Source organism: Cedecea sp. (assembly GCF_036500665.1).
In the GTDB taxonomy this organism is placed as follows: Bacteria; Pseudomonadota; Gammaproteobacteria; order Enterobacterales; family Enterobacteriaceae; genus Cedecea.
In genome coordinates, this window is record NZ_DASYBS010000141.1 from 56,089 (window position 1) to 112,462 (window position 56,374).

Genomic DNA, 56,374 nt, shown 5'->3' on the forward strand with positions numbered 1-56,374 from the left:
CCTGCTACTTCTGCTGAGCGCCGTACTCGCTGCCGTTGATCCAGGCGTGATCTTTCTCCCAGGTAAACATCCACTTACGCACCGGCCCCGCCATCACGTTCAGGTAGTAACTGTCGTACCCGGCCATCGTCGCGACCGGGTGGTAGCCTTTCGGCACTTTCACCACGTCTTTGTCGTACACCGCCATGCACTCATCCAGAGCGCGATCGTCGGTATAAACGCGCTGCATGCAGAAGCCCTGCGGCGGGTTGAGCCGGTGATAATAGGTCTCTTCGAGATAGGTCTCGTGAGGCGGGTTATCGACGTCATGCTTGTGGCTTGGCCAGGAGCTGGTGCAGCCCTCATTGGTATACACCTCCACCACCAGCAGGCTGTCGGCGGGCTTATCCTCCGGGAGGATGTTATGCACGTAGCGCCGGTTGTGGCCTTTGCCCCGCGCTTCGGCATCAATATCCTGCGGGGCGATAAGGCGGGTGGCATAAGTCCCTTTACCCGGCGCGGAGCAGACTGCCAGCTCAAGCGCGGTAAGCGCCTGAACCTTAACCGACTCACCGGAAGTGACGTACACGGCCCAGGGTTTACGGCGTTCAAACGGACTCATGCGGTCGCCTATTTCAGGAAAGCGAGCAAGCGGCGTGTCCACCGTAGCACGCCCGGCCACCAGCACCAGGCAGCGCTCTTCCTCCACGGCGGGCAGTTCCAGAACCTGCCCCTCCTCAAGCTGGTAAGCAGAAAATCCCACATATCTCCAGCCCGCGTTTTCCGGCGTAACTTGCTGCGTTTGCCCCTGCGAGTCCGGCTGCTGCCAGCGGGAAAGTAATTCGGCCATGCTCCCTCCTTAAATTAGCCCGGCTTCACGAGCAAAGCGGCTCAGGTTAGCGTAGCCCAGCCGCGCGTAGGTCATCGGGTGCGCCACAGCAGGATCCTGCTCAGCTTCAACAACCAGCCAGCCCTGATAGCCCTGCTTTTTCAGCAGCGCCATGATCGGCGGATAGTTCACGCAGCCGTCGCCCGGCACGGTAAACACGCCGCTCAGCACCGCATCCAGGAAGCTGGTTTTACGGTTTTTCACGTCAGCCAGCACCCCAGCGCGCACGTCTTTGCAATGCACATGATTAATGCGTGAAATCCAGCGCTCGGCCACGGCCAGAGGATCGGCTCCCGCAAAGGTCAGGTGCCCGGTGTCCAACAGCAGTCCGACTTCCGGCCCGGTATGAAGCATCAAATTATTAACGTCGTCCGCGCTCTCAATCACCGTCCCCATATGGTGATGATAGGCAATTTGCACGCCCTGCTGCTGGGTATAACGGGCGAAGGCGGTAAGTTTTTCGCCGTATTCTTGCCAGCGCTCTGCCGGGAAACGAGGCCGTAAATGCACCGGGGTTTGTTGCTGCCCGTGAATACAGTGAGTTACCTCGGCAAAGACCAGCACCTTCGCACCCAGCTCGCGGAGCAGCGTCAGGTGCGGCTGCACGGCTTCAATTTCCTGCTCCACGGAGCGCTCAAGCAAGCGGCCGGAATACCAGCCGGAAACCAGCTTCAAATCATGCTTATCGAGAATCGGCCCCAGCACGCCGGCCTCTCGTGGGAATTTGTTCCCCAGCTCAAAACCTTCAAACCCGGCCTCTTTGCCCTCGCTCAGGCAGGTATCCAGCGGCGTGTCGGCGCCCAGAGAAGGCAGATCGTCATTGGTCCAGGTCAGCGGGTTAATGCCTAAATGCACGGTCATAATGCTCTCCTTATTGTTTATGCTGGCCGCGCTCGCGCCACAGGGCGATCAGCCGCAGGTAATTGTCACGGATGCGTGCCACCAGCTGCGCATCGTCGATATCGCGTTTTAGCCAGGCCTGCGAGGCTTCGCCAAACAGCGTGCGCCCTACCGCAAAACCTTTCACAATCGGGTAATTGGCTGCCGCGTTGAAACCGTCGCGCAGCACCTCGACCGGCGCATCCAGGCCGAGGATCACCACGCCGCGGCAGTGGGGATCGCGCTTCTCAACCAGCTCGCTCAGTGCGGCCCAGCCAGCGCTGCTCAGCGGCGGAAGCTTCCACCAGTCCGGGTAGATGCCAAGGTTGTAGAAGCGGGATACGGCTCGCAGATAAAGCTCGTCGCTGCGCGGCATATTCGCCGGCAAGATAACCTCCAGCAGCAGCTCGTGCCCCGACTGGCAGCAGGCGCGGTACACTTCCGCAATCTTCTGCTCCTGCTCGAGACGCAAAGCATGGGCGTCTTCCGGGTGGAAAAAGACCAGGCACTTAACGATGTGTTCCTGCGGCCAGCTAATCAGCTGCGAGCCGATATTGCCGTGCTCCATTTCCAGCGGGCGTGAACCTGGGAGTTCAATCGGACGGCCAATCCACCAGCCTTCACCGGTGATCGAGTTCAGCGCATCCTGGCCAAAGGTGCCGTCGCACAGCAGCCCGGCCTTGCCCTCCAGTTCGGCACGCTGAGCGGCATCACGGCTGGCCTGCAAAATCAGCTGTTTCAAAACTGGAATACGACGTAAATCCGCCCCGCTTTTGAGCGCCATCTCTTCCAGTTGACTGCGGTGGTCGAACGCCATCACGCAGAGTTCCGGCCACTGGCGACGGCGAGTGGTGACGCGGTGCAGGTGGTTCAGACGCGCGTCGAGGTCCGGGCGAGGCACCAGGTGCTCGCGTGAAAGATAGTCATCAAGCTCGATTTTACTCGGCATCGCCGGGGCGCAGCCGTGGCGTGAAACCACCAGCGCCCCGCAGGCATTGGCGTAGCGGCAGGCCTGCTCCCAGCCTTCGTCATTAAGGTAGCCGCGCAGCAGCCCGGACATAAATGCGTCCCCCGCCCCCAGCACGTTGAGCACTTCCACACGCACGCCGCTGACGTTGATCCCGCCGTCCAGCGAATCAGGAATCAGCCCGAGGAATACGGAACAACCTTGCGCCCCACGCTTGCAGACCAGCGTTGCATCCGTCGTCTGGCGCACTTTTTTCAACGCCGACAGCGTATCGGTTGAGCCTCCGGCAATATGAAACTCCTCTTCGGTGCCGACGATGACGTCAAAAAGATGCAGAACGGATTGCAGCTGTTTTGTCACCTGCTCAGCTTCAACAAAGCGCGTCTCGCCGTCGCCAAGAGAGGTCAGCCCCCACAACACCGGGCGGTAATCGATATCCAGCACGGTGCGCACATCGTTACGGCGGGCATAGTTCAGCGCTGTCAGCACCGCCTCGCGGGTACGCGGATTAGAAAGATGTGTGCCGGTGATCGCCAGGCAGCGGGCGGAGGCAATGTACTCTTCGCTGAAATCATCCGCCTTAATTGCCATATCGGCACAGTTGTCGCGGTAAAAAATCAGCGGAAAAGTGTCGCGATCTTTGATGCCCAGCAGCACCAGCGCCGTCAGCCGATCTTTATCGGTGATTAAATGGCTGGTATCACAGCCGACCTGGCTAAGCTCTTCACGCAAAAAGCGCCCCATGTGCTCGTCGCCAACGCGCGCCAGCATGGAAGATTTCAGCCCCTGGCGTGCGGTGCCGTAGGCCACATTGCCGGACGAACCGCCAAGATAGCGGGCGAAGCTGCTGGCATCTTCCAGCCGCGCGCCAATCTGTTGGCTGTAGAGATCTACCGCGACCCGCCCCATGCAAATCAGATCCAACTGCTTTTCTTTCATGCTTCGTCCTCAGACAATGTCAGATACGTTGACCCAGCGCCCCTGCTGGTGAGACAGGGCGATAGCATCGAGAATGCGCGACACCTTCCAGCCCTCTTCACAGTCCGGCCACATCGGCTTATCAGCGGCAATGCCGTCGATCAGATCGCGCACCTCCACCGTTTTTTGATCGTTAAAGCCGATGCCGTGCCCCGCGCCCATACAGAACGAGCCGTAATCCGGGTGGGCCGGGCCAACCAGCAGCGTGCGGAACCCCTGGCGGCCTTCGGGGTCGCTTTGCAGATAAAGCTTCAACTCCGCCATTCGCTCCTGGGTAAAGCTCAGCGCCCCTTTCGTGCCGGTGATCGTCCAGGTCAGCCCCATTTTTCTGCCGCTAGCGACGCGTGACGTTTCGAGCACGCCCTGAGCGCCACCTTCAAAACGCACCATCGCGTGGGCCTGATCCTCGTTTTCCACGGCGATCATTTCGCTGCTGCCTGCCGAAGCCGGGCGCTGCGGCACCACAATTTTCAGGTCACCGCAGACTTCGCGAATATCGCCCACCAGGTACTGCGCCATGTTGACGATGTGCGCCGCCAGATCCCCCAGCGCGCCAAGCCCCGCGGTTTCTTTGAAGCAGTGCCAGTGGATCGGCGAAAGCGGATCGGCCATGTAGTCTTCGTTATGGGTGCCGTAGAAGTGGATCACTTCGCCGATCTCGCCGCGTTCGATGATCTGCTTTGCCAGCTGCGCGGTCGGGTTCTTCATGTAGTTGAAGCCGACCAATGTCTTCACGCCAGCCAGATCGGCGGCATCTACCATCAGCCGGGCATCCCGGGCGTTGAGCGCCAGCGGCTTCTCCGAATAGACGTGCTTGCCGTGGCGAATAGCCTCCAGCGCCATCTCTTTATGCAGGTGGTTTGGGGAGCAGATGTCCACCACATCGATATTTGGGTCAGCCACCAGCTCGCGCCAGTCGCCGGTGGAGCGATTAAAGCCAAACGCCGCGGCGCGCTTCGCCGCCAGCTCGGGCGTGACTTCCGCCACCATTTCACGGACCAGTTCGCCCTGCAGATCAAAGACCGTCGGCGCCTGCGCGTACGCTATTGCATGGGCTTTGCCGATGTAGCCGGTGCCGATTAAACCAATTCTGACCTTTTTCATGTGTTGTTCCTGAAGTCGTAACCTGCCCTTTACCCTCTCCCTGAAAGGGTGGGGGGCAACCCTTACAGCGCGCCGCGGCGGTTCTTGGCGTAGGTATCAAACGCCACCGCCAGCACGATAATCAGCCCGGTAATGATCTGCTGGTAGTAGGCCGAGACGTTCATTAGCACCAGGCCGTTAATCAGGATCCCCATGATGATGGCGCCGATAATCGTGCCGCTGATCCGCCCGTAGCCGCCCATCAGCGATGTACCGCCGATCACCACCGAGGCGATCACCCGCAGCTCAAAGGAGATCCCCGCCACCGCTTCAGCGCTGCCCAACCGGGCGCTGAGCACAAAGCCCGCCAGCCCTGCGAGACAGCCGATAACGACATACACGCTGACCAGCACGCGCTTAACGTTGACCCCAGCGAGGCGAGCCGCTTCCGGGTTGCCGCCGATGGCATAGACGAAGCGTCCCCAGCGGGTTTTATGCAGCGCCAGATAGCCCAGAATCGAGACGATGGCGAAGATCCAGATAGGAATGGAGATGCCGAGCATCTCTCCGCGTCCCCACCAGCGGTAGCCCGCATCAAACCCGGCGATGGGCGCGCCGTCGTTGATCACCAGCGTCAGGCCGCGCCAGATGGTCATCCCGCCCAGCGTGACGATGAACGGCGGCAGGCGCAGGCGGGTGACGCCCAGGCCGTGCAGGAAGCCTATCAGCGTGCCGATAGCCAGGCAGATCCCCAGCCCCAACAGCCAGCTAAAACCGCCCCAGGCGTTGGGATCGACGGTGGTAAAGTTGTCGCCCTTGATCACATAAGCCGCGGTCATTGCGCAGACCGCAAGGATCGAGCCAACGGAAAGATCGATACCCGCCGTGAGAATGACAAAGGTCATACCTACCGCGATGATCCCGTAAATGGAAACCTCGGTCAGGATGTTGAAAATATTACGTTCGGACAGGAAGTTGCTGTTCTGCGACTGAAAGAAGATAAGCAGCAGGAACATGAAGATCAGCACCCCGAAGCGCTCGAAGAAAGCGATCGGATCGAAGCGCGAAGCGCTTTTTGCCGGAGTCTGGCTTTTGGTAATCATCTGCGTCATGGGCTCCCCCGTTATGCGGCGCTTAAGGCGCTATGGTTGATGGCCATCAGGGTCATCAGCCGTTCTTCGTTGGCTTCATCGCCGTGCAGTTCGCCGGTCACCCGCCCTTCGCTGAGGGTGATTATCCGATCCGACACCGCGAGAATCTCAGGCAGGTCGGAAGAGATAACGATCACCGCCACGCCTCGCTTAGCCATATCAAACAGCACCTGATGCACTTCCGATTTAGTTCCTACGTCAATGCCGCGGGTCGGTTCATCGACGATCAGCACCCGTGGATTCAACGCCATACAGCGCGCCAGGATCACTTTTTGCTGATTCCCACCGGAGAGCTTGCGCACCTCCTGCTCGGCGTTAACCATTTTGATTTGCAGCGCCTGCCGATAGGACTCGATCAGCGCGTCCTCTTTACGTGGGCTAACGAAATAGCGCCAGGTCAGCAGCGACGAGAGGCTGGACAAAGACAGATTGTCGCGGATCGACAGGCCCAGCACCGCGCCCTCTTTTTTACGATCCTCCGGCACCAGCGCGATCCCCTGGTCCAGCGCGTGCATAGGGTTTTGCGGCTGATAGGGTTTACCGTCCAGCTCAAAGCTGCCGGTGGTGAATTTGTCTGCGCCAAACAAGCAGCGTGCGACTTCGGTGCGCCCCGCGCCCACCAGCCCGGCGATGCCCAACACTTCTCCGGCGTGCACGTGGAAACTGATGTCTTTCAACGCGATACCGTGAGGATCGAGCGGCGGTTTTTCGCGGCTGAGCCCCTTCACCGCCAGGCGAATGGGCTTGTCAGCATGGTGCGTGAGGCTGGCATCGCGGCGGTTAAACACCACGTCGCGGCCGACCATCAGGCGAATAATTTGCTCCACGTTGGTGCCCGCCACGTCGCCGGAACCGGTATAGCGGCCATCCTGGAACACGGTGAAACGGTCACAAAGCTGGAAGACTTCATGCAGGCGATGAGTGACATAAATAATGCTGACGCCACGGCCTTTAAGCTCGCGCACCACGCGGTGCAGGCTTTCGACTTCGCTGTCGCTCAACGCGGCAGAAGGCTCATCCATAATGATTAATCGGGCATTCAGCGTCAGCGCTCTGGCAATCTCCACCATTTGCTGCTGGGCCACGCTCAGGCGGGCCACGGCGGTCGTCGGTGCTACGTTGAGCTGTAAATAGTCCAGAATGACCTGCGCCTCCTGGTTCACCGCTTTGCTGTCGACGATCAGGTTGCGGCGGCGCGGCTCGCGGCCAAGAAACATGTTTTCCGCCACCGTCATATTGGGCAGCAGGTTAAATTCTTGATAAATAGTAATAATGCCTTTGTTCTGGCGCTCCACCGGCGAGTCATCTACGGGCAGCGTTTCGCCGTTAAACCAGATCTCGCCGCGCGTTTGCGGCTGTGCCCCGGCCAGCGCCTTCAGCAGCGTGGATTTTCCCGCGCCGTTCTCCCCCAGCAGGGCATGAATTTCGCCCTGCCCGACGCTGAGCTGCGCGCTGCTTAACGCCCAAACGCCGGAAAAACTCTTCGCCAGGTCGGTCACTTTCAGTAAAGGTTGCGACATCAGACTGCTCCTCATTTCAGCGAATATCCTATAGATTTCAAGCTGCAGCACGGCGGCAACTGAGGGCATCCCCGGGAGCATAGCTAACTATGTGACCGGGGTGCGGGAAGGCAGCCAACACCGCTGCAGCTTGAAAGATGACGGATATTATTTGCCTGCTTCGCCGATACGTTCTGCTTGATCCAGGTTATCTTTGGTGATCATCGTTGGCGCGTAATCAGCCCCGGTGATCGCCTTCTTCTCGCGAATGTTGGCCACCAGCTGGCTCATCGCCGTTTTCACCGCAAAGCCTGGGCGCTGATCCGCCGTTGCCGCCAGCCAACCATCGCGCACACGGGCCAGCGCTTCCGGCACCGCGTCAAAACCTGTGACCAGCACTTCACCCGGCTTCATGCCCTGCCCCTGCAGCGCTTCAATCGCGCCGAGCGCCATATCGTCGTTGGCGGAAAGAATGACCTGAGGTTTTTTCGGTAGCGACGGCAGCACGCTTTCGACGATGCGCATACCTTCAGAACGCATCCAGTTCCCGGTCTGATCGGCGACGATCTTGTATTTAGCGCCCCCGGCTTTCAGGCCATCGCGGATCCCTTTGGTGCGTTCGATATTGGAGGAGGAACCCGGCTGGCCGGTCAGCAGCACGATGTCCGCGCCGTCAGGGAATTTGGCCTTCACAAAGTCCGCCACCGCCTGGCCGCCTTTGTAGTTGTTGGCGCCGAAATGCGGCACCGGCTTGTCGCTGGCGACCGAGCGGTCGAGCGTCACCACCGGCAGCCTGGCATCCTGAATTTCCCCTACCGCGCTCGACACGGCGTTAACGTCATTAGGAGAGACGATAAATCCCTGAGCGCCACGGGTAATGGCGTTTTCCAGGTCGGCAACCTGCTTAGGAGAGCTACCCTGGCTGTCGAGCACCTGCAGCTTAACGCCCATCTCTTTAGCGGCCTGCACGGCGGTACGCTGCATATGCACTTCAAACGGCATCGCGAGGTTTGGGGTGCTAAAAACAATCTGTTCGTTTTCGGCCAGCGCCGGAGCCGTGGTCAGGGCGATGAGGGCGGCGAGGATCAGCTTTTTCATTGTTATCTCTCTTCTATGTGTAGGGTCTTCGGAGGTTACAAAGCAACTTCGCGCTGGCTACGCAGTGACTCCAGCGCCTTGTCGGCCAGGTACAGGGCGCGTTCACCGTCGTCGCCGCTGCACTCGGGTTTGGCCTCACCGCGCAGGACGGCAACAAAGTGCTGCCATTCGGCGGCGTAGGCATCTTTGTAGCGCTGGAGGAAGAAGTGTTCTGGCAACGCGCTGGTGTTCCCGCCGTCGCCGAAGAATTGAACCTGGTTTTCCAGGATATTGCCGGCGGTCAGCAGGCCCTTAGCGCCGTGTAGCTCCAGGCGCTGATCGTAGCCGTAGGCCGAGCGGCGGCTGTTAACGATGGTGGCCAGTGCGCCAGAGGCATATTTCAGGACGATAAAAGCGGTGTCGATGTCGCCCGCCTCGCCAATCGCCGGGTCCACCAGATTGCTGCCCTGGGCATACACGGCAACAGGCTCTTCGCCCATGATGAAGCGGGCCATATCAAAGTCATGAATGGTCATGTCGCGGAACATGCCGCCGGAGACACGCACATATTCAGCCGGCGGCGGCGATGGATCTCGGGAGATAATCACCAGCGATTCCGGCGTGCCGATGCGCCCCTGCAGCGCTTCGTTTTTCAGCTTGCGGAACTGCGGATCGAAGCGACGGTTAAAGCCGATAAACAGCGGCACGTTATGTTCTTTCACCACCTTCAGGCAGTCGCGCACGCGGGCCAGATCCAGATGTACTGGTTTTTCGCAGAAAATCGCTTTGCCGTGTTTGGCGGCCAGTTCAATCAGGTCGGCGTGGGTATCGGTCGCCGAGGCGATCAGCACCGCATGCACCTCCGGGTCGCTCATCGCCTGGGCAACGCTCTGCTGGCGCGCCTGGTATTTTTCGGCAATGCGCGCGGCGTTTTCTGCATTAGGGTCGACAACGGACCAGAGGGTGGAATGGGGATGGGCGGCAATATTGGCGGCGTGGATTTGGCCGATACGGCCCGCGCCCAGTAAAGCAATGTTAAACATGGCGGCTCCCGAAAGTGGTGTTGCAGTAGGGTCATGAGCCGGGTCTTCCGGCTTTCACATGCAGCTGAATAACGACGCCTTAAATAAAACATTTATTTCATTTTAATGCAGAGTGAAAGTTTCATTTTTGCGCAGAGGTTAACATTTTGATAATTTATCGGCTGTATTTTGTTAGCAAAATCACATCACCGAGTGAATTAAAGCCTGCACAGAGAAGGGATTTGAGAGGGAGAGCGCACCCATGCTGAAGGACGAGAAGAAAAGAAGACGAAAATGAAATAAACATTCCGTCAGATGACCTGACGGAATGCTAAAGGGTTAGTACTGGCGAGCGTTTTTAAGCTTAGCGGCGGTTTGTTCCGCGGCATCGGCCACGGCACTCGAGCGCGAAACCTGAGCATCTCCGGTGCGCCACCAGGCTTCGTAGTCGTGGGTCATGGTTTTAGGCAGCACTTTGATATCCAGCAGCGTTGGCCCCGGCTCCTGACGAGATGCCTCCAGCGCGGCAAGCAGTTCCGCCTCGCTATTGACCCGCCAGGCTTTGCAGCCGTAGCTTTCGGCATTTTGGGCAAAATCAACCTTCACCAGCGGGCCATCCAGCCTGCCGCTTTGCGGGTTACGGTGACGGTTTTCGGTGCCAAAGCTGCCCATTCCGTGGCCCATTTGCAGGTTATTGATGCAGCCGAAACCGGCGTTATCAAACAGCAAAATGGTGATTTTTATCCCTTCCTGAACGGCGGTTTGCAGCTCGGAATGCAGCATCAGGTAAGACCCGTCCCCCACCATCGCATACACCGGCTGCCCTGGCTTCGCGAGCTTTGCCCCTACCGCCGCGGCTATCTCGTAGCCCATGCACGAATAGCCGTATTCGAGGTGATAGCTGTCCGGCGTTTTTACCTGCCACAGGCGCTGTAAATCCCCTGGCAGCGATCCCGCCGCGCCCACCACAATGGCGTCTTCTTCTATATGCTGATTCACCAGGCCCAGCACGCGGGTTTGGGTTAATGAGGTACCTAGCTCGCGGCTGTATTCCCGCAACGTTTCATCCAGATGCCCCGCCACTTCCGGGGCTTCACCCGGCTGCCATTGCCGCGTCGTCAGCCGCTGGCACTCGTCGCGCCAGGCCGCTTTAGCGTGAGCGGCTTCGTCCTGCCAGGCAGCGTGGTAGTCAGCCTGATGCAGGCCGGCAGTCAGTTGCTCAAGCCCAATCCGGGCATCGGCTACCAGCGGCGTAGCGTCCAGCTTCAGGGCGTCGAATTCGGCCACGTTCAGCAGCAGGAAGTCGGCCTCAGGTGAAAACAGCGATTTGGAACCGGTGGTAAAGTCGGTCAGCCGGGTGCCCACGCCAATAATCAGATCGGCCTGCGGCGCAAGCCGGTTAGCCGCCAGGCCGCCGGTGACGCCGAGGCCGCCGAGATTAAGTGAGTGCTCGCTTACAATTGCGCCTTTCCCGGCCTGCGTTTCGGCAAACGGCAGCCCGAAACGCTCAACAAAATCCTGAAATGCCTGATGTGCGCCTGAATAACGAACCCCGCCGCCGCAGATAACCAGCGGGCGACGCTTACCGGCAATCAACTTTAGCGCAGCCTGCAGCCGGTTTTCATCCGGCGGGCGCCTTTCAATATGATGTACTCGCTTCTCGAAGAAGCTTTGCGGGTAATCCCAGGCTTCCCCCTGCACGTCCTGCGGCAGGCAAATCGTTACCGCACCGGTATCCACGGGGTTAGTAAGTACTCGCATGGCACTAATCATGGCGCTCATCAGCTGCTCCGGGCGGTTAATTCTGTCCCAGTAGCGGGACACCGGCCGGAAGCAGTCGTTGGTGCTGATGCTGAGGTCATGAAACTGCTCGATTTGCTGGAGCACCGGGTCCGGCTGGCGGCTGGCGTAGATGTCGCCGGGCAAGAGCAGCAGCGGAATGCGGTTGGCGGTGGCCGTTGCGGCGGCGGTCACCATATTGGCCGCCCCAGGCCCCACGGATCATAAATCCGCTGCCGACGGTGCTGTTTGGCAAAGCCAGTGGCGATATGCGCCATACCCTGCTCGTTACAGCCCTGATGCACTTTCAGGTGGCCGGGATCTTGCTCCAGCGCCTGCCCAAGACCGAGCACGTTGCCGTGCCCGAAAATGGTCATTACGCCTTCTATAAACGGCTGCTCATGCCCGTCGATTTCAACGTACTGCTGGTTTAAAAACCTGACCAGCGCCTGCGCCATGGTCATGCGTTGTGTGGTCATCTTTCCTCCCCTTAGCCCAGCGTCGGCATCGAGAACGCAGAGCCTTGCTGATGGCTGGTGTCCGGCCAGCGGGCGGTGACGGTTTTCATGCGCGTATAGAAACGCACGCCGTCGCTGCCGTGGACGTTAAGCGGCCCAAAGATGGAACGCTTCCAGCCGCCGAAGCTGTGGAACGCCATCGGCACCGGGATCGGGACGTTTACGCCGACCATGCCCGCCTGCACTTCCTCGGTAAAACGCCTTGCGGTACCACCATCACGGGTAAAAATCGCCGTGCCGTTGCCGTATTCATGTTTGTTAATCAGCGCCAGCGCGCTGGCGTAATCCGGCACGCGCACCACGCACAGCACCGGGCCGAAGATTTCTTCTTTATAAATAGTCATCTCCGGGGTGACATGGTCGAACAGCGTTGGGCCAACAAAATAACCGCCTTCGTTGCCCGCCAGCTTAAGGCCACGGCCATCCACGCGCAGCGTCGCGCCCTGCTGCTCTCCGCTATCAATATAGCCCAGCACTTTGGCCCGGTGCGGGGCGGAAATCAGCGGCCCCATATCATTTTCTGGTTCATGCCCAAGGCCTGGCCCAACGCGCAGCGTAGCGAGCTGTTTTTCCAGCCCGGCACACAGCGCGTCGGCGGTTTCATCGCCCACGGCAACCACAACCGACAGCGCCATGCAGCGTTCCCCGGCGGCACCAAAGGCCGCCCCCATAATGGCGTTGGTCGCCATGTCCAGGTCAGCATCCGGCATCAAAATACAGTGGTTTTTCGCCCCGCCCAGCGCCTGGCAGCGCTTACCGTGGGCAGAGGCGGTCTGGTAGATATACTCGGCAATCGGCGTCGAGCCCACAAAGCTGACGGCCTGAACTCTTGAGTCGGTCAGCAGAACGTCCACGGCTTCTTTATCGCCCTGTACCACGTTAAATACGCCGTCAGGCAGCCCGGCCTCTTTCAGCAACTGAGCAAGCCGCAGCGACAGCGACGGATCTTTTTCCGACGGTTTGAGAACAAAGGTATTGCCGGTCGCCAGCGCGATAGGGAACATCCACATCGGCACCATGGCCGGGAAGTTAAACGGCGTGATGCCCGCGCAGACGCCAAGCGGCTGCATCAGCGAGTGGCTATCCACGCCCGTCCCCACGTTAGCGGAATGTTCGCCCTTTTGCAGATGCGGTATCCCGCAGGCGAACTCCACCACTTCGAGGCCGCGAGTCAACTCGCCCACCGCGTCAGAATAGACTTTGCCGTGCTCTTCGCTGATAAGCTTCGCCAGGCCATCCATGTGTTCCTCAAGCAGGCTTTTAAAGCGGAACATCACGCGGGCGCGCTTGAGCGGAGACTGGCGGGCCCAGCCCGGAAACGCCTGCTGCGCGGCAGCAATGGCCTGCTCCGTCTGCCTGGCCGTGCTCATCGCGACCTGACGGATCTGCGCGCCGGTCGCCGGGTTGAAGATCGCCTGTACCCGCTGGCCTTCGCCCGCGACGCATTCACCGTGGATAAAATTCGCTACCGTCTCCATCTCTGGCCTCTTGCTGTTAGGGTTGTCTCCCGAACACTGTATATGAAATAAACATTCCATTTTAAGTCGAAATAAAATAAATGTTGATTATTGTGATCAACACTTCGTTTTTATGTTAACCCGCAGAATGAGGTGCAAAGACTGAGACGTCAGTGACGTTTCAGCCCCTGCCAGTTTTGGTGCATCTGTTTCATTTTTGCCGGTACTACGCTTAAATACGTTTCAGCGAATACTTTTGAGGATGGCAAATTGACCACGGCGACAACCCTGAGCGAACTCCAGCAGCAGATCCGCGACCGCTACGACAGCCTGAGCAAAAGGCTGCAGCAGGTTTCCCGCTACGTGCTGGATAACACCAACAGCGTGGCATTTGATACCGTGGCCGCCATTGCCGAGCGGGCAGAAGTGCCGCCCTCGACGCTGATCCGCTTTGCCAATGCCTTTGATTTCAGCGGCTTCAACGAAATGAAACAGCTGTTCCGCATGAATCTGGTGGAAGAGACGGCCAGCTACACTGACCGGGCGAGGCTGTTCCGCGAGCTGGGCAGCGAAGCCGTGCCGGAAACGCCGCTGGATATTTTGCAGGAATTTGCCCGCTCAAATGCTCAGGCGCTGCAGCAGCTGGCCGCCCGTACCGAACCAGAGCAGCTGCAGCGTGCGGTTGAACTGCTGGCCGAAGCAGACACGATCTACGTTGTCGGCCTGCGCCGCTCCTTTAGCGTGGCGGCCTATCTGACCTATGCCCTGAGTCACCTTGATTGCCGCGCCGTGCTGCTGGACGGGCTTGGCGGCATGCTGCGTGAGCAGGTCAACCGCGTAAAAGCCAAAGATATCGTGGTGTCGATAAGCTTCTCCCCTTATGCCGAAGAGACGTTGATGGTAAGTGAAGTAGCGGCCAAAGCGGGTGCCCGCCAGATAGTGATAACCGACAGCCAGATAAGTCCGTTTGCCACTTTTAGCGATCTCTGCTTTGTCGTCAAAGAGGCGCAGGTTGATGCATTCCGCTCTCAGTCAGCAACCCTTTGCCTGGTGCAGTCGCTGATGGTGGCGCTTGCCTATTATCAGGGAACGCCGCACAGCTCTCTTTCTCCGGAGGCCTGATTTTCGGATTGCTGAATACCTCCGTAGGGTTAAGATGGAAACAGCGTTTCAAAAAATAACTCTTACCCTAAGGAGACACTATGCCGTACGAGGCCAGCCCGTCACGTTATCAATCCATGCAGTATCGCTACTGCGGCCAGAGCGGCCTGCAGCTGCCCGCCCTTTCTCTTGGCCTGTGGCACAGTTTTGGCGGCGTAAGCCCGCTGGAGTCACAGCGCGATCTGCTGCGCACCGCGTTCGATCTTGGCATTACGCATTTTGATCTCGCCAACAACTACGGGCCGCCTCCCGGCTCGGCGGAAGAAAACTTTGGCCGCCTGCTGAAGCAGGATTTTAGCGGCTATCGCGACGAGCTGATTATTGCCACCAAAGCGGGCTACGACATGTGGCCAGGGCCTTACGGCTCCGGCGGCTCGCGCAAATATTTGCTGGCGAGTCTGGATCAGAGCCTGAAGCGCATGGGGCTGGAGTACGTCGACATCTTCTATTCCCATCGCGTGGATGAGAGAACGCCGATGGAAGAAACGGCCGGCGCGCTGGCTCACGCGGTGCAAAGTGGTAAAGCACTCTATGTCGGAATTTCCTCCTACTCCTCCGAACGTACGCAAAAAATGGCCGACCTGCTGCGAGAATGGAAAATTCCGCTGCTTATCCACCAACTCTCTTATAACCTGTTAAATCGCTGGGTCGATAAAAGCGGTCTGCTGGACACGCTGGCGCAAAACGGCAGCGGTTGTATCGCCTTTACCCCGCTGGCGCAGGGCCTATTAACCGGCAAATACCTGAACGGCATCCCGGAGGGCTCGAGGATGCAGGTGGAAGGCAACAAAGTTCGCGGACTGAATGAAAAAATGCTGACCGAAGCAAACCTGACCAGCCTGCACCTGCTTAACGAGATGGCACAGCAGCGAGGCCAGACGATGGCGCAAATGGCGCTAAGCTGGCTGCTGAAAGACCCGCGAGTCACCTCAGTGCTTATCGGCGCAAGCCGCGCAGAGCAGCTCAAAGAGAACGTTAAGGCGCTCGATAACCTGAGCTTTACGGCGGATGAGCTTGAGAAAATTGACCGCCACGTTGCGGATGGTGAGCTTAATTTGTGGCAGGCGTCGTCGGATAAATAAAAACAAAAGCCCCTGTTTAACAGGGGCTTAGTATTTAGTACTTTGCGCTACGAGAGAGCTTGTCGAGATAGCCCATCACGAACGCCGACAGCACAAACGTCAGGTGGATAATCACGTACCACATCAGCTTGTTGTCCGGCACGTTTTTGGCGTCCATAAAAATACGCAGCAGATGGATGGAAGAGATAGCCACGATCGACGCCGCCACCTTATTCTTCAGCGAGCCGGAGTCCATTTTCCCCAACCAGTTAAGCTTCTCTTTGCCTTCGTAAATATCCAGCGTCGAGACAAAGTTCTCGTAGCCTGAGAACATCACCATCACCAGCAGGCCACCGACCAGCGCCATATCCACCAGCGAGAGCAGGGTCAGAATTAAGTCCGCTTCCGCAATTGAGAAGATATTCGGGAGAACATGAATGATCTCCTGGAAAAACTTCACCGTGAGCGCAAGCAAAGCAAGTGATAACCCGAAGTAAACCGGGGCCAGAAGCCAGCGCGAGGCGTACATCATATTCTCAATAAAACGTTCCATAATGTCCTGTCTGGAAATCCCAAAAAGAGCGTCAGTATAGCGAATTCAGGCGTTTTATGGAGGGGGAATCAACCCGCCAGCGTTAAGCGCCTGGCCGTTTCGTAACGGCTGGCCCAGTAGCGGTTATCCAGCGATGTGATAGTCACACCAATGCTTGTTGAGGCATGAAGAAACTGATTATTACCGACATAAACGCCAACGTGACGCAGTCCCGGAGAAGTTTTAAAAAACACCAGATCTCCGGCCTTCAGCTGCTGTCGGCTGATAGACTTACCGTGTCGGATCTGTTCGCCGGTGGTTCGGGGAAGGTGCGTATTGAACGAGTGACTAAACAGGTGCTGCACCAATGCAGAACAATCAATTCCGCGGCGCGAGCTGCCCCCCAGTCGATAACGTGTTCCTTTCCACCGCTGGTATTCAACCGCTAACGCAGACTTCACCGCATGAGGATTATTTTCCCCATTCAGGGACTTAGCGAGGGATTGGGTGCCCATAGACGCAAATTCCTTTGGCAAATTAAGGGCAAAGGAATTTGTGCTAGCAATTGATAATAAAAAACAAAATACAACTAAAGATAAAAACTGAACGAATTTCATAACCACATCTTTTAACGGTACGAGAAGTATTCCTTAACAGCTAAGGGAAGCATCAGAGCGGAGAGAATAATACCATGTGGTGTTTTTTTACTCAGCGCGAAAAGCCGCCATCACTGGCGGCATAAAGCAGGATTACCATCGTTGCGCTTCAAAAAATAAAGTAATCTATTGAATAATAATGATTATATGGATTCAAGGTTGATTTCCGGACGCTGATACTGCGGCCACACCAGCGCCACAAGCTCCGGATACGCTTCGCGGCTAAACTCATTAAAGCACTGGCGCAGGTTAAGGACTTCAATATCCGATAGTGGAACCTGTTCACCTTCGGCGCAGCGTTTTTTAATATTATCGTAATATTTATACACTGCAGAATTTAAATCGCTACAGCGGCGCTGAGCACTGAATAAAACGGGCTGTGAGGTCAGTTCATCAATACGCATTTTCTTAATCGTGGCATGCGTAAAGTCAATATACTCACTATTAATACGCCAGTAATAGCCTGGGGTAATTTTCGACATTAGCATACCGAAATAATCCTCCCGCTCTTCACTGGTGGTGGTTGGTTCTATTTCCCCTGATGTATGATTCTTTTTATTATTCGATAAGCTAAATTCTTTGCGCATAACTAACACGGCGCATAACAAAATCAAAATTGTGACAATAGAATAAAATATGCTGTGCATAAAAAACTCCTGTTTTTTTTATTTTAGAATTGAGGCATCATATCGCGAATCTCTGAACCTGAATATTGCACAGATATCAAAGGATCGCATTCGATGCTGCCTGAACACTTCTTACCACGGCGCTATCCTGTTGCCGCACCATCAACGCTCCCTACAGAGGCGGAAAATAGTAACACGCCCGAAGTCGTTCAGGATAAGATTTTAACGCTCGAAAAAAGCATCCTTAGCGGCAGCCATTACGCCGGGCAGGCCAAAAACCGGCTGCTTGAAGAAACCGATCGCCATATTAAAGAACGCCTGCTGTGTGCGGTAAGGATAGAGGCGCTGCACGCCCTGATTGGCGAACTGGTTGAAAAAGAACTTATTAATGCAGCCGATTTACAGATGCTTATCGAAGATAAAACCGCATGGGTGAGTAGCCAGCAAGAAGAAATTTGGGTTAATCAAATGACCCAGGAAAAACCCTGGCCATTATGCTATTCGATTGAGGATTAATGCCATGGCAGAACCTATAAAGAAACAGCCAGAATTAATCAGCACTGACGAGAATAAAGACCACGAATTTACGTTAAGTAAAAATATGGCCATTCTGGTTCGACTTAAAAATGAGAATATTACCCGTAATACGCAAAAAGTAACGGATATTACGTCGGCGCTGATCGACCTGAAATGGATGCACCGCCATGAGATTTACCCCTGGCGAGCCAAGGAAGAGGTGTACGGCGCGGTACTGGAAGAGATCCTGAACAGCCATCCAAAGCTTAAGGAGCAAATCCTCAGGCGGCTGGAGAGCCACTATCAGCGCCTGAAAGAGCATGAAGCCGAGACGCTGTCGATAACCCGTGGCCTGGCTGAGAAGACGTGGAAGAGTTCCACTCTATGAGTGGGGTTTGCCTCTTTCCCTGGCCATCTCCCCAGTGGGGTGAGGGAATTTAAAGAGTAATAAAATTTAACGGTTGCTCTCTTTGGCTGTCTGTTAGTCACAAATACGCTCTATGAAGGATCAACTAAGGTTCCGTTCACTTCCAGAGCTGCTTCATATGCAGTCACCGCAACGGTGAACGACTCGGGGAAGTCACCGTCACTTCCCCGAGACCCCGGACTCCCGGCCAAATAAATCGACCGCTAAAGCGGCAAACCTCCGTTTTATCTCCCAGTCCTGGGTCGGCTGAGATGCGTTCCCGACGCTCTCAGCCTCCGGGCGTTCCCGACGCCCGGACCCTGGCCAGTCGGAGAGAAAACGGAGGCGATTTAAGCCGGAACCGTGCCTCGCTTTTAGCCCACAGCCACGCTGAAAATCATTGTTGCTGCAAGACCCGCAGCCACGCCCTTGTTCCCGGCTCTCATCGCCCCAGGTTATGACCCAACTCAGGCGGGGTTGAGCTGCCGGGAGCAGCGAAAGAGAGCGATCGTCGGGAACGAATCGCGAACGACCCCGAATGTTTGGGTGATGGCCGGTGGGTTTACCGCTTCAGCGGCGATGAGCTTGCCGGACACGTTCACCGTGCTCTGAACGTACAGGGAAAACCGATCTACGGGTGAACGGAATAACTACGGAGAGAATAAAGTTGAGTCGTTTTAACCCTCTCCCAAGAGGAAGAGGGCCGGAATGAGAGTCAGCCCCTCTTACTTCGCTTTAGTGACTTCCTGGCCGACCAGGCCAATCTTCAGATACCCTGCCTGGTGCAGCGTATCCATCACGTCCATCAGCGTTTCATAGTCCACCGTTTTGTCCGCGCGGAAGAAGATGGTGGTGTCCTTTTTCCCTTCGGTCGCAGCAATCAGCGCGTTGACCATCGACTCTTTGGTTACCGGATCGTTGCCGATAAACATCGAATGGTCCGCTTTCACCGACAGGTAAACCGGTTTCTCCGGGCGTGGCTGCGGTTCACTGCTGGAGGCCGGAAGGTTAACCTTCACGTCCACCGTTGCCAGTGGTGCTGCCACCATGAAGATGATCAGCAGAACCAACATTACGTCGATAAACGGCGTAACGTTAATTTCGTGCATTTCACCTGTGTCATCGAGGTTGTCGTTTAAACGCATTGCCATGGGGCATTAACCTACACGCAGTTGCTGAGTATTACGCACCGGACGCGGCTGGGATGTGCCATCCAGGTCAAGGTCACGGCTTTGCAGCAGCAGCACCTGAGCCGCAACGTCGCTAAGGCTTGCTTTGTAGCTGCCAATCATACGCGCGAAGATGTTATAGATAACAACCGCAGGGATCGCCGCCACCAGGCCAATGGCCGTCGCCAGCAGTGCTTCTGCGATGCCGGGAGCTACGACCGCCAGGTTGGTAGTCTGAGACTGGGCAATGCCGATAAAGCTGTTCATGATGCCCCAAACGGTACCGAACAGACCGACAAACGGCGAGATAGCACCGATGGTTGCAAGGAAGCCATTCCCACGGCCCATATGCCGCCCAACGGCAGCCACGCGGCGCTCAAGGCGGAAGCCGGTACGATCTTTAATACCTTCTTTATCTTCGACGCCAGCGGAGAGCTCCAGTTCATTCTGGGCTTCATTAATCAGCAGCGTGCTAAGGCTTTTGCTGTCGAATGCTTCAGCCACGCTACTCGCTTCATTAAGAGAGCGGACGTTCGCCAGCTGCTGCTGTTCGCGCTTGAGGCGACGTTTTTGGGTAATCAGCTCCACGCTCTTACTGAAAAAGATTGCCCAGGTGACGACAGAAGCCAGAATCAGGCCAATCATCACTATCTTAACTACGATGTCAGCATGTTGATACATGCCCCAAACGGACAGATCCGTCTGCATCAAATTACTCGTCACGTCTTACGCTCCAGCGAGAAATAAATGTCAAAACTGAGACTAATATATCAAAAAACTATCGAATTGATAGTCGTTCTCATTAGTATTTGCAGAGTGCCTGAAATTGTTGAAGCATTCCTTGCGCTTACGCAGGAAAAGCATCGCACTGGCGAAATGATGGCTTTTTTAGCCAACCTGAAAAAACGCCATGATGCCCTTTGCACATTTTGTGTTAATTTACGTCCAGACATCCAGATGGTTAGACGGGGAAGCGATAATGGCGGAAAAGCACATCGAAACGGCGCTGGTGAACGCCGGACGCAGCAAGAAGTTTACTCAGGGTTCGGTTAACAGCGTCATTCAGCGCGCCTCATCCCTGGTGTTTGAAAGCGTCGAGGTCAAAAAACAGGCCACCGCCCATCGCACCAAAGGCGAACTGTTCTACGGCCGCCGCGGCACGCTGACCCATTTCTCGTTACAGGAAGCGATGTGCGAACTTGAAGGCGGCGCCGGCTGCGCCCTCTTCCCGTGCGGTGCCGCCGCGGTTGCCAATACTATTCTGGCCTTTGTTGAGCAGGGCGATCACATTCTGGTCACCGAAACCGCCTACGAACCCACCCAGGACTTCTGCACTAAAATTCTCTCAAAGTTCGGCGTCAGCACCGGCTGGTTCGCGCCGGATATCGGCGCCGCGATAGTCGATCTGATTCAGCCGAATACTAAAGTCGTTTTCCTGGAGTCCCCCGGCTCCATTACCATGGAAGTCCACGACATTCCGGCAATCGTCGCGGCGGTCAGGCGCGTTGCCCCTGACGCTATCATCATGATCGACAATACCTGGGCGGCTGGCGTGCTGTTTAAGGCGCTGGAGTTTGGCATCGATATCTCTATTCAGGCGGGTACCAAATACCTGATTGGCCATTCGGACGCTATGGTCGGTACCGCCGTTTCCAATGCCCGATGTTGGGATCGGCTGCGCGAGAATGCCTATCTGATGGGGCAAATGGTGGATGCAGACACCGCCTATATGACCAGTCGCGGTATCCGCACCTTGGGCGTTCGCCTGCGCCAACACCATGAAAGCAGTCTAAAAGTTGCCGAATGGCTGGCGCAGCATCCTCAGGTAGAAAGAGTGAATCACCCGGCGCTTCCCGGCAGTAAAGGGTATGAATACTGGAAACGTGACTTTACGGGCAGTAGTGGGTTGTTCTCGTTTGTGCTGAAAAAACGGCTCAACGATGAGGAGTATGAACAGTACCTCAATCATTTTGAGTATTTCAGCATGGCCTATTCCTGGGGCGGCTATGAATCGCTTATTCTCGCTAATCAGCCTGATGAGCTGGCAGAGATCCGCCCCGCAGGCGGGATAGACTTCAGCGGAACCCTGGTTCGCCTGCATATCGGCCTGGAAAACGTGGACGATCTGATTGCTGATTTGGAAGCAGGTTTCCAGCGCATTCTCTAAATTTTCCGTTTAACGGTATGGGTGGAGCGTTTTTTTGCCATCATCGGCATTTTGTTGAGCCAGGGATCAAGGTGTCGCGGGCATTTTAGCGGTACAATGTGTAGAAATTAAGGTGAGCCTAAGTTGCGGGTGCAATACTCAGGGCGAACTCAATAAGCGGTTCCACAGGAATACCTATGGCTGTTATACAAAATATTGTCGAGGCGCTCTGGCATCACGATTTTGCCGCGCTTGCCGATCCCCATGTTATTGGCGTTGTCTATTGCGTCATGTTCGCGACGCTGTTTCTGGAAAATGGACTGCTTCCCGCGTCGTTTTTACCGGGTGACAGCCTGTTGCTGCTCGCGGGCGCGCTTATTGCTAAAGGCGTGATGGGATTTGTGCCAACGCTTGTGATTTTAACCATCGCGGCAAGCCTTGGCTGCTGGCTAAGTTATTTACAAGGGCGCTGGCTCGGCAACACCCGCACCGTGAAAGGGTGGCTCGAGCAGCTGCCAACACAATATCACGACCGCGCTACGCAGATGTTTGACCGACATGGCCTGCTGGCACTTCTTGCCGGCCGCTTCCTGGCTTTTGTTCGTACGCTTTTGCCAACCATGGCGGGAATTTCCGGCCTCAGCAACCGCCGCTTTCAGTTCTTTAACTGGCTTAGCGGGCTGCTGTGGGTGGGCGTTGTTATCAGCCTCGGTTATGCGCTCAGCATGATCCCATTCGTTAAGCGCCATGAAGATCAGGTCATGACTTTCCTGATGATTTTGCCCATTGCGCTGCTGATTTTTGGTCTCGTCGGTACGCTGTTTGTGGTGCTGAAAAAAAAAGTTAGCGCCGCGTAATCAACGTCGACTTAGCAAGAGCGGATAAGACTGGCTTATTCGCTCTTAGTATCCCCCCCCTACATCACCCGCATCCGCGCCATATCTTCCCCCGGCGTCACGCCAAAATAGCGCTTAAACTCCCGGCTAAACTGAGAAGCGCTTTCGTAGCCCACACGAATGGCCGCCGCACTTGCCTTCATACCGTCATGCAGCATTAACATTCTTGCCTTATGCAGGCGATAGCTTTTCAGGTACTGCAGTGGCGAGGTGCTGGTCACCGATTTAAAGTTATGGTGGAACGCCGAGACGCTCATGTTGGCCTCCGCCGCCAGCTGATCTACCGACAGATTTTCGGTGTACTGATTTTCAATACGGCGCAGCACCCGGCTAATAAGACTAAAATGAGTCTGGCGACTGACGAGCGCCAACAGTGCGCCACCGCTTGGCCCCGTCAGCACGTGATAAAGGATTTCGCGGATAATCTGTTTGCCCAGCACCCGGGCATCAAGCGGCCTTTCTAAAACGTCCAGCAGCCGCTCGGTTGCACAGAGAATTTCTTCCGACAGCTCGGCGGAGTTGATTCCATCGGTGCAGGACTGGGGCCGGAACAGGTCATCCTCGCCAATATCCATCAGCAGATCCTGCAGTTGCTGAATATCCACTTTAATGCGCATCCCCGCCAGCGGCACGTCGGCAGTCGCAAAGGTTTCGCACTCAAAGGGCAAAGGTACCGTCAGGAGCAGGTATTCGTTGGCGTCATAGCGGAATACGCGGTCGTTGAGATAACCCGTTTTATGGCCAGAAAAGAGAAAAACAATGCCCGGCTCGTACATTACCGGGGTACGTGCCATCGGTTTGGTGCCGTACATCAGCCGTACGCCATCAAAAAATACATCACTTTTTTCTTTTAAAATCAGCTGATTGATTTTATCCGTCAGCTGCTGGCAGATAGCCTGGCGGTTCATGCTTACGTCTCCACGGCGCTTTTTATCCGGCTTACAGTGTGCGATGAATCCTGCGGTTTCTCCAGCCGTTTGGAGAAACAGGCAAGATAAAGGCAGGAATATGCATTGAGAGAGACAGGGTGGCGGACCACAATAAGCGCCATCAGATTTAGCAATGTGACTCATCTAACGAACGGGAACTCCATCATGAATAACTTCAATCTTCATACCCCAACCCGCATCCTGTTTGGTAAAGGCTCTCTGGCAGAACTGCGTGACCAGATCCCAGCGGACGCTCGCGTACTGGTGACCTACGGTGGCGGCAGCGTGATTAAAACCGGCGTGCTGGGCCAGGTTAAAGACGCGCTGAAAGGCCTCGACGTGCTGGAGTTTGGCGGCATCGAACCTAATCCGTCTTACGAAACGCTGATGAAGGCCGTGGAAATCGCGCGTAAAGAAAACGTCACTTTCCTGCTGGCAGTCGGCGGCGGCTCCGTGCTCGACGGGACTAAATTTATCGCGGCTGCGGCTCACTACCCGCAGGATATCGACCCATGGAATATTCTGCTGACCCGCGGTAGCGACGTGAAAAGCGCGATCCCAATGGGCTCCGTGCTGACGCTGCCGGCAACCGGCTCCGAGTCCAACAAAGGTGCTGTAGTTTCCCGCCGCTCTACCGGCGACAAACAGGCGTTTATGTCTGACTTCGTACAGCCTGTGTTTGCGGTTCTGGATCCGGTTTACACCTACACTCTGCCGCCTAAACAGGTTGCTAACGGCGTGGTGGACGCTTTCGTTCATACCATCGAGCAGTACCTGACCTACCCGGTCAACGCCAAGGTGCAGGATCGTTTTGCTGAAGGCATTCTGCTGACGCTTATCGAAGACGGCCCGAAAGCGCTGAAAGATCCGGAAAACTACGATGTGCGTGCCAACGTGATGTGGGCAGCGACCATGGCGCTGAATGGCCTGATTGGTGCCGGCGTGCCGCAGGACTGGGCGACCCATATGCTGGGCCACGAACTGACCGCGATGCACGGCCTGGATCACGCTCAAACGCTGGCGGTAGTACTGCCTTCGCTGATGAACGAGAAGCGCGCTGAGAAGCACGCCAAACTGCTGCAATACGCAGAGCGCGTGTGGAATATCACTTCCGGTAGCGAAGAAGAGCGTATTGATGCCGCGATTGAAGCAACCCGCAATTTCTTCGAGAAAATGGGCACCGCTACTCGCCTGTCCGCCTACGGCCTGGACGGCAGCTCTATCCCTGCTCTGCTGGTGAAACTGGAAGAAAAAGGCATGACTCAGCTGGGTGAACATCAGGACATCACGCTGGACGTTAGCCGTCGCATTTACGAGGCGGCTCGCTAAGAGAATCCAGGTTAGCGCTTTGATTGCCTGAGTTTCGACTAGACTTAATAAAAAACTTACACCGGGCTTGCCCGGTGTTTTTCGCACTATTAAGGAGGTACGTATGACTCATCCAACCTTAATCAAGCTCCAGGATGGCAACGTGATGCCGCAGCTTGGACTCGGCGTCTGGCAAGCCAGTAACGACGAAGTCAGGACCGCCATTGAGAAAGCGCTGGAGGTGGGGTACCGCTCCATTGATACCGCCGCCGCTTACAAAAATGAGGACGGCGTGGGTGCCGCGCTGAAGAGCGCAGGCGTTGCGCGTGACGACCTGTTTATTACCACCAAACTGTGGAACAGCGACCAACAGCGGCCTCGTCAGGCGCTGGAAGACAGCCTCGAGAAGCTGCAGCTCGACTACGTCGATCTCTACCTGCTGCACTGGCCGGTTCCGAGCAAAGATCACTATCTTGAAGCCTGGAAAGGGCTGATTGAGCTGCAAAAAGAGGGGCTGGTGAAAAGCATTGGGGTATGTAACTTCAATATTAATCACCTGCAGCGGCTGATCGACGAAACCGGCGTCAGCCCGGTTATTAATCAGATAGAGCTGCACCCATTACTACAGCAGCGCCAGCTGCATGCCTGGAACGCAACGCACAAGATCCAGACCGAGTCCTGGAGCCCGCTGGCTCAGGGGGGGGAAGGCGTATTTGATCAGAAAATTATCCGTGACCTGGCGGATAAATACGGTAAAACCCCGGCGCAGGTGGTCATTCGCTGGCATCTGGACAGCGGCCTCGTGGTGATCCCTAAATCGGTCACACCTGCACGCATTGCGGAAAACTTCGACGTGTTCGACTTCCGGCTGGACAAAGAAGAGCTGGCTGAAATAGCGAAGCTCGATAGCAGTAAACGCCTGGGACCGGACCCGGATACTTTCGACGTGCTATCCATCTAGTTGATTTAACTTTAAATAAGCCACCTTTCACGCTAGCCGTGACGGGTGGCTTTTTCACATTTTAACCTTCCCTCCTCGCCTTTTCATCCGTTCCCCGGCAAGTAGCGCATCAGCATGATCGCTGAGTAAATTTTCACGGCGTTCATTATTTGTTCTTTTAGCCGTAATCAAAAAGTCACACAACACCACGATAAATAGGGCCAGCTTCGCTCACTCATTTGGAATGGTTATGAACAGATCCCTTGCCGTTGTTACCAACTCTGACCTGGAGTCTCTGCCGCAGTTTGCACCCGCTCCGGGACGTAAAGTACTGAGCGTTAAGAGCCTGAGTAAGGCCTACAACGCGCACCAGACCGTGCTGCACGACATTAACTTCGACCTGCATGCCGGTGAGCTGGTTGGCGTGATTGGCCGCTCTGGCGCGGGTAAATCTACGCTGCTGCATATTCTTAACGGCACGCATACTGCCACGTCGGGCGAGATCCTCAGCTTTCCGGAAGTCGGGATGCCGCACGATGTGTCTAAACTCAGCGGTCGCGCCCTGAACCAGTGGCGCACCGAATGCGGCATGATCTTCCAGGACTTCTGCCTGGTGCCAAGACTGGACGTGCTGACTAACGTGCTGCTGGGCCGCCTGAGCCAGACCTCCACGCTTAAATCCCTGTTTAAAGTTTTCCCTGAAGCAGATCGCGCCCGTGCGATTTCGCTTCTGGAGTGGATGAACATGCTGCCCCACGCCCTGCAGCGCGCCGAGAACCTTTCCGGCGGCCAGATGCAGCGCGTAGCCATTTGCCGCGCACTGATGCAAAACCCAAGCATTTTGCTGGCCGATGAACCGGTAGCTTCCCTCGACCCGAAAAATACCCAGCGCATCATGAAAGTGCTGCTTGAAGTGTGTGAGCAAGGCATCAGCGTGATGGTGAACCTGCATTCCATCGAGCTGGTGAAAGAGTACTGCACCCGCGTTATCGGGGTTGCAAAAGGACATATCGTGTTTGACGGTCATCCGTCGATGTTAACGGACGACGTGCTGCATCTCTTGTACGGCGATGAAATCAATCAAGTGCATTAATTCTCTCTCCAATTGATACAACACAGGCAATGATAATGAAAAAGCAACTGACTGGCGCATTACGTTTATCTGCAGTGATTACTGGCCTTGTGATTGCAGGCCACGCTATGGCTGCTGACCAGCCGCGCGAACTGAACCTCGGGATCCTCGGCGGGCAGAATGCGACCCAGCAAATTGGTGATAACCAGTGTGTGAAGCAGTTCATGGATAAAGAACTGAATGTCGACACTAAACTGCGTAACTCTTCTGACTACTCTGGCGTTATTCAGGGCCTGATCGGCGGTAAAGTCGACCTGGTGCTGAGCATGTCCCCTTCTTCCTACGCTTCGGTGTACATGAACGACCCGAAAGCGGTGGATATCGTTGGCATCGCGGTTGACGATAAAGACCAGTCCCGCGGCTACCATTCTGTGGTGATCGTGAAAGCCGACAGCCCGTACAAAACCATCGAAGATCTGAAAGGTAAATCCTTCGGCTTCGCGGATCCGGACTCCACCTCTGGCTACCTGATCCCTAACCACGAGTTCAAACAGAAACTCGGCGGCACTGCGGACAACAAGTACAACAACTTCTTCTCCAGCGTCACCTTCTCCGGCGGCCACGAACAGGACATCCTGGGCGTGCTGAACGGCCAGTTTGCCGGCGCGGTGACCTGGGCTTCAATGGTTGGCGACTATAACGACGGCTACACCGCCGGGGCGTTTAACCGCCTGATCCGTATGGATCACCCTGACCTGATGAAGCAGATCCGCATCATCTGGACTTCACCACTGATCCCGAACGGTCCAATTCTGGTCAGCAACAAGCTGCCGGCTGACTTCAAGGCCAAAGTGGTAGATGCAGTGAAAAAACTGGATAAAGAAGATCACGGTTGCTTCGTGAAGGCGATGGGCGGCACCCAGCACATCGGCCCGGCGTCAGTGGCTGACTTCCAGCAGATCATCGACATGAAGCGTGAGCTGGTTAGCGCTCGCTAATTGCCGAACGTCGCATAAAAATCGCACCCCGGCGGCCTGCCTGGGTGCTTTTTTATCAGGACGGGGCGACCCGTCACCGGAAACAAACCGGATATTAAGTGATGATGTTGAATACGGAATTTGAGCGTTACTATCACCAGGTCAGAATGCGCCAGAAGCGCGACACCCTGATTTGGTCCCTGCTGTTGGTAGGTTTGTATCTTACCGCCGGTCATGTCGCTGAGTTCAGCCTGACCACCATCTGGCAATCACTGCCAAACTTCCTCGACTACATGTTCGAAACCCTGCCGACGCTGCACCTTCCGGTTCTGCTGGCCGACGTCCATACCAAAGGCTCGCTGGCCTACTGGGGATATCGCCTGCCTATTCAGCTGCCGCTGATTTGGGAAACGCTGCAGCTGGCGCTGGCTTCGACGCTGATTTCGACCTGCATTGCCGCCGTGTTGGCTTTTCTTGCCGCCGGTAATACCTGGACGCCGCCTGCCGTACGCTTTGGCGTGCGCGCGTCGGTTGCGTTTCTGAGAACCATGCCGGAGCTGGCGTGGGCGGTGATGTTCGTGATGGCCTTTGGTATCGGCGCTATTCCGGGGTTTCTGGCGCTGGCCCTGCACACCATTGGCAGCCTGACCAAGCTGTTTTATGAAGCCATCGAGAGCGCCTCCGACAAACCGGTGCGCGGGCTTGTCGCCTGCGGAGCAACGCCGATTCAGCGCATACGCTTTGCCCTGTGGCCACAGGTGAAGCCGATCTTCCTGTCCTACAGCTTTATGCGCTTTGAAATTAACTTCCGCTCCTCCACCATTCTCGGCCTCGTGGGCGCGGGCGGGATCGGGCAGGAGCTGATGACCAACATTAAACTCGATCGCTACGATCAGGTCAGCATCACGCTGCTGCTAATTATCGTGGTGGTTTCCGTCCTCGATGTCCTGTCCGGCAGGCTGCGCCGCTGGGTTCTGGAGGGGAAAAAATGAGTATTTCTCAGGCAACACCGGATATCGCTAAAAGTCGCGAGCAGCACCGCGAACTTTACCGCATGCAGGGGCGCTATCTGCGCCACATCGGCCTGCTGGCCGCCGCCATTCTCGGCTATTACGTCTGGTTCTTCTTCACCTTCGGCATCGACTCCGGGCAAATCCTCAGCGGTATGGTTCAACTGGGGCGCTACTTCCTGCGCATGTTCGTCTGGCATGACTTTGTTAACTGGCCGTTTGCCTATTACTTCTCGCAAATCGCCATTACGCTCGCCATTGTTTTTGCCGGGACGCTGACCGCCACGGCGCTGGCGCTGCTGCTGTCGTTCTTTGCCGCCCGCAATATCATGCAGGGCCCGGTAGCTCGCATAGTCGCGCTGCTGGTGCGCCGCCTGTTTGACCTGCTGCGCGGTGTCGATATGGCAATTTGGGGGCTGATTTTCGTACGCGCGGTTGGGCTTGGCCCGCTGGCAGGCGTGCTGGCGATTGTTATGCAGGATACCGGGCTGCTGGGCAGGCTGTATGCCGAGGGGCACGAAGCGGTAGAGCGCTCTCCGAGTCGGGGATTAACCGCCGTGGGCGCGGCGGGCATTCAGAAACACCGCTTCGGGATCTTCACCCAGTCGTTCCCGGCGTTTCTCTCCCTGAGCCTGTATCAAATTGAATCTAACACCCGCTCGGCGGCAGTGCTGGGCTTTGTTGGAGCAGGCGGTGTAGGCCTGGTGTACGCCGAAAACATGCGGCTATGGAACTGGGACGTGGTGATGTTTATTACCCTCATTCTGGTTTGCGTGGTGATGGCGATGGACGCTATTTCTGCGTGGCTGCGCCGCCGCTATATCACCGGAAAACCGGTACCGCTGTACTCCCCACAATGACGTCTAAAACGGGGCCCGGCTTAACCGCGCCCCAATATCTCATAAAGACCAGTTCAGCGTTTGCCAGCCATAGCGAGCCCCCTGCGCGGCCAGCTTCCGGCAAGGATTGACCATCAGCACATGGTCGGCCTCAAGGCACAGCGGTAAATCGTTGATGGAATCAGTATAGAAAGTTAGCTCCCCACTGAACGCCGGGTTCGCCTGTTGCCACTCCTTCAGACGGGTAATTTTACCGGTCTGGTAGCTCGGCACGCCGCTTATCACGCTGGTGTAGGCATTGTTGCCGGTCACCAGGTCGATGCCTATCGCATGTTTGATACCCAGCCGTGGCGCAATCGCCTTCACCAGCAGGCTGACGGACGCGGAGATAATCATCATCTGCTGGCCCTGAGCGTGTAATTGCTCAATCAGGCGCGACGCCTCCGGGTAAACCAGCGGCAGAATATCGGTTTCTACACAGCGCGCTACCAGCGTGTCTACATCAGCGATAGTCATGCCGGCCAGCGGCGCAAGCGTCACGCCAACGTATTCATGAATGTTCATTTCGCCACGCTGATAGTCGAGCATCAGCTTGTGCTCTTTAGCCAGATAATCGGCGTCTTTTATCAGCCCTTCGCGGGAAAGGAAGCGGCTCCAGAGCGTGCTGCAGTCGGCGTCTATCAGGGTGTGGTCGAGATCAAAAACGTAAAGCGGGTTAGACATGTTCATTTCTCATTTCAGCAAAGAAGCCGCCGGGCAGCTTAGCGCAAGGCCCGGCGAACAAGGATTCCCTTCCCTCTTTGTCGCAGAAAAAAATGACAGCGGCATGATCGAACCTGCCGTTACTTCCCGAGCGGCTTCCTCTTTCCTGCTGCTGCCGGACGCCGCTGGTGCACAAGCGGCGTATGTTTCGTCAGCGCCGGGCGGGCGTGACGGGCACTTCTGCGGGCCTCACGCATCTCCTCAAGGGTCGGGGAAGGCACCAGGCATTCACGTCTGCCGCCGATCAGGTGCTTTTTACCCATCGCCTCCAGCGCCTCGCGAATCAGCGGCCAGTTAGCCGGGTCGTGGTAGCGCAACAGGGCTTTATGGAGACGGCGCTGGCGGTCACCGCGAGGCACGACGATGTCCTCGCTTTTGTAGTTCACCTTGCTCAACGGATTTTTGCCCGTGTAATACATGGTAGTGGAGTTAGCCAGCGGCGACGGATAGAAGTTCTGAACCTGATCGAGGCGGAAACGATGCTGCTTCAGCCACAGTGCGAGATTCACCATATCCTCATCGCGCGTCCCAGGATGAGCGGAGATAAAGTATGGGATCAGATACTGCTCTTTGCCAGCCTGCTTCGAATAGGTATCAAACAGCTCTTTAAAGCGATGATAACTGCCCATCCCCGGCTTCATCATCTTCGACAGCGGCCCCTCTTCGGTATGTTCAGGGGCAATTTTCAGATAGCCACCAACGTGATGAGTGGCCAACTCCTTGATGTAACGCGGATCGGCAACCGCCAGATCGTAGCGCACGCCGGAGGCGATGAGGATCTTCTTCACGCCCTTAAGATCGCGGGCTCGGCGATAGAGATCGATGGTCGGCTGATGGTTGGTGTCCATATGCTGGCAAATTTCCGGGTAAACGCACGACAGGCGGCGACAGGTTTGCTCGGCGCGCGGCGACTTACAGCGCAGCATATACATATTGGCCGTTGGGCCACCAAGATCTGATACCACGCCGGTAAAGCCCGGCACGCTGTCGCGCATGGCTTCGATTTCGCTGATGATGGAATCTTCGGAGCGGCTTTGAATAATGCGGCCTTCATGCTCGGTGATGGAGCAAAAAGAGCAGCCGCCGAAGCAGCCACGCATAATGTTCACCGAAAATCGGATCATCTCGTAGGCCGGAATACGCGCCTTGCCGTAGGAAGGATGGGGAACGCGCTGGTAAGGCAGCGCAAACACGCTGTCCATTTCTTCGGTTGAAAGCGGGATCGCCGGTGGGTTGATCCAGATATAGCGATCGCCGTGCTTCTGCATCAGCGCTCTGGCACAGCCGGGATTGGTTTCATGATGCAGGATCCGCGAAGCGTGAGCGTACATCACCTTATCCGCCTTCACCTTTTCAAAGGACGGCAGCAGGACATAGGTCTTCTCCCACGGTTTTGGCCGCGGTGGCTGCACGGTAACGGCTTTGGCTTCATCCGCCTTTTGGTCTTTTGGTTTATTGCCGTCGGCACAGGGGAGATCGTCGCCGTAAGGATGTGGGATCGGATCGATTTTTCCTGGCGTATCAAGACGGGTGGAATCTACACCTGCCCAGCCGGGCATCGCCTCTTTGCGCATGATGGCGGTATTGCGCACATCGGCAATCTCATCGATCCCCTCACCGTTCGCCAGACGATGCGCCACTTCCACCAGCGGGCGCTCTCCGTTACCAAAGATAAGCATATCCGCTTTAGCATCCACCAGAATCGAACGGCGCACGGTATCGGACCAGTAATCGTAATGCGCGGTGCGGCGCAGGCTGGCCTCAATGCCGCCGAGGATCACCGGCACATCACGCCACGCCTCTTTGCAACGCTGGGTATACACCAGAGAAGCACGATCCGGACGCTTACCAGCCACATTATCCGGCGTATAGGCATCATCGTGGCGCAGCTTACGATCCGCCGTATAGCGGTTAATCATCGAATCCATGTTCCCGGCGGTCACGCCAAAGAACAGGTTCGGCTTACCGAGACGCATAAAGTCCTGCTTCGAAGTCCAGTCCGGCTGGGCAATGATGCCAACCCGGAAGCCCTGCGCCTCCAGCATGCGGCCACAAATTGCCATCCCGAAGCTCGGATGATCAACGTAGGCATCACCGGTAACCAGAATGATGTCGCAGCTGTCCCAGCCGAGTTCATCCATCTCCTCGCGGGACATGGGTAAAAAGGGCGCCGGACCAAAACAGGCGGCCCAGTATTGTGGCCACGAAAACAGTTCTCGATCCGGCTGGATCAGACTTTTGACGCTCATAGGTTTTCCGAAAAGATGATGTAGAAATGAACAAGAGGGCGGCGATTATACGCCTATTAGCAGTATTTTTTGAAGGGTTATTCTGGGTTTTATGCCCCTCTCCCCAAAGGGGCGAGGGGGAAAAGACTCGGTGTAGGGTGAGGGTAAAAACTACGGCGCGGGCTGAACCAGCAGCTGACCGATAGAACCGCGGTCGGCAAGCTCCAGCGTCTGGCTGGAGTAAAGGAACGGGAAATGCTCCCAGGACGGCTGCCCGAAATATACCAGCAGCTCGACCTGCCCGTCGATCCACACGGTATCCTTCCAGCCACGATCTTCCCCAAATGGTGAAGCCCCGTTGACGTTGCGCACCAGGAAACTGACGCCTTCAATGTGGAAAGACTGCGGCGTGTCCGCACGCACCGTCCAGCGCTCCCAGGTTCCCTGCTGGGTCTGAATATCAATACGCTTCATATCCCACAGCTGGCCGTTAATACCGGGATCGTCACCGAGGGTGATTTCACGACTGCGCGTCGGGTTACCGCCAATAATCTCTTCCGGCAGAAGGCGCATTGGCAGCGTATCGGTGACCAATGGCAGCAGCCCTGTCGGGCGCAGCGTTAATACCAGCGTGGAGATTAAAATACTCGATGGCTCGAAGAAGCCGCGGATCCGATCCATAATCCCTGCGGCTTCACCACAGGTGATCGACACCTCTTTGCCTTCGGTCATGTCGATAAGAATTTCCCGCCGCTCTCCGGGAGCCAGCGACAGCTGCTTGACCGAGACAGGCGCAGGCAAGAACCCCTGATCGCTGGAAATCACGGCTATCGATCGCCCATCGCTCATTTGCAGCTGATAGCGGCGCGAGTTTGATGCGTTCAGCAGCCGCAGGCGCACCCAACCACGAGAAACCTCAACGTACGGACTTTGCACCCCATTCACCAGCAGCGTATCGCCAACAAAACCACCGCTGCCTGGCTCCTGGTACTCCGGGGCACCAAAGTTATCGAGCCGCTTGTCCTGGATAATAATCGGGAAATCGTCCACGCCATAATGATTAGGAATCGGCAGCGACTTGCTCACCTCATCCTCAATCAGCCACATACCTGCAAGACCGTTGTAAACCTGCCTGGCGGTACGGTTCGGCGTATTGGCGTGATACCAAAGCGTTGCGGCTCGTTGGCGAATGGGCAGCACGGGTGCCCAGTCCACGTTAGGCGACATCATGCGGGCTGCCCCACCGATCAGCGGCCCCGGTACCTGCAGGCCGGCAATGGTCATTGCAACGTTTTCTTGCAGGCGGTTGCTGTAAATCATCTTCACATCATCACCGCTCCAGACGCGAACGGTTGGCCCCATGTAACGCCCGTTAAGTCCCCAAACGGGTGCCTTCGCGCCGCCGGAAAATGACCAGTGTGCGCGCTGTAACGTCAGAAATAACGGCTGACCGCGGCGAGATTCAAGAAGAGGGGGAACCGGTAAAGGTTGCTGCTGTCCTGCCGCGTTTGCCCTCAGCGGCACCGAGCCAGCACAAAGCGCAGCTCCGGATGCCTGAATAAACTGACGCCGACTGAGTGACATAATTGCTCCATGTAAAACTGAATAACGAAAGGCGGTACAAACCGTACCGCCAAAGGCGGCGATGAGTGCGCCTGAGTTGCTGAAAAAGAGGGAAAAAACGTGGTTTTTCCCTCTTTGTGGTTATCTGGCGAAAATCAATAATTTGATTTTCCTGGTTTATTTCCTGAGGTTCTCTGTAACTTCACCAGGTTGCCTGAGGCTTATCACCCGTCTGGGGCGTTTAACGCGCCTGATTTTTTTCACTTTTACCAGCGGCTTCACGCGCGGCGACTTCTTGATTTAATTCGTCGATTTTCGCCATCATCAGCTCACGACAGTCAGTGGCCAGCTTACGCACCTGATCTTTCCCGTACGCGCTGATATCAACAGGCGGCAGCATTTCGACAATCACTAAACCGTTGTTCCAGCGGTTCAGCTTAATTTTATTACTGGTATTGGATACGCACACCGGAATAATCGGCACGCCAGCAGCGATCGCCGCATGAAACGCTCCGGTTTTAAACGGCAACAGACCGCGACCACGGCTGCGGGTGCCCTCAGGAAACATCCAGATAGAAACATTACGTTTGCGAATCTGATCGACAACCTGAGAGATAGTGCCGTGAGCTTTAGCCCGGTTGTCCCGGTCAATGAGCAGGTTGCCCGTCAGCCAGTAAAGCTGACCAAAGAACGGGATCCATACCAGGCTTTTTTTCCCTACCGTCACCGTTGGCGGCTGTACGATATTTGCGGCCGTTACCATATCGTAGTTGTTCTGATGGTTACCGATGTAGATCGCAGTAGGGTGATTTTCTGCTCCGGCAGGTAAACGAGTTTCTACCTTCAGGCCAAATACCGGTGCCAGACGCCCGAAAAGATGACCAAAGGTTGCTACATGACGCGGATTACGCGGGCTAAACAGACAATAGATCGAACCAAAGATGCATACGAGGATGCAATAAATAACGACAATAATAAAACGTACGATCGCTAACATAACTACCTCTTGAGCCGAAGCCGTTGATAAGTATACCGGCTTTAGCGTAAAACACACCGGACGGCGGCAAAGACGCCGCCGTACCCCGGATTATTCTTCGCTGTCTCCAGCGCCGGCTCGCGCAGGGGAGTCAACGTCTACGCGGTCAATACGCTGCAGGCCACGCATAAGCGTCCCACGGCGGCCGCGCTCACCGGTAATTTTCTGCAGCTCTTCAGGGCGCAGCTTAATTTTGCGTTTACCGACGTGCAGCGTCAGCGTACTTTGCGGTGGCAAGATAAACAGATGAGCCAGCTTATCTTCACCCTTAGCCGCTTCTGCTGCCGGGATAGAGATAATCTTATTGCCCTTACCTTTTGACAGCTCAGGCAAATCACTCACCGGGAACATCAGCATACGCCCGGCAGCGGTGATAGCCAGTAGCATGTCGTCCGTACTATGGATTTCCAGCGGTGGGAGTACGCGCGCGTTATCCGGTAAGGAGATGAGCGCCTTGCCTGCGCGGTTGCGGGACACGACATCATTAAAGGTGCAAACGAAACCATAGCCAGCATCAGAGGCCATGAGCAATTTCTGCTCATCCGCAGCCATCAGAACGTAGTCAACGGTCGCGCCCGGCGGTGGCGTAAGCTTGCCGGTTAAGGGTTCGCCCTGCCCACGAGCGGAAGGTAGGGTAATAGGATCTAATGCATAGCTCCTGCCCGTGGAGTCGATAAACGCCACCGGCTGATTGCTCTTGCCTTTTGCAGACCCAAGATAGCTGTCACCCGCTTTATAATTCAGGCCTGGTGCATCAATATCATGGCCTTTTGCACTGCGTACCCAGCCCATTTGCGACAGTACAATAGTGACCGGCTCAGACGGCACCATATCGTGTTCGCTCATCGCTTTAGCTTCAGCGCGCTCACGCAGCGGCGAACGACGCTCGTCGCCGTAGGTATCAGCGTCGGACTGCAGCTCTTTCTTCAGCAGGGCGTTCATTTTACGCTCGGAAGCGAGGATCCCCTGCAGCCGATCGCGCTCTTTTTCCAGCTCGCTCTGCTCGCCGCGGATCTTCATCTCTTCAAGCTTGGCGAGATGACGTAACTTCAGCTCAAGGATCGCTTCAGCCTGCGTTTCGCTGATATCAAAACGGGACATCAGTACGGGCTTCGGTTCATCCTCACTGCGAATGATATGAATCACTTCGTCGATGTTGAGGAATGCCACCAGCAAACCATCGAGGATGTGCAGGCGCTTGAGGACTTTTTCCAGGCGATAGCTCAGCCGGCGACGCACCGTATCACGGCGGTAAACCAGCCACTCGTTGAGGATCTCCAGCAGGTTTTTCACCGCCGGGCGACCGTCCAGGCCAATCATGTTCAGGTTAACGCGGTAACTTTTTTCCAGATCGGTGGTTGCGAAGAGATGGTTCATCACCTGTTCGACATCCACGCGGTTAGAACGAGGCACAATCACCAGGCGTGTCGGGTTTTCGTGGTTAGATTCATCGCGCAGGTCTTCCACCATCGGCAGTTTTTTAGCGCGCATCTGGTTAGCAATCTGCTCAAGCACGCGAGCACCTGACACCTGGTGAGGCAATGCGGTAATCACGACATCACCGTCTTCTTTACGCCATACCGCACGCATGCGGACTGAGCCGCGCCCGTTCTGGTAAATTTTACGGATGTCTTCCCGCGGCGTAATGATCTCAGCCTCGGTCGGATAGTCCGGGCCGTGAACGATGTCCAGCAGGCTGTCGAGCGTAGTGTTAGGCTGGTCAATGAGCGTAATGGCGGCCTGGGCAACCTCACGCAGGTTATGCGGAGGAATGTCGGTTGCCATACCCACGGCGATCCCGGTTGTCCCGTTAAGCAGGATGTTCGGTAAACGCGCAGGCAGCATCTTCGGTTCCTGCAGCGTACCGTCAAAGTTCGGGACGTAATCTACCGTTCCCTGACCGAGTTCCCCGAGCAGCAGCTCCGCGTATTTCGACAGGCGAGATTCGGTATAACGCATCGCGGCAAATGACTTAGGGTCATCCGGTGCCCCCCAGTTCCCCTGCCCGTCCACCAGCGGATAACGGTAAGAAAACGGCTGCGCCATCAGCACCATAGCTTCGTAGCAAGCGCTATCACCGTGCGGATGGTATTTACCCAGAACATCACCCACGGTACGCGCGGATTTCTTGAACTTTGCGCTGGCGCTTAGCCCCAGCTCAGACATCGCGTATACAATTCGACGCTGAACCGGCTTAAGCCCGTCGCCGATAAACGGCAGGGCGCGGTCCATGATGACGTACATGGAATAGTTGAGATACGCATTTTCCGTGAATTCGTGCAGCGCAAGACGCTCAGCACCATCATGAGTCAAATCACTCATTGCTCATTCATCCTCAAACTGACGAGCCGATTGTGGCCACAATCGGCGTAATTGCCGCCGATAGTACCTTATCTGGCCTATTGAGTCATAGAGATGAATAGCTTTATGCGCAGCGGCTGCCCGGGAAGGCTAGCCGCATTTCTACATTACTTCAGTTTGCTAATTTGCTTAACGTCGATTTCGACCGAGTTCCAGTCTTTATCAACTTTACCCTGAATTTCGACGGTATCCTGCGGGGTGACCGTCTGGCCGTTCCAGCGCTTGTGGTCAATGTCCACATTGATGCTGTCGGTCGCGTCACGGAAAATGTAGTCATCGCCACCAATGCGCTGTTCGATTTTGCCGGTCAGCGTTACCCAGGTGTCATCGGAGAATGTTTTTGCCTGCTTCACCGTGGTTTTACTGCCCGTTGGGCCAACAAAGCCGCCCTGCTGTACCGGCTGAGTTTGTACAGCCGCATTCGAGTCAACAAAACCCCCCGTTTGCGCGGCAAAAAGAGGGGCGGAAGTTAAAGCAATAATAGCGAACAAAGCTGCGGTCTTTTTCATAATGTTATTCTCCTTTCGTTTCTTAGCCCCTATTAAAGCGCCCAAATCTTAGCGGGATCTTAATCCCTGCTGTCGACGCTCTTTTTATTGCGAATTTGCGGTCCTTGCCGGAGGTACGGGCTTTTCTGCTGTACACGTAAGGGGTTCAGGTATTTACTTCACACCTTAACGGCAGCAACAAGGAGTTCGCCATGCGCATACTATTAATTGAGGATGACCCGCTGATAGGTGACGGTATTAAAGCCGGGCTGATCAAGATGGGGTTTGCAGTTGACTGGTTTAGCGAGGGAAAACAAGGAAGCGTCGCGCTCGGCCAGGCGCCTTATGATGCCGTGGTATTGGATTTAAGCCTGCCGGGCATGGATGGCCTGGACATTCTGAGAACATGGCGTAAAAAGGGTCATAGTGAGCCTGTATTGGTATTAACCGCCAGAGATTCGCTGGACGAACGCATTGAAGGGCTCCAGCTTGGTGCGGACGACTATCTTTGCAAACCTTTTGCGCTTACCGAAGTGGCCGTCCGGCTGCAGGTACTCATACGCCGCGCACACGGCCACGCACAGCCTGAACTCACCCATGGGAATGTCGTGCTCTCCCCGGCTAACCTCACCGTTTCGCTCAGCGGCGAACCTCTACAGCTAAAACCCAAGGAGTTTGCCCTGCTGGAACTGCTGATGCGTAACGCCGGTCGCGTGCTCCCCCGCACATTAATTGAAGAAAAAATATACAACTGGGACGATGACGTGTCGCGCAATGCGCTTGAAGTGCACATCCATCACCTGCGTAAAAAACTGGGCAGCGGCTTTATTCGTACCGTACATGGTATCGGCTATACGTTAGGTGATTCATGCTGAGGACGTTGACCAAAAGCCTGCGTACACGCCTGACCGTGGGCTTTATCGTGCTTACCCTTGCTGCTGCTGCCTTTGCCAGCACCGCCGCGTGGTACGAAGCGCGTAAATCACTCAACAAGCTTTTTGACACACAGCAGCTGCTGTTTGCCAAGCGGTTAAGCGTGCTGGATTTTGACACCATGCCAAACGCTGAATCACAGCTTCCTCGCAGTAAAAACATGCTAAAAAAACATCGCGGTAAGCTTGATGATGACACGCTCGCCTTTGCCATTTTTACCGCAGACGGCAGGCTTGTACTCAATGATGGCGATAGCGGTAAGGGGCTGACTTACTCCTGGCATAGAGACGGGTTTGTTGATGGGCAACTTGAGCAAGATGACGACGTGTGGCGGCTGGTCTGGCTGACAACGCCGGATGGCCGTTTCCGAATTGTTGTCGGCCAGGAATGGGACTACAGAAACGATATGGCGCTGGACATTGTTTCTGCGCAGTTAACCCCGTGGCTAATCGCGCTGCCGTTAATGCTGGTGTTATTGATTTGGCTGGTCAGTGCCGAACTTGCCCCCCTGCGCAAGCTGGCGTTGAAGCTACAGCGTCGTCCTCCCGGCGATAACAGCAGCCTGGAGACGCAACCCCTGCCCCTTGAAGTGAGGCCGTTAGTCGAAGCATTAAACCAGCTGTTTGAACGCACTAACGCATTTATGCAGCGCGAACGCCGCTTTACGTCCGATGCCGCACACGAACTCCGCAGCCCACTCGCGGCTCTGAAGGTGCAGGCAGAGGTAGCCCAACTGGCAGAAAATGACGCTCAGGTCAGGGAACAGGCCCTTGATCACCTTCATCAGGGTATTGACCGCGCTTCTCGCCTTGTTGAGCAGCTGCTGACGCTTTCACGCCTGGATTCCCTGGCCGGGCTCAATGATGTGCAGGAAGTCTCACTGCAGGCGCTGCTTCAGGAAAGCGTGATGGAAGCCTGGCACGCCGCTCAACGCGAGCGCGTCGACATTCGGCTGCAAATGCAGGAGCAGCCGGTTATTCGCCGTGGCCAGCCGCTCTTGCTTGGGCTGATGCTGCGTAACATTTTGGATAATGCCGTCCGCTATAGCCCCGCTGGCAGCATTGTACAGGTCGTTTTACGCGAACATGCGCTGGAGATTATCGATAACGGTCCAGGCGTCAATCCTGAGTACCTGCCGTCACTCGGTGAGCGTTTCTTCCGCCCTCCCGGGCAGCTAAAAACCGGCAGTGGCCTTGGGTTATCCATAGTGAGCCGGATTGCCGCCTTGCATGGTATGCAGGCATCTTTCGGTAATGCTGAGGGCGGTGGTTTCAGCGTTTGCATCCGCTGGTCGTGAGCTGTTCACATCAGATTATTGCTTGTACAGCAAAAGTCTTTGCACATTTTAGCCATTTTTTCGTGATGACGATCTCATTACAATGGTTGTCAAACGTAATTATTTAAGGGCTAACGATGAGCAATATCCTGATTATCAACGGCGGTAAAAAATTCGGTCACTCCAACGGCCAACTTAATGACACCCTGACTGAAGTCGCGGAAAGCTATTTGCGCGACCTCGGGCATGATGTTCAGGTGACCCGCGCGGACAGCGAATACGACGTCAAAGCGGAAGTTGAAAAGTTCCTCTGGGCTGACAGCATCATCTGGCAAATGCCGGGCTGGTGGATGGGTGCCCCGTGGACGGTCAAAAAATACATCGACGATGTGTTCACCGAAGGCCACGGCTCCCTGTACGCAAGCGACGGCCGTACCCGTTCAGATGCCGCTAAAAAGTATGGCTCCGGCGGCTTGATTCAGGGTAAAACCTACATGCTCTCCCTGACATGGAACGCACCTTTAGAAGCCTTCACCGACAAAGAGCAGTTCTTCCATGGGGTTGGCGTAGATGGCGTTTATCTGCCGTTCCACAAAGCTAACCAGTTCCTGGGTATGGAAGGGCTGCCGACCTTTATTGCTAACGATGTAATTAAAGAACCCAACGTGCCACATTATGTCGCAGAATATCGCAAGCATCTGACAGAGATTTTTGCTTAACTGTTGGCCGGACAACATAAGGAGTTAGTCATGCTGACAGTGATTGCAGAAATTCGCACTCGTCCTGGTTCACACCATCGCCAGGCAGTGATCGCTGCGTTTGAGAAGATTATTCCAACCGTATTGCAGGAAGAAGGTTGCCACGGCTACGCGCCGCTGGTGGATCACAACGCGCAGGTCGCGTTCCAGACCACCGCTCCGGATTCCATTTTCATGCTGGAAAAATGGGAAAGCGTTGCGCACCTGGAAGCCCACCTCCAGACGACGCACATGAAAGAGCACGGCGCTCGCGTGAAAGAAGATGTGCTGGAAGTTCATATCCGCATTCTTGAAGAAGCCGTGAAGTAACAGACTTCCTGGCATGAAAAAAGGGATGGCCTTAGCCATCCCTTTTACGTTTGGGGCAAAGGTAATCAACCCTCGATATCGGCCATATCGCCTTTTTCCTGCAGCCAGTTACGACGGTCTTCTGAACGTTTCTTGGCAAGCAGCATGTCCATGGTCGCCAGCGTACGCTGATCGTCTTCATCGCTGATGGTCAGCTGCACAAGACGGCGAGTATTCGGATCGAGCGTAGTTTCACGCAGCTGAAGCGGGTTCATCTCACCCAGCCCCTTAAAGCGCTGCACGTTTGGCTTACCTTTCTTGCGTTTAAGCTGTTCCAGCACGCCCGCTTTTTCTTCTTCATCCAGCGCGTAATAAACCTCTTTACCCAGATCGATGCGGTAGAGCGGCGGCATAGCCACATAAACGTGACCGCCTTTTACTAACGACCTGAAGTGGCGAACAAACAGCGCGCACAGCAGCGTGGCAATATGCAAACCATCAGAGTCCGCATCCGCGAGAATACAGATCTTACCGTAGCGCAGCTGGCTCAGATCTTCGCTGTCAGGATCGATACCGATCGCCACGGAGATGTCGTGAACTTCCTGCGAGGCCAGCACTTCGTCAGAGGAAACTTCCCATGTGTTCAGGATCTTACCTTTTAGCGGCATGATCGCCTGATATTCACGGTCACGAGCCTGCTTCGCGGAGCCACCCGCCGAGTCCCCTTCCACCAGGAAAAGTTCAGTGCGGCTCAAATCCTGCGCGCTACAGTCCGCCAGTTTGCCTGGTAACGCCGGGCCGCTGGTTAGCTTCTTGCGCACCACCTTCTTCGCGGCGCGCATACGGCGCTGGGCACTGGAAATAGCCAGCTCAGCCAGCTGTTCTGCCGCCTGCACGTTCTGATTAAGCCACAGGCTGAAAGCATCCTTTACCACGCCGGAGACAAATGCCGCACACTGACGCGAAGAGAGACGCTCTTTGGTTTGGCCAGCAAACTGAGGATCCTGCATTTTGACCGACAGCACGTAGGCACAGCGCTCCCAGATATCCTCAGCAGAGAGCTTCACGCCGCGCGGCAGAATATTGCGGTATTCGCAGAATTCGCGCATCGCATCGAGCAGCCCCTGACGCAGACCGTTGACATGCGTACCGCCCTGCATGGTCGGGATCAGGTTTACATAGCTTTCCGTCAGTAGCTCACCGCCTTCCGGCAGCCAGAGCAACGCCCAGTCAACCGCCTCGGTATCCCCCGAGAAATTGCCGATAAACGGCGCTTCCGGCAGCGTAATCAGGCCATTTACCGCTTCGCACAGATAATCGTTCAGACCATCCTGATAGCACCAGCGCTGCTCGGTGTTATTCACTTTATCGGTAAAGGTAATTTCTACCCCAGGGCACAGCACGGCTTTCGCTTTCAGCAAATGGCTAAGGCGCGAGACCGAAAAACGCGGGCTATCGAAGAAACTTTCGTCCGGCCAGAAGTGAACGCTGGTCCCGGTATTGCGCTTACCGCAGGTACCAATCACTTCCAGATCCTGCACCTTCTCGCCATTTTCAAAAGCGATGCTGTATACCTGAGCGTCACGGCGGACGGTCACTTCAACGCGTTTGGAAAGGGCGTTAACCACGGAGATCCCTACGCCGTGAAGGCCGCCGGAAAACTGGTAGTTTTTATTGGAGAATTTACCCCCTGCATGCAGGCGGCAAAGGATCAGCTCAATGGCCGGCACCTTCTCTTCGGAATGGATATCAACAGGCATCCCGCGCCCGTCATCAATCACTTCCAGAGATTGATCGGCGTGGAGGATGACATCCACGCGCTTAGCGTGACCTGCCAGCGCCTCGTCCACGCTGTTATCAATGACTTCCTGCCCTAAATGGTTAGGACGAGTGGTGTCGGTGTACATTCCCGGGCGGCGGCGAACTGGCTCAAGCCCGGTGAGCACCTCTATATCATCGGCATTATAGGATTGCGTCATGGTTTATTCATTCAGATAGCAAAACAGGAAATCGGCCGTCAGGCCTCAGCGCAAGCCGAGGAAGTCGACAATCTGTGTGAAATAATCTTCGAAGCCCATAAAGGCGTGATTGCCACCGGGAACCACCGTCTGGCGGCAGAGCGCGTAGTAGGCTACGGCCTGGCGGTAATCAAGCACCTCATCGCCCGTCTGTTGCAGTAACCAAATCAGGTCTGGTGACTCCAGCGGGTCAATCTGCATGACTTTCAGATCGTAAATATGGCGTGACTCTAGCACATATTGCTGCCCGGTGTAGGGGTTCTCATTCTTGCCGAGATAATCAACCAGTAGCTCAAAGGGGCGCACGGCTGGGTTGACCACCACCGCGGGCAGCGTGAAGCACTGCGAAAGCCAGGTCGCGTAATACCCCCCCAGCGAAGAACCCACAATGCCGAGCGGCTCACCGCCACGTGCCATAACCAGCGATTCCAGTAATTCAGTAGCGTCGGCCGGATAAGGGGGCAACTGAGGAATGATCATCTCAATTTGCGGATGATGCTGTGCAAGCCATGCCTGAAAGCAGGTTGCCTTAGCGGAGGCTGGGGAGCTGTTAAACCCGTGCAAATAAAGTAACGCCGGCATTAATACCCCTCAGAAGCCGTATCTGGACTAAATTTACCGCTTTGCAGCCGGCAAACTTCGGTCGTCAGGCTCCCGTCAGGGTAAAGGTCCAGCCAGCGCCAGCCTGGCTCGATAGTATCGAGTGTGAAATTAGCGCAATGCGGTTTGAACTGCACGCATGTCGAAGGCGTCGCCAGCATTCTGCGACCGTTCCAGTCGAGGTCCAGTTCCTGATGAATGTGCCCGCAAAGCAGGGTTTTTACCTTCGGCCAGGGCCGAAGAACTGCATCCAGCGCGGCGGCATTACGCAGGCTGTGCTGATCGAGCCAGCTACAGCCAGCAGGAAGTGGATGATGGTGCAACAGAAGTAGCGTATGGCGCTCAGGCGCAGCGGCAAGCTGGCGCTCGAGCCATTCCAGCTGATAATCGCTCAGCTCACCGTGAGGAACGCCAAAGACCCGGCTGTCGAGCAGCAGGACCTGCCAGTGTTCACCGATATAGACTCGCTTTGCTGGCGAGATACCGGCTTCCTGAAGTGCGCCAAACATCGCCGGTTGAAAATCATGGTTACCTGGTAGCCAAACGCAAGGTGCAGAAAATCCGGAGATGCCTTCAGCAAAGTGCTGATAAGCCTCCACGCTGTGGTCCTGAGCCAAATCACCGGTTGCAACCAGTAAATCGCAGGTACGCTGTTCGGCGAGGATGGCGGCCAGCACCGCCTGATAGCTCTTCCAGGTATTAATACCGAGCAGCGTTTCGTTCTTTCCAGCGAACAGATGGGTATCGGTTATTTGCAATATCCTGATTCGGCCCCCATCGGCCACAGGAAGGGTTAACAGGCTTTCCAAATGGTGTCCTTAGGTTTCACGCACACTTACTACCCACCACACTTAAGCTGCCGATATTTTGGCTGCAGCTCGGATTATTTAGGGTATCAATACCATCCATTATTCAGGGCGTTGTGCCGTTAGCCGTCCTGGTCCCCAAAAAACTAGGTATAAACCGGAATCGCCATTGCTCCATGCGCTAAGCAATAGCGCAGCCAATCAGCAAGAAACTGGTTAATTTGATGCTTTTCGTCGCGTTGATGCAACTTTTTATTCGGATAATCATAACGCGCTTTGAAGCGAAAGATCTGCTGACTTGAACACACTTCCGCTACCATCGCATCATGATACAACCTGACCGACATCGACGGCAGGCTCCAGTAGCTCACCGTAGGATGCGTTTGTTCAATTTCCACCAGCGTTGTATAACGGGTTGATTCTGAAATGGTTAACCGATATCTGGCGCTATTAACCTGATACGTTACCGTTTCACCCGCGGCATCATTCTGCGGCAACAGGCGGCGCAACTGTGCGAAATTGGTTTCGCACAAACGCATCATTTCAGGAAAGTCAGGGGTATAGCGCTTCATAGTTAGTGATTCCACTCTTTTCTCAATTGCTCATAATGCAGCTGCAGCCATTGCAAAGCGATGACCGACGCTGCGTTGTCGATGCTCCCCTCTTCTACACACTGGTAAGCGTGCTCCCGGCTTACCACATGAACACGAATATCTTCGTTTTCTTCCTCCAGACCATGAATACCTTTGGCCTGGGCGGCATCCACTTCGCCGACTAAGATAGACAGTCTTTCGCTGGTGCCCCCGGGGCTGGCTAAATAGCTCAGTACGGGTTTGGTGCGCCCCACAACCAGACCGGCTTCTTCTACTGCTTCGCGGCGCGCAACATCTTCCACGCTCTCGCCTTCTTCAATCATGCCAGCGACCATTTCCAGCAGCCATGGGGTTTCACTGGTGTCCCAGGCGGCGATGCGAATTTGTTCAACCAACACTACTTCATCGCGCACAGGGTCATAGGGTAGCAGCACCGCCGCGTGACCGCGCTCAAAAATTTCTCGCCTCACTTCACCGCTCATTTCACCGTTAAACAATCGATGCCGAAAGCGATACAGATCGAGTGAAAAAAAGCCGCGATAAAGCGTTTCACGTGCAATAATTTCTACATCCTTTTTGGCGAAAGTAGCCACTTGCTTTACTGACTTGTTCATAGATGATGTCCTGATGGCAAATGGGCGCTGGCTGGGCGATTTCAACCCCGTACAACTGCCCTTTCAATTTTGATGTGGTAGATTGGTGAAAATTAAGGTAGATGGCACTTTACGCCAACCTGCCCAGCTGGCGGAATCTGTAGAATTGGCGATCATTTTTGACTCCTGTCGGCGTTAAACAAAATAATTCTGCTTCACAACAAGGAATGCAAATGAAGAAACTGCTCCCCATTCTTATCGGTCTGAGCCTGGCAGGTTTCAGCGCCATGAGCCAGGCAGAAAACCTGCTGCAGGTTTACCAACAGGCCCGCACCAGTAACCCGGACCTGCGTAAATCCGCCGCCGATCGCGACGCCGCATTCGAAAAAATTAACGAAACACGCAGCCCGTTACTTCCGCAGCTGGGCCTGGGTGCAGATTACACCTACGGCAGCGGTTTCCGCGATCAGAATGGTGTTAATTCCAACGCCACCAGCGCTACCCTGCAGCTGACACAAACTATTTTCGATATGTCTAAATGGCGTGCGCTGAGCCTGCAGGAAAAAACCGCAGGCATCCAGGACGTCAGCTTCCAGACCGACCAGCAAGCCCTGATCCTGAATACCGCGACGGCCTATTTTAAAGTACTGAGCGCAATTGACGCTCTCTCCTACACCGAAGCGCAGAAACAGGCAATTTATCGTCAGTTAGATCAGACCACTCAGCGTTTTAACGTAGGCCTGGTTGCCATTACCGACGTACAGAACGCCCGCGCGCAGTACGATACCGTACTGGCAAACGAAGTGACCGCACGTAATAACCTGGATAACGCAGTAGAATCTCTGCGTCAGGTCACCGGTAATGACTACCTGAATCTGGCTTCTCTGAACGTTGACGGCTTCAAAACCACCAAACCAGACGCGGTAAATAGCCTGCTGAAAGAAGCCGAGAAGCGTAACCTCAGCCTGCTGCAGGCGCGCCTGAGCCAGGATCTGGCCCGCGAACAGATTCGTCTGGCTGAAGACGGGCACCTGCCAACCCTGAGCCTGAACGCGTCCAGCGGCGTATCTAACACCAGCTATAACGGGTCTAAAACCGCCAGCAGTCCGCAGTATGACAACAGCTATAAAGGGCAAAACCAGATTGGCCTGAGCTTCTCCCTGCCGCTGTACCAGGGCGGCCAGGTGAACTCTCAGGTTAAACAGGCGCAGTACAACTTCGTGGGTGCCAGCGAGCAATTGGAAAGCGCACACCGCAGCGTAGTACAGACCGTACGTTCTTCCTTTAACAACGTGAATGCCTCCATCAGCACCATCAACGCCTACAAACAGGCCGTTGTATCTGCGCAAAGCTCATTGGATGCGATGGAAGCCGGTTACTCCGTAGGGACTCGTACCATCGTTGACGTCCTGGATGCCACCACCACGCTGTATAACGCGAAGCAACAACTTTCAAGCGCTCGTTATAACTACCTGATTAACCAGCTGAATATCAAATCAGCGCTGGGTACGTTGAACGAACAGGATCTGCAGGTTCTGAACAGTGCCCTCGGCAAGCCGGTTTCTACGGCAGCGGACAGCGTCGCGCCAGAAACGCCAGATCAGGATGCCCGCGCCGACGGTTACAGCACAACGGCGGCCTCTGCATCCACTAAACCGGCCCATGCCACTCCGGCAGCAGCCACCAGCGGTAAAAAAGCGAACCCATTCGCTAATTAATCGCGAAAACATCAATATCCGGGGCGTGAATACACGCCCCTTTTTTTCGGCCTCACGTTTGAACGTAAGGCAACGTAAAGATTCCCTGCCAACAGGCCGACATCGCTTCAATTTCGACCATTCATCCCCTATCCTTAGCACCAAACCTACTGGGCTCAGGACTAAGTCAATGAAACGGACAAAAAATATAAATCATTCCTCGTTCCGCAAAAGCTGGAACGCACGCCATCTCACGCCGGTGGCGTTGGCCGTCACCGCCGTCTTTATGCTGGCTGGCTGTGAACAAAACGACGAAACCGTCTCCATGTATCAAAACGCGGACGACTGCTCGCAGGCAAACCCGAGCAAGAGTGCAGAATGTACCACCGCCTATAACAACGCGCTGAAAGAAGCCGAGCGCACCGCGCCGAAGTACGCCTCACGTGAAGCCTGTGTGGCCGAGTTTGGTGAAGGCCAGTGCCAGCAGGCGCCTGCTCAGGCAAGCCTTGCGGGTGAAAGCCAGGCTCAGGCCCAGCCGCAACAAAGCGGCAGCTTCTGGATGCCGCTGATGGCGGGCTACATGATGGGTCGCCTGATGGGCGGCGGCGCGGGCTTTGCTCAACAGCCGCTGTTCACCTCGAAAAACCCGGCGAGCCCGGCCTACGGCAAATACGCTGACGCCAGCGGTAAGAGCTACGGCGCAGCAACCCCGGGCCGCACCACCAGCGTGCCGAAGAGCGCTATGGCACCAAAACCCGCCACCACCTCCACCGTGACTCGCGGCGGCTTTGGCGAGTCAGTTGCTAAACAGTCCACCATGCAGCGCAGTAGCGCCTCCGGCACCGGCCGTTCGATGGGTGGCTGATAAACATGGAAAGAGTCTCTATTGTCGAACGCCCGGACTGGCGTGAAAAAGCGAACGAGTACGGCTTTAACTTCCACACCATGTACGGCGAACCCTACTGGTGCGAAGACGCTTACTACAAGCTAACGCTTACTCAGGTTGAACGTCTGGAAGAGGTGACCGCCGAACTGCACCAGATGTGTCTTCAGGTCGTGGAAAAAGTGGTTGCCAGCGACGAGCTAATGGCCCGCTTCCGCATTCCGAAACACACCTGGGAGTTCGTGCGTCAGTCGTGGCGCAGCCAGCAGCCGTCCCTTTATTCGCGCCTGGATCTGGCGTGGGACGGCATCGGTGAACCTAAGCTGCTGGAAAACAACGCGGACACCCCAACTTCACTGTATGAAGCGGCGTTCTTCCAGTGGATCTGGCTTGAAGATCAAATAGCCGCAGGCAAGCTGCCCGAAGGGGCCGATCAGTTCAACAGCCTGCAGGAGAAGCTGATTGAACGCTTCGCCGAGCTTAAACAGCAGCATGGCTTTAATCTGCTGCACTTTGCCTGCTGCCAGGACACGGTAGAAGATCGCGGTACGGTTCAGTACCTGCAGGATTGCGCGGCTGAATCTGACGTCGCCAGCGAGTTCCTCTTTATTGAGGAAATTGGTCTTGGAGAGAAAGGGCAGTTTACCGATCTGCAGGATCAGGTTATCAGTAACCTTTTCAAGCTCTACCCGTGGGAGCACATGCTGCGCGAGATGTTCTCCACCAAGCTGGAAGATGCAGGCGTACGCTGGCTCGAACCGGCCTGGAAAAGCATTATCTCCAACAAGGCACTGCTGCCAATGCTGTGGGAAATGTTCCCGGATCACCCTAACCTGCTGCCGGCTTATTTCGCCGAAGACAACTTCCCGCCGATGGAAAAATACGTCGTGAAGCCCATCTTCTCCCGCGAAGGCGCAAACGTGAAGATCATCGAAAATGGTCAGGAGATCGCGCGCGTTGACGGGCCATACGGCGAAGAAGGCCTGATCGTCCAGCAGTTCTATCAGCTACCCAAATTCGGCGACAGCTATACGCTGATTGGTAGCTGGCTTATCAACGATCAACCAGCCGGGATTGGCATTCGTGAAGATCGCGAGCTTATCACTCAGGATCTTTCACGCTTTTACCCGCATATCTTTGTTGAATAAAGCAGTAGAAAAGCCTCACAAAAGAGGAAAAGTGCCAGATAGCACCAACAAGTAAACAAGGAAAATCAATTCATTGATTTTCGGCTGATAACAACAAAGAGGGAAAAACCACGCTTTATCCCTCTTTGTCAGCAACCTAAAAAGCGCCCAGCGGGCGCTTTTTCGTTTATCCAACCACGACCGACAGCATACTCAGCGACCCCATTTCGATTCCGTCTATCGGAACCGCCACCGGCTCTTTGCCGTCCCACGCGCCCAGAATATAGAGCAGCGGCAGGAAATGTTCTGCCGTCGGATTCGACAGTGAGCCACCTTCGTGGTCAAGATAATTCACCAGCGGATGCTGCTCAGCAGACCCCTGCCAGGTCAGGTTAGCTTTCACATACTCATTAAACGACTCAGCCCAGGGGTACGGCGTATTTTCACCGTGCCAGCGTGCGGTGCGCAGATTATGCACAACGTTACCGCTCGCCACCAGCATAATGCCCTGGTCACGCAGCGTTGCCAGCCTGCGGCCAATCTCAAGGTGCCACGCCGCGGGCTTAGTGCTGTCGATACTCAGCTGCACCATCGGAATATCCGCATTCGGGTACATCTTGATCAGTACGCCCCATGAGCCGTGGTCAAAACCCCAGGCCTCTTTATCCAACGCGACCGGTACCGGGGCAAGGAGATCGACCAGCTGCTGCGCCAGTTCAGGCGAGCCGGGAGCCGGGTAATGCGTGTCATACAGCGCCTGCGGAAATCCGCCAAAATCATGGATCGTTTTCGGGGCTTCCATCGCCGTGACGCCTGTCCCCCGGGTGAACCAGTGGGCCGACACCACCACAATCGCTTTTGGCCGCGGCAGCGTTTCACCAAGCTGAGCCCAGGCACGGGTATAGCGGTTATCTTCCAGCACGTTCATCGGGCTACCGTGACCAAGGAACAGCGCGGGCATACGTTGGGTTGTCATGATGGTGTCCTTAAATGGCTAAGCTTTAATGAACACAGATTACGCCCAATTTTTACGGGAAGAACTCAGATAAGCGTGATGATCATCATCAGAAATTTTGAACAGGCGAAAAAACGTCGGAAGGGATGAAAAGCGAAAGCCCGATCGTGCGACCGGGCTTTATTTTTTTAGCTGGCTTTGCGCGCTTGCGCCTGGCGATACTCCACCAGATCTTCGATGGTCACAACGGCCATATTGTGTTTGCGGGCGAACTCGATGCACTCCGGCGCACGCGCCATGGTGCCGTCGTCATTGGTCAGCTCACACAGGACGCCAGCGGGTTTGAAACCGGCCAGAGAAACCAGGTCGATAGTCGCTTCGGTGTGGCCGCCGCGGGTTAACACGCCGCCCGGCTGCGCGCGCAGCGGGAATACGTGGCCTGGGCGATGCAGGTCGCTCGGCTTCGCGCCGTCGGCAATTGCCGCACGTACCGTGGTCAGACGGTCGGCAGCAGAAACACCGGTCGTCACGCCATGAGCGGCTTCAATGGTCACGGTAAACCCGGTGCCAAAAGCACTGGTGTTGTTTTCGACCATCATCGGCAGATCGAGCTGTTTACGGCGTTCGTCGGTCAGGCACAGGCAGACAATACCGCTGCCGTGGCGAATGGTCAGCGCCATTTGCTCAACGGTCATGGTTTCAGCAGGGAAGATCATATCGCCTTCGTTCTCACGATTTTCGTCGTCGAGAACCATCGCGCCGCGGCCTTCACGAAGTGCGTCAAGAGCACGCTCTACGCGCTCAGTCGGGGTGCCAAATGCAGAAAGTAGCGTCTGATTCATGGTAAAAAAACCTCATTAAAATTATGGTTACCAGAATCAGGGCAGTCTTAGGAGCTAAAAAAATAACGTGAGCAGGCCGGAGCCTGACATGATCGTTACTCTCTCCCATCCGGACTTTAACCGTCGGCCCCGGAATTACACCGGATCTGCTGACCTCCAGACAAAGCCTGAAGCGCTCGCGGGCTTTCAGCGTACGCTGATTTACCGCCGGTGGGGAGTTTCACCCCGCCCTGAGAATAAGCAGGTTCACTATAGCGCTAATCATTTTCGTGGGCAACGATTAAGCAGGTAACATTTCGGGTTTATCCCCTTTCAATCAGGCATTACAATTAGCCTAATCACCCGCCAGATAATGGAAGCCGCTATGATTGACCCGAAAAAAATTGAACAAATCGCCCGCCAGGTCCATGAGTCAATGCCGAAAGGGATTCGTGAGTTCGGGGATGATGTGGAGAAAAAAGTACGTCAGGTACTGCAGTCCCAGCTGACCCGCCTCGACCTGGTGAGCCGGGAGGAGTTTGACGTGCAGACTCAGGTGCTGCTGCGCACCCGTGAGAAGCTGGCTCTGCTGGAACAGCGCCTCACCGAGCTGGAAAACCGCGAAGCACCAAAAACCGCAGAGTAATGGATAACCTTCCCCCTAACGCTCCCGTAAAGGAAAGCGTTAGGGGAACATCCTCAGCGCAAAAATGCCTCGCTCAGCCGCACCCAGTACGTTGCCCCTACCGAAATACAGGCGTCGTTAAACTGATACAGCGGATGATGCACTGAGTAGTCGTCCTTACCCGTCGCCGTTCCCAGCCAGATATAACAGCCGGGCACGTCTTCCAGCATAAAAGAGAAATCCTCGCTGCCCATCATGCTCTTGACCTGCTGCGGATCCGCTACGTTATCCGCGCCGAACGTGTCGCGAGCCACCTGGAACGCGAATGCGGTTTGCGCTTCGTTGTTCACCGTCACCGGGTAGCCAAAATCCACCTCGATGCTGGCCTTCACGCCAAAACTTTCCGCCTGTGCGTGCACCAGGGTCTCAACCCGCTGTTTGAGCGCCTCACGAACCTCCTTTTTAAAAGCCCGCATGTTCAGCTTCAGCACGGCGCTATGAGGGATAATGTTGTGCGTTGTGCCGCTCTGCAGGCTGCCTACGGTGACCACCGCCGCATCCTGCGGATCGACATTCCGGGAGACGATTGTTTGTAACGCCATTACAATAGATGCCCCGGCGATGGTGGGATCGATGCAATGTTCCGGCATCGATCCATGCCCACCCTTGCCTTCCAGCGTGATCGTCATGCTGTCCGAAGAAGCCATCAGCGCCCCCGGCTTAGTGACGAACTGCCCGGCGGGGATCAGCGGGAAATTATGCAAACCGAATACCGCATCACACGGGAAGAGTCTGAACAAACCATCGTCAATCATACGTTTAGCCCCGCCGATCTTCTCTTCCGACGGTTGAAAGATCAGATGCAGCGTCCCGTTAAACGGCTTTTTCTCTGCCAGATAGCGCGCCGCAGAGAGCAGAATGGCACAGTGCCCATCATGCCCACAGGCGTGCATCTTGCCTTCCACCTGGCTTGCCCACGGTAGCCCCGTTTGCTCCTGCATCGGCAGCGCATCCATATCGGCACGGATGCCCAATTTTTTCCCGCCGTTGCCTACTTTTAGCGTGCCAACTACCCCGGTGCCGCCCAATCCGCGATGCACGTCATAACCCCATCCGGTCAGCAGCTCGGCAATGCGGTCGCTGGTGCGGAACTCTTCAAAACCCAGCTCCGGGTGTTGGTGGAAATCGCGTCGAATGGCGATCATCTCTTCTTCACGATCCAGGATCTCTTTAATCAACATAGATAGCTCCTTGTATTAGGCGTCAGGTAGCGTTTTCCGTTCCCGCCAGGCAAGCAGTGCCGCCAGGGAAACGAAAGAGCAGAAAATCAAATACCAGGCCGGGGTCATCGGCTGGCCGGTCGCTTTCAGTAGCCAGGTAACGTTAAATTGCGCAAAACCACCAAACAGCGTCACGCCAATGGCATACACCATGCTAATGCCCGAGGCGCGTACCGTTTTCGGAAATGCCTCGAGCAGCAGCAAAAACAGCGCCACCGTGCAAATATTCGCGAGTACCTGATCAACAGCAATTAACGCAATCGCGATCGCCAACGGCAGACCGTTGAGGATCGACGCAAAGATCGGCCAGATCAGCAATAACGACCCGACAAAACAGGCTGTCATGATCGGCTTGCGTCGCGGCAGGCGGTCCGCAAGCTTTCCGGCAAAAAAAGGGACCACAAGCGTCAACAGCGCCGCCGTCAGGCTTATCCAGTAGGAGGTTGCCGCCGGCATGTGCAGCGTGTTCACCATATACGCAGGCATGTAGTAAATGATGATGTAGAAGGTCGTCGTGCCTTTCATGATCAGCAAAATACCGAGTAACAGCGCGCGGCGATGTTCGCGCCAGAGCGTTTTTGCCGAATTTTCCCCCTGGGGAGCCGCTGCGGTGTGATGGGTTTCCGGGAGATGACGACGGATATACATGCCAATGGGCATGACCGCCAGGCCAAGAATAAAGGGTACGCGCCAGCCCCAATCGTACAGCGCTTCTTCGCTAAGATAGTGGCTCAGTCCTGCGCCCATTGCCGCGCCAAACAGCGCCGCACCGCCCTGGCTGGTCATCTGCCAACTCACGCGCTGCCCGCGCCGGGACTTATCCCCGGCTTCCATCAGCCAGCTGGTTGCTGCGCCGACTTCCCCTCCGGCGGAAAATCCCTGTAGCAGCCGACCGGCAATCAGCACCAGCGGACCGAAGATCCCAGCCTGCCCGTATGTCGGCGCAAACGCCACCAGCATCACGCCAAGAGCCATCAAACCGAGGATCAGCGTCATACCCGCGCGGCGGCCGTGTTTGTCCGCATAGTTGCCAAGTACCAAGCTACCCAGCGGGCGCATCACGAAGCCGACCCCAAATGTCGCGACCGCCAGCAGTAGCGAAATATAGTCATTACTGGAGGGGAAAAACAGATGACCAATAATGACCGAAAAGAAGCTATAAACTGCAAAATCATAGAGTTCTAACCCGTTTCCCAGCGTTACGGCCACCAGCGATTTAACGCTGGCCCGCTCTTCAACCGGGCGAGTTTCAGGCTGCAACGGGGCTATCAACCCGCTCACCGCTGAGGCAGGACTGGCAGATGATTTCATGCTCACTTCCTTCTAATTATATTTTGCATGTCGTGTTGTTACTCCAGGGAGTGATTCGACTATCTGCATAAAAAAAGAACATCGCAAACATAAAAATTGGTTATGCCTTTAGTTATATTCTTTGTATCCTGAGTGAGCGTTTTTTGCACGGCAGAGGCACGTGACGGCGAGGTAAGAGATGAAAATCAAGCTAAATCAGTTAGATGTATTACTGGAAGTTGCCGCACAAGGTAGCATTGGCAAGGCCGCCAGGGCGCTACACCTTACCCAACCGGCAATTTCCAAAACCATTCAGGAAATGGAAACCGAAATTGGCATGCCAATTTTGCAACGCTCATCACGGGGTGTGACCTTAAACGAGTACGGCCAGGTGCTGCTGCGCCATGCCAGAGATATCGACCGATCGCTGCATCAGGCGCGGGATGAAATAGACAATCTGCTCGGTAAAGCGATGCGCCAGCTGCGTATCGGTTTTACCTCCGCCGCCTCTTACGGCCCCTTCAGTACCACAATGAGCCAGTACCAGAACCGCTACCCCGGCGTGAAGTTAACCGCGATGGAAGGCAGGCCGCACCAGATTCTGGATGCGCTGGCTAACCAGCGGCTTGATATGGCGGTAATGACCAGCGCCAGCGGTACCCCCATCGGCACGCTGTATCACGAAACGCTCTACGCCCTGAGTAACACCATTATTGCCGGGGAGCACCATCCTGTTACCCACACCACTACCCTGAAAAGTCTGATGCAATTTCCCTGGCTTGACTGGGACGAGCCGGGAGAACACTCCATTCTGGGCCAGGTTTTCCGCCGCTATAATCTGCCGCTGCCGCCGACCATTGTTCACTGCTCCTCGCCGTGGATTATGGCACGCATGATGGAGCAAGCGCCGATTGTCAGCATGTGGACATCAGTGCGACTGCGCTTCCCGGGTTATGAAAAAAACCTGCGCCCGCTAACCCTAAAAGAGGTATTGCCAGCCACCAGCGTGAGCATCGTTTGCCCCAGTATTGGCCGGCTTTCCACCGCGGGTAATACATTTATGGAAATGCTGAGGATCAATTCACGCGACTGGCTACAAGATAGCGACGCGCTGGAGATGGTGGCGAGGGCGTAAAAAAGGCGGATAACCTGAGCTATCCGCCTTATTGTCAGGAGGCCTGGTGGATTAGAAGGTTTCCCAATTATCGTCAGAAGCCGCGGCAACGGCTTTACGCGGAGCCGAAACCGTGGAACTTAGCTTTGGCGCAGCGGTCTGCGCTTTAGCCTGGCGCTCCTGAGCGATACGGAACACGGAAACAGACTGCGTAAGGCGGCTGGCCTGCTCTTCCAGCGCAGCGGCAGCGGCGGCGGACTCTTCCACCAGCGCGGCGTTTTGCTGGGTCACGCGGTCCATCTCGGCGACAGCTAAACCAACCTGATCGATTCCCCGGCTTTGTTCATCAGAGGCAGAAGCGATTTCGCCCATAATATCGGTCACACGGGTTACCGCATTAACGATTTCCCCCATGGTTTCCCCGGCGCTTTCAACCAGCGTCGAGCCGGTATCCACTTTGCTGACCGAGTCTTCAATCAGGGTTTTAATCTCTTTTGCTGCCTGAGCACTGCGCTGTGCCAGGTTGCGAACCTCACCGGCCACAACCGCAAAACCACGCCCCTGCTCCCCCGCACGAGCGGCTTCAACGGCGGCGTTCAGCGCCAGGATATTGGTCTGGAAGGCGATACCGTCAATCACGCTAATAATGTCGGCAATTTTCTGCGAGCTGCCGGCAATTTCGCTCATGGTATGCACTACGTTATCCACGACTTTGCCACCGCGCTGTGCGGTTTCAGAGGCGCTGAGCGCCAGCTGG

At 55.6% G+C, this 56,374-nt stretch carries 54 protein-coding genes, 1 pseudogene and 1 riboswitch (1 of these 56 cut by a window edge); of the genes and pseudogenes, 23 read left to right on the forward strand and 32 right to left on the reverse strand.

From position 1 onward, the window contains the following. Nucleotides 1-4: 4 nt before the first annotated feature. From iolB to VGM55_RS22835, 10 genes and pseudogenes are all read right to left on the reverse strand, one after another. Nucleotides 5-829, reverse strand: coding sequence for a 5-deoxy-glucuronate isomerase (gene iolB / locus VGM55_RS22790; RefSeq protein ID WP_331636812.1), 825 nt, complete (start codon nt 827-829; stop codon nt 5-7). A 9-nt stretch (nt 830-838) separates the two neighbouring features. Further along, a complete protein-coding gene (gene iolE / locus VGM55_RS22795; protein WP_154189406.1) occupies nt 839-1,729 on the reverse strand; it encodes a myo-inosose-2 dehydratase in 891 nt (296 codons plus the stop codon). A 10-nt stretch (nt 1,730-1,739) separates the two neighbouring features. Next, entirely contained in the window at nt 1,740-3,653 is a 1,914-nt protein-coding gene (locus VGM55_RS22800) for a bifunctional 5-dehydro-2-deoxygluconokinase/5-dehydro-2-deoxyphosphogluconate aldolase (RefSeq protein ID WP_331636813.1), read from the reverse strand. Nucleotides 3,654-3,662: 9 nt separating this feature from the next. Continuing rightward, nucleotides 3,663-4,796, reverse strand: a complete 1,134-nt coding sequence (locus VGM55_RS22805; RefSeq protein ID WP_331636814.1) for a Gfo/Idh/MocA family oxidoreductase — start codon at nt 4,794-4,796, stop codon at nt 3,663-3,665. Between the two features lie 62 nt (nt 4,797-4,858). After that, nucleotides 4,859-5,887, reverse strand: coding sequence for an ABC transporter permease (locus VGM55_RS22810; RefSeq protein ID WP_154189403.1), 1,029 nt, complete (start codon nt 5,885-5,887; stop codon nt 4,859-4,861). A gap of 11 nt (nt 5,888-5,898) precedes the next feature. After that, nucleotides 5,899-7,446 carry a sugar ABC transporter ATP-binding protein gene (locus VGM55_RS22815; protein WP_154189402.1) on the reverse strand — a complete coding sequence of 516 codons (1,548 nt, stop codon included), beginning with the start codon at nt 7,444-7,446 and terminating at the stop codon, nt 5,899-5,901. A gap of 147 nt (nt 7,447-7,593) precedes the next feature. After that, entirely contained in the window at nt 7,594-8,523 is a 930-nt protein-coding gene (locus VGM55_RS22820) for a sugar ABC transporter substrate-binding protein (protein ID WP_061275535.1), read from the reverse strand. Nucleotides 8,524-8,558: 35 nt separating this feature from the next. Next, a complete protein-coding gene (iolG, locus tag VGM55_RS22825; protein WP_154189401.1) occupies nt 8,559-9,545 on the reverse strand; it encodes an inositol 2-dehydrogenase in 987 nt (328 codons plus the stop codon). A gap of 318 nt (nt 9,546-9,863) precedes the next feature. Next, nucleotides 9,864-11,782, reverse strand: a pseudogene (iolD, locus tag VGM55_RS22830) (3D-(3,5/4)-trihydroxycyclohexane-1,2-dione acylhydrolase (decyclizing)). An 11-nt stretch (nt 11,783-11,793) separates the two neighbouring features. Further along, the gene (locus VGM55_RS22835) at nt 11,794-13,299 is read right to left on the reverse strand and encodes a CoA-acylating methylmalonate-semialdehyde dehydrogenase (RefSeq protein WP_331636816.1); all 1,506 of its coding nucleotides are present in this window, start codon (nt 13,297-13,299) and stop codon (nt 11,794-11,796) included. Between the two features lie 249 nt (nt 13,300-13,548). Here VGM55_RS22835 and VGM55_RS22840 point away from each other — a divergent pair, with 249 nt between their 5' ends. Continuing rightward, complete coding sequence (locus VGM55_RS22840) at nt 13,549-14,400, forward strand: MurR/RpiR family transcriptional regulator (RefSeq protein ID WP_154189398.1); 852 nt, start codon at nt 13,549-13,551, stop codon at nt 14,398-14,400. Between the two features lie 80 nt (nt 14,401-14,480). Further along, on the forward strand, nt 14,481-15,521 hold the full coding sequence (mgrA, locus tag VGM55_RS22845) for an L-glyceraldehyde 3-phosphate reductase (protein WP_331636817.1): 1,041 nt from the start codon (nt 14,481-14,483) through the stop codon (nt 15,519-15,521). A 34-nt stretch (nt 15,522-15,555) separates the two neighbouring features. On the opposite strand, the gene VGM55_RS22850 is transcribed toward mgrA, so the two are convergent. From VGM55_RS22850 to VGM55_RS22860, 3 genes are all read right to left on the reverse strand, one after another. Next, nucleotides 15,556-16,053 carry a TIGR00645 family protein gene (locus VGM55_RS22850; protein WP_154189396.1) on the reverse strand — a complete coding sequence of 166 codons (498 nt, stop codon included), beginning with the start codon at nt 16,051-16,053 and terminating at the stop codon, nt 15,556-15,558. Between the two features lie 68 nt (nt 16,054-16,121). Beyond that, nucleotides 16,122-16,547, reverse strand: coding sequence for an NlpC/P60 family protein (locus VGM55_RS22855; RefSeq protein WP_331636818.1), 426 nt, complete (start codon nt 16,545-16,547; stop codon nt 16,122-16,124). A 284-nt stretch (nt 16,548-16,831) separates the two neighbouring features. Next, the gene (locus tag VGM55_RS22860; RefSeq protein WP_154189394.1) at nt 16,832-17,335 is read right to left on the reverse strand and encodes an ESA_00282 family adhesion-associated protein; all 504 of its coding nucleotides are present in this window, start codon (nt 17,333-17,335) and stop codon (nt 16,832-16,834) included. Between the two features lie 93 nt (nt 17,336-17,428). Between VGM55_RS22860 and VGM55_RS22865 the strand changes: the two genes are divergently transcribed. The 3 genes from VGM55_RS22865 to VGM55_RS22875 all read left to right on the forward strand — a co-directional run bounded on the left by VGM55_RS22865 (nt 17,429) and on the right by VGM55_RS22875 (nt 18,848). Further along, nucleotides 17,429-17,830: a hypothetical protein gene (locus tag VGM55_RS22865; protein ID WP_154189393.1), complete on the forward strand. Its 402-nt coding sequence runs from the start codon at nt 17,429-17,431 to the stop codon at nt 17,828-17,830. A 4-nt stretch (nt 17,831-17,834) separates the two neighbouring features. Then, a complete protein-coding gene (locus tag VGM55_RS22870) occupies nt 17,835-18,218 on the forward strand; it encodes a cytoplasmic protein (protein ID WP_331636819.1) in 384 nt (127 codons plus the stop codon). Between the two features lie 447 nt (nt 18,219-18,665). After that, nucleotides 18,666-18,848 (forward strand): hypothetical protein, encoded by a 183-nt coding sequence (locus VGM55_RS22875; protein ID WP_331636820.1) that lies wholly within the window; start codon nt 18,666-18,668, stop codon nt 18,846-18,848. A 113-nt stretch (nt 18,849-18,961) separates the two neighbouring features. On the opposite strand, the gene exbD is transcribed toward VGM55_RS22875, so the two are convergent. Together exbD and exbB are read right to left on the reverse strand one after the other, a co-directional pair. Then, nucleotides 18,962-19,387, reverse strand: a complete 426-nt coding sequence (exbD, locus tag VGM55_RS22880; protein WP_154189391.1) for a TonB system transport protein ExbD — start codon at nt 19,385-19,387, stop codon at nt 18,962-18,964. A 6-nt stretch (nt 19,388-19,393) separates the two neighbouring features. Further along, entirely contained in the window at nt 19,394-20,128 is a 735-nt protein-coding gene (exbB, locus tag VGM55_RS22885) for a tol-pal system-associated acyl-CoA thioesterase (protein ID WP_331636821.1), read from the reverse strand. A 24-nt stretch (nt 20,129-20,152) separates the two neighbouring features. On the opposite strand from exbB, the gene VGM55_RS22890 reads away from it, so the two are divergent. The 3 genes from VGM55_RS22890 (at nt 20,153) to yghB (ending at nt 22,408) form a co-directional block, all read left to right on the forward strand. Continuing rightward, entirely contained in the window at nt 20,153-20,458 is a 306-nt protein-coding gene (locus VGM55_RS22890) for a hypothetical protein (RefSeq protein WP_331636822.1), read from the forward strand. Continuing rightward, nucleotides 20,385-21,572: a cystathionine beta-lyase gene (gene metC / locus VGM55_RS22895; RefSeq protein WP_331636823.1), complete on the forward strand. Its 1,188-nt coding sequence runs from the start codon at nt 20,385-20,387 to the stop codon at nt 21,570-21,572. Before VGM55_RS22890 ends, metC begins: the two co-directional genes overlap by 74 nt. 176 nt (nt 21,573-21,748) lie before the next feature. Beyond that, complete coding sequence (gene yghB / locus VGM55_RS22900; RefSeq protein WP_154189389.1) at nt 21,749-22,408, forward strand: DedA family general envelope maintenance protein YghB; 660 nt, start codon at nt 21,749-21,751, stop codon at nt 22,406-22,408. 59 nt (nt 22,409-22,467) lie between these two features. Here yghB and VGM55_RS22905 read toward each other — a convergent pair whose 3' ends face one another. Continuing rightward, a complete protein-coding gene (locus VGM55_RS22905; RefSeq protein ID WP_154189388.1) occupies nt 22,468-23,355 on the reverse strand; it encodes an AraC family transcriptional regulator in 888 nt (295 codons plus the stop codon). Nucleotides 23,356-23,541: 186 nt separating this feature from the next. Between VGM55_RS22905 and yqhD the strand changes: the two genes are divergently transcribed. The 6 genes from yqhD to phnE (VGM55_RS22935) all read left to right on the forward strand — a co-directional run bounded on the left by yqhD (nt 23,542) and on the right by phnE (VGM55_RS22935) (nt 29,543). Then, entirely contained in the window at nt 23,542-24,705 is a 1,164-nt protein-coding gene (yqhD, locus tag VGM55_RS22910; RefSeq protein WP_331636824.1) for an alcohol dehydrogenase, read from the forward strand. Between the two features lie 103 nt (nt 24,706-24,808). Then, nucleotides 24,809-25,645, forward strand: coding sequence for a 2,5-didehydrogluconate reductase DkgA (gene dkgA, locus VGM55_RS22915; protein ID WP_154189386.1), 837 nt, complete (start codon nt 24,809-24,811; stop codon nt 25,643-25,645). 229 nt (nt 25,646-25,874) lie between these two features. After that, a complete protein-coding gene (gene phnC, locus VGM55_RS22920) occupies nt 25,875-26,717 on the forward strand; it encodes a phosphonate ABC transporter ATP-binding protein (protein WP_331636825.1) in 843 nt (280 codons plus the stop codon). 35 nt (nt 26,718-26,752) lie between these two features. After that, nucleotides 26,753-27,694 (forward strand): phosphonate ABC transporter substrate-binding protein, encoded by a 942-nt coding sequence (gene phnD, locus VGM55_RS22925; protein ID WP_008460942.1) that lies wholly within the window; start codon nt 26,753-26,755, stop codon nt 27,692-27,694. A gap of 101 nt (nt 27,695-27,795) precedes the next feature. Beyond that, entirely contained in the window at nt 27,796-28,665 is an 870-nt protein-coding gene (gene phnE / locus VGM55_RS22930; RefSeq protein ID WP_154189384.1) for a phosphonate ABC transporter, permease protein PhnE, read from the forward strand. Next, nucleotides 28,662-29,543 carry a phosphonate ABC transporter, permease protein PhnE gene (gene phnE, locus VGM55_RS22935; protein ID WP_331636827.1) on the forward strand — a complete coding sequence of 294 codons (882 nt, stop codon included), beginning with the start codon at nt 28,662-28,664 and terminating at the stop codon, nt 29,541-29,543. The genes phnE (VGM55_RS22930) and phnE (VGM55_RS22935) overlap by 4 nt, the downstream gene beginning before the upstream one ends. Before the next feature lie 39 nt (nt 29,544-29,582). Here the strand turns inward: phnE (VGM55_RS22935) and VGM55_RS22940 are convergent, their stop codons facing one another. From VGM55_RS22940 to VGM55_RS22965, 6 genes are all read right to left on the reverse strand, one after another. Then, on the reverse strand, nt 29,583-30,245 hold the full coding sequence (locus VGM55_RS22940) for an HAD family hydrolase (protein ID WP_154189382.1): 663 nt from the start codon (nt 30,243-30,245) through the stop codon (nt 29,583-29,585). A 119-nt stretch (nt 30,246-30,364) separates the two neighbouring features. Beyond that, nucleotides 30,365-32,533: a YgiQ family radical SAM protein gene (locus VGM55_RS22945; RefSeq protein WP_331636828.1), complete on the reverse strand. Its 2,169-nt coding sequence runs from the start codon at nt 32,531-32,533 to the stop codon at nt 30,365-30,367. 150 nt (nt 32,534-32,683) lie between these two features. After that, the gene (ftsP, locus tag VGM55_RS22950) at nt 32,684-34,096 is read right to left on the reverse strand and encodes a cell division protein FtsP (RefSeq protein ID WP_154189380.1); all 1,413 of its coding nucleotides are present in this window, start codon (nt 34,094-34,096) and stop codon (nt 32,684-32,686) included. Nucleotides 34,097-34,316: 220 nt separating this feature from the next. Beyond that, complete coding sequence (locus tag VGM55_RS22955) at nt 34,317-35,072, reverse strand: 1-acylglycerol-3-phosphate O-acyltransferase (RefSeq protein WP_154189379.1); 756 nt, start codon at nt 35,070-35,072, stop codon at nt 34,317-34,319. A 90-nt stretch (nt 35,073-35,162) separates the two neighbouring features. Further along, entirely contained in the window at nt 35,163-37,433 is a 2,271-nt protein-coding gene (gene parC / locus VGM55_RS22960; RefSeq protein WP_331636829.1) for a DNA topoisomerase IV subunit A, read from the reverse strand. Nucleotides 37,434-37,579: 146 nt separating this feature from the next. Further along, nucleotides 37,580-37,981 carry a YgiW/YdeI family stress tolerance OB fold protein gene (locus VGM55_RS22965; protein WP_331636830.1) on the reverse strand — a complete coding sequence of 134 codons (402 nt, stop codon included), beginning with the start codon at nt 37,979-37,981 and terminating at the stop codon, nt 37,580-37,582. A gap of 191 nt (nt 37,982-38,172) precedes the next feature. Here VGM55_RS22965 and qseB point away from each other — a divergent pair, with 191 nt between their 5' ends. The 4 genes from qseB to VGM55_RS22985 all read left to right on the forward strand — a co-directional run bounded on the left by qseB (nt 38,173) and on the right by VGM55_RS22985 (nt 41,236). Then, nucleotides 38,173-38,835, forward strand: a complete 663-nt coding sequence (qseB, locus tag VGM55_RS22970; protein WP_154189376.1) for a quorum sensing response regulator transcription factor QseB — start codon at nt 38,173-38,175, stop codon at nt 38,833-38,835. Then, complete coding sequence (gene qseC / locus VGM55_RS22975) at nt 38,829-40,190, forward strand: quorum sensing histidine kinase QseC (protein WP_331636831.1); 1,362 nt, start codon at nt 38,829-38,831, stop codon at nt 40,188-40,190. Before qseB ends, qseC begins: the two co-directional genes overlap by 7 nt. 116 nt (nt 40,191-40,306) lie before the next feature. Then, a complete protein-coding gene (locus VGM55_RS22980; protein WP_331636832.1) occupies nt 40,307-40,888 on the forward strand; it encodes an NAD(P)H-dependent oxidoreductase in 582 nt (193 codons plus the stop codon). 30 nt (nt 40,889-40,918) lie between these two features. Further along, nucleotides 40,919-41,236, forward strand: a complete 318-nt coding sequence (locus VGM55_RS22985) for a putative quinol monooxygenase (protein ID WP_154189373.1) — start codon at nt 40,919-40,921, stop codon at nt 41,234-41,236. A gap of 65 nt (nt 41,237-41,301) precedes the next feature. On the opposite strand, the gene parE is transcribed toward VGM55_RS22985, so the two are convergent. The 5 genes from parE to nudF all read right to left on the reverse strand — a co-directional run bounded on the left by parE (nt 41,302) and on the right by nudF (nt 45,846). After that, complete coding sequence (gene parE / locus VGM55_RS22990) at nt 41,302-43,194, reverse strand: DNA topoisomerase IV subunit B (RefSeq protein ID WP_154189372.1); 1,893 nt, start codon at nt 43,192-43,194, stop codon at nt 41,302-41,304. Nucleotides 43,195-43,239: 45 nt separating this feature from the next. After that, nucleotides 43,240-43,815: an esterase YqiA gene (yqiA, locus tag VGM55_RS22995; RefSeq protein WP_154189371.1), complete on the reverse strand. Its 576-nt coding sequence runs from the start codon at nt 43,813-43,815 to the stop codon at nt 43,240-43,242. Continuing rightward, complete coding sequence (gene cpdA, locus VGM55_RS23000) at nt 43,815-44,642, reverse strand: 3',5'-cyclic-AMP phosphodiesterase (RefSeq protein ID WP_331636834.1); 828 nt, start codon at nt 44,640-44,642, stop codon at nt 43,815-43,817. Before cpdA ends, yqiA begins: the two co-directional genes overlap by 1 nt. A gap of 143 nt (nt 44,643-44,785) precedes the next feature. Continuing rightward, a complete protein-coding gene (locus VGM55_RS23005; protein WP_154189369.1) occupies nt 44,786-45,211 on the reverse strand; it encodes a DUF1249 family protein in 426 nt (141 codons plus the stop codon). A 2-nt stretch (nt 45,212-45,213) separates the two neighbouring features. Continuing rightward, nucleotides 45,214-45,846 (reverse strand): ADP-ribose diphosphatase, encoded by a 633-nt coding sequence (gene nudF / locus VGM55_RS23010; protein WP_154189368.1) that lies wholly within the window; start codon nt 45,844-45,846, stop codon nt 45,214-45,216. 212 nt (nt 45,847-46,058) lie between these two features. On the opposite strand from nudF, the gene tolC reads away from it, so the two are divergent. The 3 genes from tolC (at nt 46,059) to VGM55_RS23025 (ending at nt 49,553) form a co-directional block, all read left to right on the forward strand. Then, entirely contained in the window at nt 46,059-47,543 is a 1,485-nt protein-coding gene (gene tolC, locus VGM55_RS23015) for an outer membrane channel protein TolC (RefSeq protein ID WP_331636835.1), read from the forward strand. 169 nt (nt 47,544-47,712) lie between these two features. Further along, nucleotides 47,713-48,387, forward strand: a complete 675-nt coding sequence (locus tag VGM55_RS23020; RefSeq protein ID WP_154189366.1) for a DUF1190 family protein — start codon at nt 47,713-47,715, stop codon at nt 48,385-48,387. Nucleotides 48,388-48,392: 5 nt separating this feature from the next. Then, nucleotides 48,393-49,553 carry a glutathionylspermidine synthase family protein gene (locus tag VGM55_RS23025; RefSeq protein ID WP_154189365.1) on the forward strand — a complete coding sequence of 387 codons (1,161 nt, stop codon included), beginning with the start codon at nt 48,393-48,395 and terminating at the stop codon, nt 49,551-49,553. Between the two features lie 166 nt (nt 49,554-49,719). On the opposite strand, the gene ygiD is transcribed toward VGM55_RS23025, so the two are convergent. Both ygiD and ribB read right to left on the reverse strand, forming a co-directional pair. Beyond that, complete coding sequence (gene ygiD, locus VGM55_RS23030; protein ID WP_154189364.1) at nt 49,720-50,508, reverse strand: 4,5-DOPA dioxygenase extradiol; 789 nt, start codon at nt 50,506-50,508, stop codon at nt 49,720-49,722. A 167-nt stretch (nt 50,509-50,675) separates the two neighbouring features. Further along, on the reverse strand, nt 50,676-51,329 hold the full coding sequence (gene ribB / locus VGM55_RS23035) for a 3,4-dihydroxy-2-butanone-4-phosphate synthase (RefSeq protein ID WP_008460907.1): 654 nt from the start codon (nt 51,327-51,329) through the stop codon (nt 50,676-50,678). 93 nt (nt 51,330-51,422) lie between these two features. Then, a riboswitch (FMN riboswitch) is annotated at nt 51,423-51,571 on the reverse strand. 122 nt (nt 51,572-51,693) lie between these two features. Here ribB and ubiK point away from each other — a divergent pair. Next, nucleotides 51,694-51,954 carry a ubiquinone biosynthesis accessory factor UbiK gene (gene ubiK / locus VGM55_RS23040; RefSeq protein WP_154189363.1) on the forward strand — a complete coding sequence of 87 codons (261 nt, stop codon included), beginning with the start codon at nt 51,694-51,696 and terminating at the stop codon, nt 51,952-51,954. Nucleotides 51,955-52,007: 53 nt separating this feature from the next. Here ubiK and VGM55_RS23045 read toward each other — a convergent pair whose 3' ends face one another. Both VGM55_RS23045 and VGM55_RS23050 read right to left on the reverse strand, forming a co-directional pair. Further along, the gene (locus VGM55_RS23045; RefSeq protein WP_331636836.1) at nt 52,008-53,174 is read right to left on the reverse strand and encodes a M20 aminoacylase family protein; all 1,167 of its coding nucleotides are present in this window, start codon (nt 53,172-53,174) and stop codon (nt 52,008-52,010) included. Nucleotides 53,175-53,189: 15 nt separating this feature from the next. Further along, nucleotides 53,190-54,524, reverse strand: a complete 1,335-nt coding sequence (locus VGM55_RS23050) for an MFS transporter (RefSeq protein ID WP_331636837.1) — start codon at nt 54,522-54,524, stop codon at nt 53,190-53,192. A gap of 178 nt (nt 54,525-54,702) precedes the next feature. Here VGM55_RS23050 and VGM55_RS23055 point away from each other — a divergent pair, with 178 nt between their 5' ends. Beyond that, complete coding sequence (locus VGM55_RS23055) at nt 54,703-55,638, forward strand: LysR family transcriptional regulator (RefSeq protein WP_154189360.1); 936 nt, start codon at nt 54,703-54,705, stop codon at nt 55,636-55,638. 51 nt (nt 55,639-55,689) lie between these two features. Here the strand turns inward: VGM55_RS23055 and tsr are convergent, their stop codons facing one another. Further along, nucleotides 55,690-56,374 carry the 3' portion of a methyl-accepting chemotaxis protein gene (gene tsr / locus VGM55_RS23060; RefSeq protein WP_331636839.1) on the reverse strand. It continues 980 nt past the right edge of the window, so only the last 685 of its 1,665 coding nucleotides appear in the window; the start codon falls outside the window, past its right edge; the stop codon is at nt 55,690-55,692.

Excerpts from the sequence above, each read along its gene's own strand:
- iolB (WP_331636812.1), bottom strand. The coding sequence starts at position 829 with ATGGCCGAATTACTTTCCCGCTGGCAGCAGCCGGACTCGCAGGGGCAA.
- iolE (WP_154189406.1), bottom strand. The coding sequence starts at position 1,729 with ATGACCGTGCATTTAGGCATTAACCCGCTGACCTGGACCAATGACGAT.
- VGM55_RS22800 (WP_331636813.1), bottom strand. The coding sequence starts at position 3,653 with ATGAAAGAAAAGCAGTTGGATCTGATTTGCATGGGGCGGGTCGCGGTA.
- VGM55_RS22805 (WP_331636814.1), bottom strand. The coding sequence starts at position 4,796 with ATGAAAAAGGTCAGAATTGGTTTAATCGGCACCGGCTACATCGGCAAA.
- VGM55_RS22810 (WP_154189403.1), bottom strand. The coding sequence starts at position 5,887 with ATGACGCAGATGATTACCAAAAGCCAGACTCCGGCAAAAAGCGCTTCG.
- VGM55_RS22815 (WP_154189402.1), bottom strand. The coding sequence starts at position 7,446 with ATGTCGCAACCTTTACTGAAAGTGACCGACCTGGCGAAGAGTTTTTCC.
- VGM55_RS22820 (WP_061275535.1), bottom strand. The coding sequence starts at position 8,523 with ATGAAAAAGCTGATCCTCGCCGCCCTCATCGCCCTGACCACGGCTCCG.
- iolG (WP_154189401.1), bottom strand. The coding sequence starts at position 9,545 with ATGTTTAACATTGCTTTACTGGGCGCGGGCCGTATCGGCCAAATCCAC.
- VGM55_RS22835 (WP_331636816.1), bottom strand. The coding sequence starts at position 13,299 with ATGGAGACGGTAGCGAATTTTATCCACGGTGAATGCGTCGCGGGCGAA.
- mgrA (WP_331636817.1), top strand. The coding sequence starts at position 14,481 with ATGCCGTACGAGGCCAGCCCGTCACGTTATCAATCCATGCAGTATCGC.
- VGM55_RS22850 (WP_154189396.1), bottom strand. The coding sequence starts at position 16,053 with ATGGAACGTTTTATTGAGAATATGATGTACGCCTCGCGCTGGCTTCTG.
- VGM55_RS22855 (WP_331636818.1), bottom strand. The coding sequence starts at position 16,547 with ATGGGCACCCAATCCCTCGCTAAGTCCCTGAATGGGGAAAATAATCCT.
- VGM55_RS22860 (WP_154189394.1), bottom strand. The coding sequence starts at position 17,335 with ATGCACAGCATATTTTATTCTATTGTCACAATTTTGATTTTGTTATGC.
- VGM55_RS22865 (WP_154189393.1), top strand. The coding sequence starts at position 17,429 with ATGCTGCCTGAACACTTCTTACCACGGCGCTATCCTGTTGCCGCACCA.
- VGM55_RS22870 (WP_331636819.1), top strand. The coding sequence starts at position 17,835 with ATGGCAGAACCTATAAAGAAACAGCCAGAATTAATCAGCACTGACGAG.
- exbD (WP_154189391.1), bottom strand. The coding sequence starts at position 19,387 with ATGGCAATGCGTTTAAACGACAACCTCGATGACACAGGTGAAATGCAC.
- VGM55_RS22890 (WP_331636822.1), top strand. The coding sequence starts at position 20,153 with ATGTCAAAACTGAGACTAATATATCAAAAAACTATCGAATTGATAGTC.
- metC (WP_331636823.1), top strand. The coding sequence starts at position 20,385 with ATGGCGGAAAAGCACATCGAAACGGCGCTGGTGAACGCCGGACGCAGC.
- yghB (WP_154189389.1), top strand. The coding sequence starts at position 21,749 with ATGGCTGTTATACAAAATATTGTCGAGGCGCTCTGGCATCACGATTTT.
- VGM55_RS22905 (WP_154189388.1), bottom strand. The coding sequence starts at position 23,355 with ATGAACCGCCAGGCTATCTGCCAGCAGCTGACGGATAAAATCAATCAG.
- yqhD (WP_331636824.1), top strand. The coding sequence starts at position 23,542 with ATGAATAACTTCAATCTTCATACCCCAACCCGCATCCTGTTTGGTAAA.
- dkgA (WP_154189386.1), top strand. The coding sequence starts at position 24,809 with ATGACTCATCCAACCTTAATCAAGCTCCAGGATGGCAACGTGATGCCG.
- phnC (WP_331636825.1), top strand. The coding sequence starts at position 25,875 with ATGAACAGATCCCTTGCCGTTGTTACCAACTCTGACCTGGAGTCTCTG.
- phnD (WP_008460942.1), top strand. The coding sequence starts at position 26,753 with ATGAAAAAGCAACTGACTGGCGCATTACGTTTATCTGCAGTGATTACT.
- phnE (WP_154189384.1), top strand. The coding sequence starts at position 27,796 with ATGATGTTGAATACGGAATTTGAGCGTTACTATCACCAGGTCAGAATG.
- phnE (WP_331636827.1), top strand. The coding sequence starts at position 28,662 with ATGAGTATTTCTCAGGCAACACCGGATATCGCTAAAAGTCGCGAGCAG.
- VGM55_RS22940 (WP_154189382.1), bottom strand. The coding sequence starts at position 30,245 with ATGTCTAACCCGCTTTACGTTTTTGATCTCGACCACACCCTGATAGAC.
- VGM55_RS22945 (WP_331636828.1), bottom strand. The coding sequence starts at position 32,533 with ATGAGCGTCAAAAGTCTGATCCAGCCGGATCGAGAACTGTTTTCGTGG.
- ftsP (WP_154189380.1), bottom strand. The coding sequence starts at position 34,096 with ATGTCACTCAGTCGGCGTCAGTTTATTCAGGCATCCGGAGCTGCGCTT.
- VGM55_RS22955 (WP_154189379.1), bottom strand. The coding sequence starts at position 35,072 with ATGTTAGCGATCGTACGTTTTATTATTGTCGTTATTTATTGCATCCTC.
- parC (WP_331636829.1), bottom strand. The coding sequence starts at position 37,433 with ATGAGTGATTTGACTCATGATGGTGCTGAGCGTCTTGCGCTGCACGAA.
- VGM55_RS22965 (WP_331636830.1), bottom strand. The coding sequence starts at position 37,981 with ATGAAAAAGACCGCAGCTTTGTTCGCTATTATTGCTTTAACTTCCGCC.
- qseB (WP_154189376.1), top strand. The coding sequence starts at position 38,173 with ATGCGCATACTATTAATTGAGGATGACCCGCTGATAGGTGACGGTATT.
- qseC (WP_331636831.1), top strand. The coding sequence starts at position 38,829 with ATGCTGAGGACGTTGACCAAAAGCCTGCGTACACGCCTGACCGTGGGC.
- VGM55_RS22980 (WP_331636832.1), top strand. The coding sequence starts at position 40,307 with ATGAGCAATATCCTGATTATCAACGGCGGTAAAAAATTCGGTCACTCC.
- VGM55_RS22985 (WP_154189373.1), top strand. The coding sequence starts at position 40,919 with ATGCTGACAGTGATTGCAGAAATTCGCACTCGTCCTGGTTCACACCAT.
- parE (WP_154189372.1), bottom strand. The coding sequence starts at position 43,194 with ATGACGCAATCCTATAATGCCGATGATATAGAGGTGCTCACCGGGCTT.
- yqiA (WP_154189371.1), bottom strand. The coding sequence starts at position 43,815 with ATGCCGGCGTTACTTTATTTGCACGGGTTTAACAGCTCCCCAGCCTCC.
- VGM55_RS23005 (WP_154189369.1), bottom strand. The coding sequence starts at position 45,211 with ATGAAGCGCTATACCCCTGACTTTCCTGAAATGATGCGTTTGTGCGAA.
- nudF (WP_154189368.1), bottom strand. The coding sequence starts at position 45,846 with ATGAACAAGTCAGTAAAGCAAGTGGCTACTTTCGCCAAAAAGGATGTA.
- tolC (WP_331636835.1), top strand. The coding sequence starts at position 46,059 with ATGAAGAAACTGCTCCCCATTCTTATCGGTCTGAGCCTGGCAGGTTTC.
- VGM55_RS23020 (WP_154189366.1), top strand. The coding sequence starts at position 47,713 with ATGAAACGGACAAAAAATATAAATCATTCCTCGTTCCGCAAAAGCTGG.
- VGM55_RS23025 (WP_154189365.1), top strand. The coding sequence starts at position 48,393 with ATGGAAAGAGTCTCTATTGTCGAACGCCCGGACTGGCGTGAAAAAGCG.
- ygiD (WP_154189364.1), bottom strand. The coding sequence starts at position 50,508 with ATGACAACCCAACGTATGCCCGCGCTGTTCCTTGGTCACGGTAGCCCG.
- ribB (WP_008460907.1), bottom strand. The coding sequence starts at position 51,329 with ATGAATCAGACGCTACTTTCTGCATTTGGCACCCCGACTGAGCGCGTA.
- ubiK (WP_154189363.1), top strand. The coding sequence starts at position 51,694 with ATGATTGACCCGAAAAAAATTGAACAAATCGCCCGCCAGGTCCATGAG.
- VGM55_RS23045 (WP_331636836.1), bottom strand. The coding sequence starts at position 53,174 with ATGTTGATTAAAGAGATCCTGGATCGTGAAGAAGAGATGATCGCCATT.
- VGM55_RS23050 (WP_331636837.1), bottom strand. The coding sequence starts at position 54,524 with ATGAAATCATCTGCCAGTCCTGCCTCAGCGGTGAGCGGGTTGATAGCC.
- VGM55_RS23055 (WP_154189360.1), top strand. The coding sequence starts at position 54,703 with ATGAAAATCAAGCTAAATCAGTTAGATGTATTACTGGAAGTTGCCGCA.